This is a genomic window from Streptomyces sp. 2P-4 (assembly GCF_030167965.1).
GTDB classification, from domain to species: Bacteria; Actinomycetota; Actinomycetes; order Streptomycetales; family Streptomycetaceae; genus Streptomyces; species Streptomyces globosus_A.
This window is the reverse complement of the sequence record NZ_CP095011.1, coordinates 735,516-793,186: the sequence shown is the minus strand read 5'-3', so window position 1 is coordinate 793,186 and position 57,671 is coordinate 735,516. Positions and strand designations below refer to the sequence as shown.

Genomic DNA, 57,671 nt, shown 5'->3' with positions numbered 1-57,671 from the left:
CCTCTCGCACGACGCCGGCGGCGACCGCACGCAGAGCGTCCACGCCCTCGCCACCTACCTGCCGCAGCTCCTGAACCGCGGCTACCGCATGACCCTGCCCGTGCTGCCGTCCCGCTGAGGAAACGTATCCCCAGCGGGGCGGGGGCGCCCGCGGCTCAGCGGGCCTCGACCATGCGGGCGAACACGACGACGTTGCCGTCGTAGCCCCGCGCCTTCGAGTAGCCGCCGCCGCACGTGATCACCCGGAGCTCGGGCAGGCCGGTGTCCCCGTACACCCGGGCTCCGGGGAACGTCTCCTTCGAGAACACCTCCACGCCGTACACCTCGAACACCGCCGTGCGCCCGTCGTAGCGGTCGACCTCGACGCGGTCGCCCTTGCGCAGGGCGCCCAGCCCGTAGAACACCGCCGGGCCCCGCTCGTTGTCGACGTGGCCCACGACGACGGCCGAGCCGCGCTGGCCCGGCGCGATCCCGTTCAGGTACCAGCCGGCCAGGTTCGGATCCTGGGCCGGAGGGGCCTCGATCCAGCCCTGCGCGTCCAGCCCCACCGTCATCACCGGGGCGTCCACCCTGATCTGCGGAATCCGGATGCGCTGGACCGACGAGTGCTCCAGCTCCGCGACACCCGCCGGCAGCGCCGCACCCGGCGGCAGCGGCATCGGCGCCTGCCCGTCCGACTGCCCGGCAGACGCCGACACCGCCGCGGCGGCCGCCGGCTGCGGCGGCCCTTCACCGGACTCGGCGCCGTTGCGCATCATGGCGAGGCCGCTGAGCATGACCAGCGCGAGCACGCCCCAGGGGGAGCGTCTCCTCGGCCGCTGCTCACTCTCGTCCTCGGTCATGGCTCTCCCTTCCCGACGCGGGGGTCCCGGCCCGCGTTCCATCCCGCCCCTTCACGCCCTTCTCCACGCACGCTAAGCCCGCTCGCGCAAGACGGCGATCGGTGCCGGGCGAACGGGTGGCGGGGCCGGACGGGTTGCACCCGTCCGGGTATTCATCACACAAACTCCTGACAGGTCATGACCTGCGGATCCGTCAGGTACCGCGACCGGCCCGCGGCGTGTCGCTCAACCGTGCGGACCAAAGCCGGACATGCGCCGCTTGCGGTCCGACCTGAGGGTTCGTGATGGGAGGCGTTCTCGTCGATCATCCCGGGCGACCGCTCCGGGGCGCTTTCCGCTGGAGGTTCCACCATGCGTGTTCTGCGCGCTCTCACCGTGACCGCGGCGGCGTGCGTCGCCGTCGGTCTCAGTATTCCGGTCGCCTCGGCGAACCCGGCGGCGGGGCCGCCGGAGAGCGGGGGCCAGGGCGGCAACGGCGGCCGCGGCCCCAGCAACGTCTCCGTCACCCCGTACTCGGTGCACCAGGGGGCCACGATGCAGGTCAGCGCCGCCGGCTGCGGTCACGGCGGAACCGTTGCGTCGCCCGGCAACTTCTCGCCGGCGAACCTGTCGGCCGGGTCCGTCGGGTTCGCGACGGTACGGATCTTCAACCACGCGTCGCCCGGGACGCACACGCTGTCGGTCAAGTGCAACGACAGCAACCTGATCGCCACACACCGCTTCCAGATCCTCCACGGCCGCGGCGCCCAGGGCGGTCTCGGCGGCTCCTTCGGCCCCTCCGCCGCCGAGACCGCCATCGGCGCGGGCCTCGTCGGCGCCGCGGCCCTCGGCGCGGGCGTCCACGTCCTGCGGCGCCGCCGCCCCCACCGCAACCGGGCCTGACGACCGGCCGACCTCCCCGGTCCCTGCCCGGAACACACGCCGGCCGCCCCGCATCCCGTACGGGATCCGGGGCGACCGGCTGTCGGCGGCCGCCCCGGGCGCGGCCGATGCCGTGCCTGCGTGGTGCGGTGCGGTGGCGCGGTGGTGCAGGCGTGGTGCCGCAAGAGGCGCCGCGTCAGTGGCGGTGGGCCGAGCCGCGGCGCCTCAGCGCGACGACGGTCCCTGCCGCGGCGGCCAGGAACAGGGCCGCGCCCGCGCCGAGTTCCGCGGCGTCCATCCCGGCGACGCTGCCGCCGAGCCCGCCCCGCACGCCGCGCGCCGCCGCCGACTCGGCGGGCGCCGTGGCGGTTCCGGTGCGCGGCGCGGCCGGCCGCTCGGCAGAGGTGGAGCTGGTCGTCGGCGTGGCCGTGCCGCCGGCGATGGTGAGGTCGGCGGAGCCGTTCTCGCCGTTGCAGGTGAACGTCACGGAGTAGACGGCTCCGCGGCGGGCGTCGCGGTCGACGGTCACGCGCGCCGTGCTGCCCCGGGCGATGCTCACGGTGTCGAAGACCCCGGAGGAGACGGTCGCGAAGGCGGCGTCGCAGCCGGTGACGGACAGCACCGTCTGGCCGCCCGGGGCGACCGTCGACGGGGTGATGGCGAAGCCGAAGGAAGTGATGGGCTGCGCCTCGGCCGCGATCGCGGCGGGCGCACCGAAGACGCCGAGCGCAAGGACGGCGCCCGCGGCGCCGGCGCCGAGCAGGGCAGTGGCGGAGCTGCGTATCGCACCCATGGAATGGTTCTCCGGATCCCGGGGAGCAGCCGCGGAACGGTTTCCGCCGGCGGTGGGGGATGCATCCCCGATGCCCGCCACGCTAGGCGCGGGCCCGCCTCCCCGCGATCAGGAGCGGGCGAATGGGGCACACTGCTGGGCCGAACCGGGGAGAGCGGGCCCCTCCCCGGTTTGGCGTGGCGCTCAGCCGCCCAGGTCCAGGTGCGGGAACTGCGCGAGGAACGGCTCGGCGGTCGCGGAGATGCCCCGCCCGAACGGGGCGTCGAAGTCCCAGATCAGGAACAGCAGGAACGCGATCAGCGCACTGAACAGGCCCGCCAGCAGCAGCTCCCGGAAGGAGCGGCGGATCTGCAGCATGAAGATCATCCCCACGGTCACCAGCGCCCCGGTGATCAGCCCGAACCACACCACACCGGGCATGGTGGCCCCCGCGCTCAGCCCCCGGGCGCTGCGGGCGTCGTCGACGAGCGCCACCTGGTCCACCAGCGGCTGGTACGCCTGCCCCTCGTGGTCGGTCTGCGGCTCGTAGTCGGTGACGTCCCGGCGGATCCGCTCCAGCAGCTCCCCGCTGCGGTCGGTGACCGTGCCGTGCTCGGCCATCTGCCGCCACTCGGTGTCCACCACGTACGTCACGTACGCGTCGACACCGGCCCGGATCCGGTCGCGGACCTCGGCCGGGTAGACCTGGGAGCGGACGCTGATCTCGTGCAGAGCCTGGGCCTCCTGGCGCACGTACTCCTGGGCCGCTCCCCGGCCCTCCCACACGCCGGCGATCGCCAGGCCGAGCACGATCGCGTAGATCACCCCGATCATCATCGTCATGTACTCGATGACGTCGGGGGTTTCGCTGGGATCGTCGTCCTCGCCGATCCTCCGGTGGTTGAAGAAGGCGATGGCGAGGACGACGGCGCAGGCCGCGGCCATCGCGAGGGTCAGGACGAGCCATTCCGACAAGGGGACTCCCAATCGTGCGCGGGCGGGCCGCGGGCGTGGCGGCGGTGACGGGACCGCGGTGGCGGACGGGGCGGCGGGGGTCAGCGCGGGCGCAGCGCGACGATCGCGAGCACCGCGGGCGCCGCGGTCATGAGGGTGAAGGTCACCGGCGAGATGTGGTGTTCGACCGGTTTCGCGGTCGCGGCGCGGTAAGCGGGCCTCGGTACGGGCTTCTTCGCCGGAGGGGGCGGAGGGAGGACCACGGGGACGGGCGCGGCCTGGGCCCGTGAGGGGGCCGGCGCGGGCTTCGGCGGGGCCGGTTCGGGCGCCTTCGGGACGGCGGCGGGCCTGGGCGGCTCCGGCTTCGGCGGGGCCGGCGGCGGGGGCGGGGGAGTGGGAGTGGGCCGGGGAGCGGGCGGCGGGGTCGGCTTCGGCGGCGGAGTGGGCTTGGGCGGCGGAGTGGGCTTCGGCGTCGGGGCGGGCGTCGGCTTCGGCGGGCACGGCGGGGGAGGCGGCGGGCAGGGGTGGCCGCGGCCGTGCCCGTGGCAGCGGTGGCCCTTCCCCCGCCCCTTGCCGTGGCCGTGGCCGTGGCCGTGCCCGCGGCCGCCGCCCCGGTCCGCTGCGCGGGCCTCGGCATCCGGCGGACCGCCGCCGTGATGTGCGCCACCTCCGGCGGCTCGTGCGGCGCCGCTGCCGGCGACGGCGGTCAGCCTGATGCCGCCCCCGGCGCCGCCGTCGCCGATCGTCGCGTAGGCGCAGCTATCGGCCACGGCCGGCGTGGCGGCCAGGGCCGCCCACAGCAGGGCCGGGAGCACGATCAAACGCCGGGTACGGGCTCTGTTCACCCGGGCAGCATGGGCTCGCGCGCGCCCGCGTACGCGGGGCACAGCCCTGGTTCGCCTGAACGGGTGCTGTTCAGACCATAGAGGTTTGAGCCACGAACCGAACCGATCTGATCACCTCTCGGGCGATTCCCAAAAGGGACGTGTCGGTTTCCGTCATCGGTGGCGCGGGGGGCCCCAGAGGTCTTTGGTGTGTGATGAAGAACGGATCACCAATTTCCGCTTTTGCTCGCCCCCTTGGGCGATGATCAGTACATTCGGCTCGGACAGGTGTCCGACCCCCCGGACGACCGCCACGGACTACGGCTTGGAGACCGAGATGGAGCGCCCCACCTGGGCCCCGCCAGGTATCGACATATCGGTGCCGAGCGTGTCCCGCATCTACGATTACTACCTGGGCGGCTCCCACAATTTCGAGGTGGACCGGCAGGCCGCCCGCCGGGCCATGGAATTCATGCCGGGCCTGCCGAAGATCATGCAGGCGAACAGGGCGTTCATGCGCCGCGCCGTCCGCTACGCCGCCGCCCAGGGCGTGACCCAGTTCCTCGACGTCGGCTCCGGCATCCCCACCTTCGGCAACGTCCACGAGGTCGCCCGGGCCGCCAGCCCCGACGCACGCGTCGTCTACGTCGACCACGACCCCGTCGCGGTCGCGCACAGCCGCGCCGTCCTGGAGGGCGACACGCAGACCGGCGTCGTCTCCGCCGACCTGCGCAAGCCGCAGGACATCCTCGGCGCCGCCGAGGTCGGGCGGCTGCTGGACTTCGAACGCCCCGTGGCCCTGCTCCTCGTCGCCGTCCTGCACTTCCTGGAGGACTCGGACGACCCGTACGGCGCCGTCGCCGAACTCCGCGACGCCCTGCCCCCGGGCAGCCTGCTCGTCCTCACCCACGCCTCGTACGAGGGCATGCCGCTGTCCGAGGAGGTCGCCAGCGGCACGGTCGGCGTCTACCGCGAGATCCGCAACCCGCTGGTCATGCGCACGCGCGACGAGGTCGCCCGATTCTTCGACGGCTTCGAACTGGTCGACCCCGGCGTCGTGTCGATGCCGAACTGGCAGCCCGGCGGCCTCGCGGACCCGCAGGACGGAGACATGCCGGAGGACCCGTACGCCTTCTCCGGCTACGGCGGAGTGGGACGCAAGGCGTGAGAACGACGGCCGCGGTGCCCCCCGGCACACCGACCCCGAAAGACGCGGAGCCCGTGCAGTCCGGCCCCTCACGCGTCCCGCAGCCGTGCCCGCAGGCGGCCCCGCACAGCGGCCTGGACGACCGGATCGCGCGTTTCGCCACGATCTGGGGGCGCGCCATCTTCCCGTTCACGGCGACCTCCCTGACGCGCCCGGAGTTCGAGCAGCACCTGGTGCCGCTGACCCGCACGCTCGCCGAGGCCCTGCACGCCAGGCCGTTCGACGCGGCCGTCGCCCAGCAGGTCGGGGCCGAGCTCGTCGCCGTGCACTGCACCGACCCCGAGGCGCTCGCCGGCACGCTCGGCGTCGTCGAGTCCTACCTCGTCCTGTACTGCGGGCCCGACGGCGTCGGGGCGGAGGGCACCGAGGAGTACCGGTCCCGATGCGCCCGCCTCCAGCACCAGATCGCCGCCGGCTTCGCCCGCGCCCTGCGCGAGCGCACCCTGCGGGAGCAGGAGGCGATCGCCCGCTCCGCGCTCACCGCGCGCATCGACGCCCAGCAGGCCCTGCACGCCAGCGAGGAGCGCTTCCGCGCGGTCTTCGAGGGCGCCGCGGTCGGCATCGGCATCGCCGACCTCGAGGGCAACGTGCTGGAGGTCAACGACGCCCTGCTCCAGATGTTCGGCGGCATGGGCGGCCACGTCCGCGGCCGCAACGTCAGCGAGTGGGGCCACCCCGACGACGCCCCGCAGGTCTGGCGCATGTACGGCGAACTCGTCCGCGGCGAGCGCGAGAGCTACCGCGTGGAGAAGCCGTACTACCGGCACGACGGCACCGTGCTGTGGACCAACCTGACGGTGTCGCTCCTGCGCGACGCCGACGGCCGCCCCCAGTACCAGCTGGCGCTGATGGAGGACACCACCGAACGGCGCCTGCTGAACCTGCGGCTGCGGTACGAGGCCACGCACGACGCCCTGACCGGCCTGCCCAACCGGACACTGTTCTTCGAACGCCTGGAGAAGGCCCTCAGCGGCGGCGGCACCCGCTTCGGCCTGTGCTACCTCGACCTGGACGGCTTCAAGGCGGTCAACGACAGCCTCGGCCACTCGGCGGGAGACCGGCTGCTCGTGGAGGTCGCGGACCGGCTCCAGAGCTGCGCGACAGGCCCCGGCGAGGTCGTCGCCCGGCTCGGCGGCGACGAGTTCGTGGCGCTGACCACCGGCCCGGACACCCAGGAGAAGGTGACGGAGCTCGCCGTCCGCATCCTGTCCGCCCTGTCGGCCCCGATCCGCATCGAGGGCCGGGAGCTGTCCGTCCGCGGCAGCATCGGCATCGTCGAGGGCCCGGCAGGGGAGCGCACCCCGGCGGAGGTGCTGCGCAGCGCGGACATCACCATGTACCGGGCCAAGGCGGCCGGCGGCAGCCGCTTCGAGTTCGCCGACGCGGAGGCCGACGCCCGGGCGATCACCCGCCACGGCCTGACGAACGCCCTCCCCGCGGCCCTCGAACGCGGCGAGTTCTTCATCGAGTACCAGCCGCTCGTCCACATGCACGACGGCACGGTCCGCGGTGCGGAGGCCCTGGTCCGCTGGGAGCACCCGCAGTACGGCGTACTCGGCCCGGACCGCTTCATCCCGCTGGCCGAGCGGACCGGTCTGATCGTGCCGCTGGGCCGCTGGGTGCTGGAGGAGTCCGTCCGGCAGGCCCGCACCTGGCAGCGCGAACACGGCGGCTCGCCGCTTCGGGTCAACGTCAACCTCTCGCCGACCCAGCTCCACCACCCCGGCCTGGTCGCCGACACGGTCGCGGTCCTGGAGAACGCCGGCCTCACCCCGGGCGCCCTGTGCCTGGAGGTCACCGAGTCGGCCCTCATCGGCGCGGACGACGAACTCCTGGAACCGCTGCGCCGCCTCGCCGACCTCGGCGTCGACATCGCCCTCGACGACTTCGGCACGGGCTACTCGAACCTCGCGAACCTGCGCCGCCTCCCGGTGAGCGTGCTGAAGCTGGACCGCTCCTTCACCAAGGGGATGCAGCAGCAGCCCGCCAACCCCGTCGACGTCAAGATCGTCGAGGGCATCGTGTCCCTGGCCCACAGCCTCGAACTCGCCGTCACCGTCGAGGGCGTGGAGACCGGCGCCCAGGCGGCCCAACTCCGTGCACTCGGCTGTGACACCGCGCAGGGCTGGTACTACGCCCGCCCCGGCGCCCCGGACCGCATCCACGCCCTGACCCTCGCCGACGCCATCCCCTCCCCGGGCTGACCCCCCCCGTCCCCAAGCCGGCTCCACCCCTCCCGCCACGGGCTCGCCGGCCTGGACCACGGGCGGGTGCCGCGCCCGTGGTCCGCGGTCCCGCCCCGGCGGCACACCGCGGGCCCGCCCGGCCCACCTGGCTGCCCGGCCTGCCCGGCCCGGCCGCGGGCCGGCTTGCCCGCGACAGCGAGGCCCCGCCCCCCGGAAGTCGGCCGGAGCACGCCCCCCCCAGGGTGCAATCTGGCCGTGGTCGAGGCGATCCGCTCGTCATCAGCCCCGTTGCCGCGCGGCCATGTCCGGCCCGCAGTCAGCACCGCGACCCCGCAGAGGCTCAGTCGGTCGGGCGCCGCGGGGGTACTTGCCACCCCCGACTCCCGGCCGCTCAGGGCGGCATCCAGCGTCTCCTGGGCCGTGCGCATCGCCTCGGCGTACTTCGGCTCGAACATGCGCTCCCAGGCCCGGTCCGGTGCGACCTCCTCCACCCGGCTCACCACCCACCAGATGTTGCCGAACGGATCCCTCACCCGGCCACCGCGATCCCCCCACGCGCTGTCAGCGGCCTCGGTGACCACCTGTGCCCCGTGCGCCACAGCAGCAGCCATCGCGGCGTCCGCATCCGGGACGTAGACCCGGAGCAGCGAGGGCATCACCGGCCAGTCGGGCCGCCGGTCGAAGGCCAGCACCACGGTGTCGCCGACACGGATCTCGCCGTGGCCGATGGTGCCGTCCTCGACCGGCACCCGGGCGAGTTCCTCGCCGTCGAACGCGGCGGTGATGAAGTCGAGCAGTGCGCCGGTGTCGTCGGTGACCACCCACGGTGCAACGCTCGTGTAGCCCTCGGGCGCTGTGTGCCCCATCGGTCTCATCCTCTCGTGCATCCCCTCGTGATGCGACGACCCTATGACGCGAAGAGGACAACTCCTGTCCTGAATAAGTTCTTTGGGACTCCTTCCGCGGGCCGGCTGCCGGCTGCTGCCCCTGCGTGCCGTCGTCTGAAGCGCAGTGCACGCGAAGCGGGCCGCTGGGCCCGCCCCGTGCTGTGCTGGGCTTTGCCGGGCTCGTCGCCGCGCAGCCCCCGCCGGTGAGCCCGGTCGGGCAGCCGGACCCCCGGGTCCGGCCCGTCGGCCGGGGTGAGGGGGCGGGGCGTCAGGCCATGCCGGTCTCCGTGCCGCGGCCTGGAGTGCGGACTGCATGGACCACGCGCTCGTAGCGCTGCGTCGTGTCGGCCACGACCGCTGCTGCCGCGGGGAGGCGTTCCGACTCGTAGGCGTCGAGTACCTCAGCCGTGGCCGGTCCCGTCAGGGCTGCGGCGAGGGTTCGGGCGAGGGCGGCGGCGTCCCGGATGCCGGTGGTGATGCCGAGCCCGCCTGCTATCGGGTGCACGTGCGCCGCGTCCCCGGCGAGGAACGCGCGGCCCCGGCGCATCCGCGCCGCCACCCGCGAGTTGGCCCGCCACGACGACATCCAGGTGGGGTCGGCCAGGCGTATCCCGGGGACCTGTGCGTACCGGTCGAAGAGCCGTTGGAAGCCCTCCAGGGAAGGCGGCAGGGTCCGGCCTTCCTCGTCCTTCTCGGGCGCCGCCTGGAGTTGGAAGGACTCCGTCCCCGGCATGGGGCACAGCAGGATGCCGCCGCCCTCCGCGGTGAACCACTGGTGCCAGAACTCCCTGCTGAGGCCGGGAGCCTGCACGTCGCCGAGGACCATCGCCTCCTCCTCGGAGGTACTCCCCTCGAGCGGGACCCCGAGCAGCCGGCGCGTGGTGCTGCGGCCGCCGTCGCAGCCGGCCAGGTAGGCCGCGTGCACGCTCGTGCCGTCGGCCAGTTCGGCGCGGATGCCCGCCGTCCCCTGGTCGACGGCGACGAGGGCCTCGCTGTGCCCGACGCGCACGCCCAGCTCTGCGAGCCGCTCCCGCAGCGCCTCCTCCACCTGCCACTGCCCCACGAGGATCCCGGCGTCGGAGGGGGAGTCGCCGATGTGCTCGCCGTCGAAGTACTTGCGCAGCACGATCCCGGTCCGCCCGACAGCCCTGATGCGGTCGCCCGCGCCGAGTTCGTCGAGGACCTCCAGAGCCTCCGGCTGAAGCCCCTTGCCGCGCGATTCGCGGTGGGGTGCCGGGCGCCGCTCCAGAACCCGCACCGCGATGCCCCGCCGGGCCAGGTCGCAGGCGAGGGCGAGCCCCGTCGGTCCGGAGCCGACCACCAGGACATCGGTCGCAGCCGTCAGGGTGCTTGTCGTCATGGCTCGTCCTTCCTTCGTCGTGGTCTCCAGGAAAGCGGTCGCTGCGCGAAAAAGCAACCCGGTTACAAAAATTACCCGGTTGCTCAATTCGTGCTAGGGTTGCCCCATGGCGAACACGACCGGTCTGCGTGAGAACAAGAAGCTGCGCACCCGCCGCCACCTGGCGGCCACAGCGCTGGAGCTCTTCCTGGAGCGCGGCTTCGACGAGGTGTCGGTGGCCGACGTCGCGGCGGCGGCCGAGGTGTCCAAGCCGACCCTGTTCCGGTACTTCCCGAGCAAGGAGGACCTGGTCCTCGACCGGTTCGCCGACCATCAGGGCGAGGCGGCGCGCATCGTGCGCGACAGACCCGCCGGGCAGACACCCGTTGCGGCGGTGCGCGGTCATTTCCTGGACGCCCTCGCCGCAGGCGACCCGATCACCGGCCTGTGTGACCACCCGGAGGTCGTCGCCTACCAGCGGCTGCTCTACAGCACGGCCAGTCTGGAGGCGCGCCTGGGCCACTACACCTCGCGGGAGGTGGAGCTGCTGGCCGCCGCACTGGAGGCGGAGTCCGTCGCGCCGCTGGCCGCGCGACTGGCCGCGACGCACCTGGTCACCGTCCGGCATGAACTCGGCCGTGAGAACTGGCGGCGGATATCCGCCGGCCAGAGCGCGGCCGAGGCGCAGCCGGCCGCCGTGGACGATGCCGAGGCCGCATTCGCCATGCTCGCCGACGGGCTGGACGCCGCCCTGCCCGTGCGCCGCTCCTGACCCGCCGGCAGCCCGCCGGGGCGTCCGCACGGCAGGCGGTCCGCAGCCGGCGCCTCAGCGCTGCAGCAGGATGCGCTTCAGTTCGCGGGCCGCCCTGGGCGGTGCGACGTCCGTCCGGTGCGCGAGGGCGATCGTGCGGCGCAGCGGGGCGCCCTCCAGCGGCGTGCTGCGCAGGCCCGGCGCAGCGTTCCCGGTGACCATCGCCGGGACGACGGCCACGCCGAGCCCCGCGCGCACGAAGCCGAGTACCGCGTCCATCTCACCGCCCTCCACGGTGAACACCGGCTCGAACCCCTCCGCCCGGCATGCCGCGACCGTGAGGTCCCGCAGGTCGTAGCCGTGGCGGAACATCACCATCGGCTCGTGCCGCAGCGCCGACACCGTCAGCGGCCCACCCCCGCCGGGCGGCGGCAGCCGCTCCGACGACACCACCACCAGGTCCTCGGTCAGCAGCTCCACGGTGTCCAGCGCGGGCGCCGACGGCGGCAGCGGCAGCGCGATCAGTGCAAGGTCCAGGGCGCCGCGCGCCAACTCCCTGACCAGGTCCAGGGAGCCGCTCTCCTCGATCAGCAGCTCGATCCCCGGATGCGCGGCGTGGAAGACGCGCAGCACCTCCGGCAGCAGGCCCGTGCACACGCTCGGGGTCGCGCCCAGCCGAACCCGCCCCCGCCGCAGCTGCGCCAGCTCCTGCACCTCCAGGCGCGCCGTCTCCGCGTCGGCGAGAATCCGCCGCGCCAGCGGAAGCAGCGCCTCACCCGCGTCCGTCAGCGCGATGTTGCCCCGCGCCCGGCTGAACAGCTCCGCACCGAGCTCCCGCTCCAGCGCCTTGATCTGCTGCGACAGCGACGGCTGCGCGACGTGCACCCGCTCCGCGGCCCGGGTGAAGTGCCGTGTCTCGGCCACCGCCACGAAGTAGAGAAGCTGCTGGAACTGCATGACCCCAGGCTACTCCTTCATAGGAGGTACCTATCGAGATCAGCGACATCATGTCTTGGACCTCTCAGGGGTCGGTTCCTTACCGTCGAGGGCATGGCTCTGGCAACGCGGACGGGCCGACGGCCGTCCACCACGCGCACGCTCTGGGACTCCGCCGTCGGCAAGAAGGCCGTGATGGCGGTATCCGGGCTGATCATGCTCGGCTTCCTGGTCGTCCACATGATGGGCAACCTCAAGATCTTTTTCGGCCCTCAGGAGTTCAACGCGTACGGGCACTGGCTGCGCCACATCGGTGAACCGTTCCTGCACAGCCACTGGGCCCTCTGGGCCGTCCGCGTCGTCCTCCTCGCCGCCGTCGCCGCGCACGCCGTGTCGGCGTACCAGCTCAGCCGCCGCGACATCAGGGCCCGCCCCGTCGCCTACGCCCACAAGCGCCGCCGCGCCGGCTACGCAACCCGCACCATGCGCTGGGGCGGCGTCATCCTCGGCCTGTTCATCGTCTGGCACATCCTCGACCTCACCACCCTCACCGTCAACGAACGCGCCTGGGCCGGCCACCCCTACGAGAACGTCCTCGCCACCTTCTCCACCTGGTACGGCAACACCCTCTACATCACCGCCATGGCAGCCCTCGGCCTGCACATCCGGCACGGCTTCCGGAGCGCCGCCCACACCCTCGGCGCCGGCAGCGCCCGCCGCGACCGCACCCTGAAAGTCCTCGCCAACGCCCTCGCCCTCCTCCTCTTCGCCGGCTTCGTCTCCGTCCCGGTCGGCGTCATGACCGGAGTGGTGAAGTGACCGTGCACCCCACCGACCACGGAACCGCCACCATGAGCGACACCTACGCGCACTACACCACCGGCGAGCCCCTCGCCGACACCAAGGCCCCCGCGGGCCCCATCGCCGACCGGTGGGACCGCCGCCGCTTCGAGGCCCGCCTCGTCAACCCGGCCAACCGCCGCAAGCAGACCGTCATCGTCGTCGGCACCGGGCTCGCCGGCGGCGCCGCCGGCGCCACCCTCGCCGAACAGGGCTACCGCGTCGTCCAGTTCTGCTACTCCGACTCCCCGCGCCGCGCCCACTCCATCGCCGCCCAGGGCGGCATCAACGCCGCGAAGAACTACCGCAACGACGGCGACTCCGTCCACCGCCTCTTCTACGACACCGTCAAGGGCGGCGACTTCCGCGCCCGCGAGTCGAACGTCCACCGGCTCGCCCAGATCTCCGTCGAGATCATCGACCAGTGCGTCGCCCAGGGCGTCCCCTTCGCCCGCGAGTACGGCGGACTCCTCGACACCCGCTCCTTCGGCGGCGTCCAGGTCTCCCGCACCTTCTACGCCCGCGGCCAGACCGGCCAGCAGCTCCTCCTCGGCGCCTACCAGGCCCTCTCCCGGCAGATCGCCGCCGGCGGCGTCGAGATGCACGCCCGCACCGAGATGCTCGACCTCGTCGTCGCCGACGGCCGGGCCCGCGGCATCGTCGCCCGCGACCTCGTCACCGGCGAGATCACCACCCACTTCGCGGACGCCGTCGTCCTCGCGACCGGCGGCTACGGCAACGTCTTCTACCTCTCCACCAATGCCATGAACTCCAACGCGACCGCCGTCTGGCGGGCGCACCGGCGCGGCGCCTACTTCGCGAACCCCTGCTTCACCCAGATCCACCCCACCTGCATCCCGCGCACCGGCGACCACCAGTCCAAGCTCACTCTGATGAGCGAGTCCCTCCGCAACGACGGCCGCATCTGGGTCCCCAAGGCCAAGGGCGACACCCGCCCGCCCGCCCGGATCCCCGAAGCGGAGCGCGACTACTACCTGGAGCGGATCTACCCCTCCTTCGGCAACCTCGTCCCCCGCGACATCGCCTCCCGCGCCGCCAAGAACGTCTGCGACGAGGGCCGCGGCGTCGGCCCCGGCGGCCAGGGCGTCTACCTCGACTTCGCCGACGCCATCCGCCGCCTGGGCCGCGACCGCGTCGCCGAGAGGTACGGCAACCTCTTCGAGATGTACGAGCGGATCACCGCCGAGAACCCGTACGAGGTCCCCATGCGGATCTACCCCGCCGTGCACTACACGATGGGCGGACTGTGGGTCGACTACGACCTCCAGACCACCGTCCCCGGGCTCTTCGCGATCGGCGAGGCCAACTTTTCCGACCACGGCGCCAACCGGCTCGGCGCCTCCGCCCTCATGCAGGGCCTCGCCGACGGCTACTTCGTCCTCCCCGCCACCATCAGCGACTACCTCGCCCGCCACCCCGCCCAGGAGCCCGTCGACGACACCCACCCCGACGCCGCGGCCTCCCTCCGCGAGACCCGCGACCGCCTCGACCGGCTCCTGAACGCCGACGGCGACCGCACCCCCGACTCCTTCCACCGCGAGATCGGCGAGCTCATGTGGGAGCACTGCGGAATGGCCCGCAACGACGCCGGCCTGCGCACGGCGCTGGCCCGCATCCCGCAGATCCGCGACGAGTTCTGGCGGCGCGTCAAGGTCCCCGGCAGCGGCGCCCAGCTCAACCAGTCCCTGGAGAAGGCCAACCGGATCGTCGACTACCTGGAACTCGCCGAGCTGATGTGCCTCGACGCCCTCCACCGCACCGAATCCTGCGGCGGCCACTTCCGCGAGGAGTCCCAGACCCCCGACGGCGAGGCGGCCCGCCGCGACGAGGAGTTCGGGTACGCCGCCGCCTGGCAGTTCCGCGGCACCGGCAGACCACCCGTCCTGCACAGGGAAGACCTCGTCTTCGAGTACGTCCACCCCACCCAGCGGAGCTACGCATGAAGCTCAACCTGCGCGTCTGGCGCCAGCAGACCCCCGACGCCCCCGGCGCCATGGTCACCTACGAGGTCGACGGCATCTCGCGCGACATGTCCTTCCTCGAAATGCTCGACACCCTCAACGAGGACCTCACCCTGCGCGGCGAGGAACCCGTCGCCTTCGACCACGACTGCCGCGAGGGCATCTGCGGCGCCTGCAGCCTCGTCATCAACGGCGATGCCCACGGCCCCGAACGCACCACCGCCTGCCAGCTCCACATGCGCTCCTTCCGCGACGGCGACACCATCGACGTCGAACCCTGGCGCGCGGCCGCGTTCCCCGTCGTCAAGGACCTCGTCGTGGACCGCAGCGCCTTCGACCGGATCATCCAGGCCGGCGGCTACATCACCGCGCCCACCGGCTCCGCGCCCGAGGCGCACGCCACCGCCGTGCCCAAGCCCGACGCCGACCGCGCCTTCGAGCACGCCGAGTGCATCGGCTGCGGCGCCTGCGTCGCCGCCTGCCCCAACGGCTCCGCCATGCTCTTCACCTCCGCCAAGGTCAACCACCTCGGCGCGCTCCCGCAGGGCTCGCCCGAACGGGAGACCCGGGTGCTCGACATGGTCGCCGCGATGGACGCCGAGGGCTTCGGAGGCTGCACGCTGACAGGCGAGTGCGCCACCGCCTGCCCGAAGGGCATCCCGCTGCCGTCGATCGCCGCCATGAACCGCGAATGGCTCCGCGCCCTCCGCAAGGGCGCCGCCGCCCGCGACTGACACCCGGCCGCCCCGCCGCCCCCGCCGTGTGCTCCGCCGGTCGGCCGATCCGATCGGCCGACCGGGCGCTCGTACCGCGTACGAGACGTGCCGCGCCCGCCGGAACACGGCCGCGTCGGCGACAGTGGACCCCATGCCACAAGCCCCCGCCGGAGCCGGACCGGGCCCCCGACGCCGCACGGTGCTGGCCGCCGCCCTCGCCCCGCTCGCCGCGGCCGGATGCTCCGCCGCGGAGCCCGCCCCGGTCCCGGCGCACGGCCCCGCGGGCGCCCCGCGCGACGCCGTGGTCATGCTGATCCGGCATGCCGAGAAGCCCTACCCCGGCGACACCGGCGAGGACGCGGACGGCAACGAGGACCCCGGCTTCCTCGCCGGACGCGGCCTGCGCAGGGCCGAGGAGCTCCCCGGGCTGTTCGCCCCCGCCCGCGGCTCGTCCCTGCTGCCCCGCCCCGCCGCCGTGTTCGCCGCGGGCGGGGCGGGCGCCCCCGCCCGCTGCCGGCTGACCGTCGAACCGCTGGCCGCGGCCCTGCACATCCCCGTGCGCACCCGGTTCGCCGTCGGCGCCGAAGCGGCCCTCGCCCGCGCCGCCCTCGCCGCGCCGCAGCCCGTCCTCGTCTGCTGGGAGCACCACGGCGTCCCCCGCCTCGTCCGCGCCCTCGGCGCCGACCGGCTGCCGGGCGTGCCCGCCGCCTGGCCGGACCGCTACGACGTGGTGTGGGCGTTCACCCGCCGGAGCGGCCGCTGGACGTTCCGCGAGGTGCCGCAGCACCTGCTGCCCGGCGACGCCTGACCCGCCCGCCGCCCGCCGCCCGCCGCCTGCCGTCCCACCGCCCGAGCCCCGCCTGACGCAGGTACGCCCGCGCCCCGCCGACTCCCCCCGGCTCAGTCCAGCCCCAGCGCCCTCGCCAGATGCCCCGCCGTCCGCCCGAGCCCGCCCCGCGCAACCTGCTCCGGCGTGCCCGCGGCGACGATCCGGCCGCCGTCCGCGCCGCCGCCCGGCCCCAGGTCGACCACCCAGTCCGCGCCCGCCACCACGTCCATGTCGTGCTCGACCACCACCACCGTGTGGCCGGCGTCCACCAGCCCGTGCAACTGCCGTACCAGCACCTCCACGTCGGCCGGGTGCAGCCCCGTCGTCGGCTCGTCCAGCACGTACAGCGTGTGCTCGCGCCGCAGCCGCTGGAGCTCCGCCGCCAGCTTGATCCGCTGCGCCTCGCCGCCCGAAAGCTCCGTGGCCGGCTGACCCAGCCGCAGGTAGCCCAGCCCGATCTCCTCCAGCGCCCGCAGACTCCGCGCCGCCGCCGGGACCTCCGCGAAGAACTCCGCTGCCGCCTCCACCGTCAGCCCGAGCACCTCCGCGATGCTCAGCCCCCCGTGGCGGACCTGCAGCGTCTCGGCGCTGTACCGCGCCCCCGCGCACTCCGGGCACGGCGCGTACGTACGGGGCAGGAACAGCAGCTCCACGGAGACGAAGCCCTCGCCCTGGCAGGTGTCGCACCGGCCGCCCGGCACGTTGAACGAGAACCGGCCCGCCTTCCAGACGCGGGCCCGCGCCTCGCCGGTCGCCGCGAACAGCCGGCGCACCACGTCGAACAGCCCCGTGTACGTCGCCAGGTTGGACCGCGGCGTGCGCCCGATCGGCTTCTGGTCCACCTCCACCAGCCGCCGCACCGGGAACCCCGGGTCCGCGGCGAGCCGCTCGCCCGCCTCCCGCGCCAGCACCTGCCCCACCAGCGTGGACTTCCCCGACCCCGACACACCCGTCACGGCCGTGAACACCCCGAGCGGGAACTCCGCGTCGACGTCCCGCAGGTTGTGCCGCCGCGCCCCGGACACCCGTACCGCCCCGGCCGCCTCCCGCACCGCCCGCCGCGGCCGCCCCGCCGCTGCCACCGCCCCCGGCGCCGCGAACAGGTGCCGCGCCGTCGCCGACTGCGCCACACCGGCCAGCTCCGCGGGCGGGCCGCTGTGCAGGACCCGCCCGCCGTGCTCGCCCGCCCGCGGGCCCACGTCCACGACCCAGTCCGCATGCCGCACCACATCCAGGTGGTGCTCCACCACGAACACCGTGTTCCCGGCCGCCTTCAGCCGGTCCAGCACGCCCAGGAGCGCCTCCGTGTCGGCCGGGTGCAGGCCGGCCGACGGCTCGTCCAGCACGTACACCACCCCGAACAGCCCCGACCTCAGCTGCGTCGCCAGCCGCAGCCGCTGCAACTCGCCCGCCGACAGCGTCGACGCCGTCCGGTCCAGGCTCAGATAGCCCAGCCCCAGCTCGACGACCGGCGCGATCCGGGCCCGCAGGTCGGCGGCGAGCACCCGCGCCGCCTCCCCGTCCGGCGGCGTCCGCGCCAGCAGCCCGTCCAGGCCCGTCAGCGGCAGCGCCGCCACCTCCGCGATGGTGTGCCCCGCGTACGTCACGGCGAGCGCCTCGGGACGCAGCCGCCGCCCCGCACACACCGGACACGGCGCGTCGGTGAGGAACCTCTCCGCGCGGGCCCGCAGGGTGGCGCTGCGGCTCTCCGCGAACGTCTTCATCACCCACCGGTGCGCGCTCGTGTACGTCCCCCGGTAGGGGCGCTGGATCCGCTCCGGGTCGCGTACCGGGTGCACGGTGACGACCGGCTGCTCCTCGGTGAACAGGATCCACTCGCGGTCCTCCGCGGGCAGCTCCCGCCACGGCGCGTCCACGTCGTGGCCGAGCGCCTCCAGGATGTCCCGCAGGTTCTTGCCCTGCCAGGCTCCGGGCCAGGCGGCGATCGCGCCCTCGCGGACCGACAGGCCCGGATCGGGGACGAGCAGCTCCTCGGTGGTGCGGTGGATGCTGCCCAGTCCGTGGCACGAAGGGCACGCCCCGGCCGCGGTGTTGGGGGAGAAGGCGTCGGAGTCGAGCCGCCCGGCGCCCTCCGGGTAGGTGCCGGCGCGGGAGAACAGCATGCGCAGCGAGTTGGAGAGCAGGGTCACCGTGCCCACGGAGGAGCGCGAGCCGGGCGTGGAGCGCCGCTGCTCCAGCGACACCGCCGGCGGCAGGCCGGTGACCGAGTCCACTGCGGGCGCGCCGACCTGGTGGATGAGGCGCCGCGCGTACGGGGCGACCGACTCGAAGTAGCGGCGCTGTGCCTCGGCGTAGAGCGTGCCGAAGGCGAGGGAGCTCTTCCCTGAGCCGGAGACGCCGGTGAAGACGGTCAGGGCGTCGCGGGGGATGTCCACGTCGACGCCGCGCAGGTTGTGCTCGCGGGCTCCGCGGACGCGTACGAACGGGTCGAGGGCGGCGGCCGGCGCCGGGCTCTCGTCGGACTGGTGCATTCGCCCCACTTTACGGGCGCCTCAGGGTCGTTGTTCAGCGGCCGGCGCGCTTGGCGGCTGCGGTTGCGGCGGCGCGGGGGCTCCGCCGGTGAAGCGCGTGACCAAGGGCCCGGCGATGGCCAGGAGGAAGACGTAGGCGGCGACCAGGGGGCCGAGCCTGTCGTCGTGTACACCTGCCAGGGCGATGATGACGATGGAGAACTCGCCGCGGGCGATGAGGGCCGTCCCGGCCCGCAGCCGGCCCTGCGCTCCCGCCCCGTCCCGCGAAGCGGCGTACCAGCCGGCGGCCACCTTCGTGGCTGCCGTGACCGCGGCCAGCGCGAGCGCGGGAGGCAGCACGGACAGCAGGGTGCCGGGCCTGATCGACAGCCCGATGGCCAGGAAGAACACCGCCGCGAACAGGTCACGCAGCGGACCGACCACCGCCCGGGTCCGGTCCGCGGCCTCGCCGGTGAGCGCGAGCCCGACGAGAAAGGCGCCGACCGCGGCGGAGATGTGCACCGTCTCGGCCAGCGCCGCCACGATCAGCGTGATGCCCAGGACGCGCAGGAGCACCTGCTCCGCGTCCGGGTTGACCACCAGCCGCCCCAGGTGGTGGCCCCACCAGTAGGAGGCGGCGAAGGCGGCGCCCACCGCGCCCACGGCGACGAGCGCACCCGCCAGCGCCTGCTGCCAGGTGCCACCGGAGACCACGACGGCCAGCACGGGCAGATAGGCGGCCATCGCGAAGTCCTCCAGCACCAGGACGGACAGGACGGCCGGGGTCTCCCGGTTGCCCAGGCGCCTCAGGTCGTCCAGCAGCCGGGCGATGATGCCGGACGAGGAGATGTAGGTGACGCCCGCGAGGGCGAGGATGCCTGCGGCGTCCCATCCGAGCAGCCATCCGGCGACGGCTCCGGGCACCGCGTTCAGCACGAGGTCGACGCCGGCGGACGGCATGTGGCGGCGCAGGCTGACGGTGAACTCGGGGACGGTGAACTCCAGGCCCAGGGCCAGCAGCAACAGCACCAGCCCGATGGACGCCCCGGTCCCGACGAACTCGTCGGCGGCCGGGACCGGGGCGATTCCCCCCTCGCCCAGAGCCAGTCCGGCCAGGAGGTACAGGGGTACGGGGGACAGTGCGAAGCGCCGCGCCAGGGCGCACAGCAGGCTCAACGCCGCCAGAATCAATCCGAGTTCCAGCAGCAGCGCGACCGGGGTGTGCACCGGATCAACCCCGGACGATCTCTTCCACGCCGGCGATGCCGTCATGGGTGCCGATCACCACCAGGACGTCCCCGGCGCGCAGGACCTCGCCGGGACCCGGTGAGGCGATCACCTCCTCGCCCCGGACGATCGCCACGATCGACGAACCGGTACGGGTGCGCGCCCTGGTGTCGCCCAGCGGACGCCCGTCGAACGGGGTGCCGGGCAGCACCTCGACCTGCCCTGCGCTGAGCCCGGGAACCTCTCGGGTGAGGTCGGCGAAGCGTTCGGCGATCCGCGGCGCGCCCAGGATCTCGGCGAGGGTGTCCGCCTCCTCTCCGGTGAGCCGCAACACGGGCCTGGCCTGGTCGAGGTTGTCGGCCGCGTACACCACCAGTTCGAAACCGCCCGACCGGAGGGCCACCACGCCGATCCGGTCGCCGTCCTGGCTGGTGAACTCGTAACGCAGCCCCACACCGGGGAGAAGCACCTCGTTCACGTCCATGCGCGCATCATCGCGCCGCACGCGGCCTGGCGCGCACGTGACGCGCGGGAGGCCCGCGATGGCCGAGACTACTGCCATGCATACGACAAGCAGAACGCGTGCCGTCGCAGGTCCGGGCAGTGGGCGGGCCGTATGAGCGACCGGGCGAACCGCCGGCCGCTGGCCGTCTTCGACATCGACAACACGCTGGCCGACACCGGCCACCGCCAGCACTTCCTGGAGCGCCGGCCGCGGGACTGGGACGGGTTCTTCGGTGCGGCGCCGGCCGATCCGCCGCTGGCGCGCGGGGTGGCGCTGGCGGTCGAGCGCGCAGCCGACTGCGAGATCGTGTACCTGACGGGCCGCCCGGAGCGGTGCCGCGCCGACACGGAGGCGTGGCTGGAGCGGCACGGGCTGCCGCAGGGGCGGGTGTGGATGCGCGGTGACCGGGACCGGCGGCCGGCGCGGCTGACCAAGCTGGACATCCTGCGCCGCCTGGCGCGGAGCCGGGAGGTGCGGGTGCTCGTGGACGACGACGAACTGGTGTGCCAGGCCGCGCGCGCCGAGGGGTTCCCGGTGGTGTCTGCGAACTGGGCGGCGGAGGCGCCGGAGCTGAAGTCCGCCCAGGAGGGCGAGGGCCGCACCTGAGACGGCGGCGGGGCGGCGGGCGCGCCGGGCCCCCGGGGGAGCCGCCCCCCGGAGCCCGGCGCGTGCGTCATTCCTCCTCGTCGAGCCGGAAGCCCACCTTGAGTCCCACCTGGTAGTGGGCGATCTCGCCGTTCTCCAGGTGTCCGCGCATCTGCGTCACCTCGAACCAGTCGAGGTTGCGCAGCGTCTGGTTCGCTCGGGCGATCCCGTTGCGGATGGCCTGATCGATGCCCTCGGTGGACGTGCCGACGATTTCGGTCACCCGGTACGTGTGGTTGGACATGGAGGTCTCCCGACGGTGGGGGCTTCGTCGCCTTCTACGGTGCCCCAGTACGTCCCGTATCGCGAGCTCTGTCGGATCAATTCCACGGCGAATACCCTTGACCGGCCCATTGGTCTATGCCAATTTCAAGCCATCTCGGATTTCCCCCCAGAAGGTGACCCCTCGTGAAGATGCGCTTCCTCGCCGTGTGCACCGCCGTCGCTGCCGCGGCCGCCCTGACCGGATGCAGCGGCGCGGGCGGCGCGTCCGCGGGACCGGACAAGGTGACGCTCTGGCTCATGAAGGGCAGCGCCTCCGACGAGTTCGTCGACCGCTTCACCGCCTCCTTCGAGCAGGAGCACCCCGGCGTCGACCTGGACGTCCGCATCCAGGAGTGGACCGGGATCGGCGAGAAGGTCGACGGCGTCCTCTCGGGCCGCGGAGGCGAGAGCGCCGACCTCATCGAGGTCGGCAACACCCAGGTCGCCCGCTACATCGAGACCGGAGGCCTCTCCGAACTCACCCTCGACGGCATGCGCAGGTGGGGCAACCAGGACTGGCTCGACGGCCTCGCCGACCCGAGCAGCATCGGCGGGGCCCAGTACGGCGTCCCCTGGTACGCCGCCAACCGCGTCGTGATCTACCACAAGGACCTCTTCGCGGACGCCGGCATCAAGACGCCGCCCCGCAACCGCCAGGAGTGGATCCAGGCCACCCAGAAGCTCGACAAGGGCGACCAGCAGGGCATCTACCTCGCCGGGCAGAACTGGTACGTCCTCTCCGGCTTCGTCTGGGACGAGGGCGGCGACCTCGCCGTCCAGAACAACGGCACCTGGGAGGGCACCCTCCACGACGACAAGGCCCTGGCCGGCATGGAGTTCTACAAGCAGCTCCAGGCCCTCGGCGACGGCCCCAAGGGCGCCGACGAGGAAACGCCCCCGCAGGCCGAGGTCTTCGCCCGCGGCAAGGTCGCCCAGATCATCGGCCCGCCCAGCCAGGCCGCCGCCATCGAGGCCGCCAACCCCGCCCTCAAGGGCAAGCTCGGCTTCTTCCCCATCCCGGGCAAGACCTCCGACAAGCCCGGCGCCGTCTTCACCGGCGGCTCCGTCCTGATCATCCCGGAGAAGGCCCGGCAGCGCGACCGCGCCATCGACGTCATCACCGCCCTGGTCAGCGAGAAGTGGCAGACCGAACTCGCCCGGACCATGAGCTACGTGCCCAACAAGACCACCCTCGCCCACGTCGTCGCCGACAACGAGGGGGCCGCCACCATGGCCGTCGGTGCCGCCCACGGCCGGGCCACCCCCAAGTCCGCACGCTGGGCCGAGGTCGAGGCCGAGAACCCGATCAAGCCGTACATGACGGCCGTCCTCACCGGCCAGGACCCCCGCAAGGCCGCCCGCACCGCCTCCGAGTCCATCACCACCGTCCTGAACAGCGAACGCTGAGCCGCCGAGTTCAGAGTCCGCACACCCGGCGGCCGCGAAGCGGTCACGCCGAATCCAGCCGGCCACGGAAGAAGTAGAGGAGCCGGGTCGCCACGCCTGCGGCCCGCGCTCCGTGCCCGGACCTGGAGCCGCCATGACCATCGCCCCCCTGTCCCCGAGCGCCGCCCCCGCAGCCCCTGCCTCCTCCCGCAGGCCCGCCGCCGTCCGCGGCACCGCCCCGGCCGCCGCCCCCGCCCCCCGGTACGCGGTACGCCTCGCCCGCGACGAGGACGAGGTGCGCGCGGCCCAGCGGCTGCGCCACGACGTCTTCGCCGGAGAGCTCGGCGCCCGACTCGACGGACCCGAGCCCGGCATCGACTCCGACGCCTTCGACGCCTACTGCGACCACCTCGTCGTCGTGGAGGAGGAGACCGGACAGGTCGTCGCCACCTACCGGCTGCTGCCCCCCGAACGCGCCGCCGTCGCCGGACGCCTCTACTCCGAAAGCGAGTTCGACCTCTCGGCCCTCGCCCCCATCCGCCCCGACCTCGTCGAGGCCGGCCGCTCCTGCGTCCACCCCGACCACCGCAACGGCGCCGCCATCGGCCTGATCTGGGCGGGGCTCGCCCGCTACATGGACCGCTGCGGCCACAACTGGATCGCCGGCTGCTGCTCCATACCGCTCTCCGACGGCGGCGTACTCGCCGCCGCCACCCGCGAGAACGTCCTGCCCCGCAACCTCGCCCCCGCCGAGTACCGCGTCACCCCCCGCCACCCCTGGAACCCCTCCGGCACGGCGTTCCCCGACCGCACGCCGCTGCCGCCGCTGCTGCGCGGCTACCTGCGCCTGGGCGCCTGGGTCTGCGGCGAACCCGCCCTCGACGCCGCGTTCGGCTGCGCCGACCTGTACGTCCTGCTCTCCCTGCGGCGCACCAACCCCCGCTACCTCCGGCACTTCCTCTCGCTCGCCCCCTCGGCATGAACGCCTGGCTGCCCGCCTCGCCCTGCACACCGCCGGCCTGCGCACGCCACGGCGGGCCCGCCGCAGGCATCCCGCGCGCCCTGCTGCGGCTCGCCGCCGCCCTCGCCCTGCTCCTCGTCGCGGTCGGCGCCGCACCGCCTGTCCGGCTGCTGCCCCGCAGGCCCCGCCACGCCCTGGCCCGCGCCTGGTCGACCGCCTTCCTGCGGGCCTTCGGCCTGCGTGTACGCGTCCACGGCACACCCGGCCCCGACGGCGCGTGCCTCATCACCCCCAACCACGTCTCCTGGCTCGACATCCCCCTCGTGGCCGCGGCCCTGCCCGGCCGCACACTCGCCAAGAGCGACATCCGCGGCTGGCCCGTACTCGGCCGGATCGCCGCCGGCGCCGGAACCCTCTTCATCGAACGCGACCGGATCCGCGCCCTCCCCGACACCGTTGCCGCACTCGCCCGCGCCCTCCGCGCCGGCGACCGCGTCACCGTCTTCCCCGAGGGAAGCACCTGGTGCGGGCGCGCCGGAGGCACCTTCCGCAGGGCCGCCTTCCAGGCCGCCCTCGACGCCGGCGTCCCCGTACAGCCCGTCCGCCTCGCCTACCTGCTCCCCGACGGCAGCACCGCCGGGGCCTGCGCCTTCGTCGGCGACGACCCGCTCACCGCCTCACTGTGGCGGACGGCCCGCGCACACGGCATCACGGCCGAGATCCGGCTGCTGCCGGAGATCCCGCCGGACCGGCACACCGACCGGCGGGACCTCGCCGCCGCAGCTCAGGACGCCGTACGGCCCCCCGCCGCGGCGGCGCCCGCGGCTCCCACCGCCACCGACAGCGACAGCGCGAACCGGCCCCCGGCGTCCGTCCACCAGCGGGCCGGCTCCAGCCCGGCGGCCGTCAGCTCCCGCCGCACACCCTCCCGGCGGAACTTCGCCGACACCTCCGTCAGGATCTCCTCACCCGCCGCGAACGGCACCAGCATGTCCAGCGACCGGACCTTCACCACCAGATCCGACCGGGCCCGCAGCCGCATCTCGACCCACTCCTCCTCCCGGTTCCACACCGCGACGTGCTCGAACTCGCCGAGCGGGAAGTCCGCGTCCAACTCCCGGTTGACCACCGCCAGCACGTTCCGGTTGAACTCGGCCGTCACCCCCTGAGCGTCGTCGTACGCCGCCACCAGCACGTCCTCGCCCTTCACGAGGTCCGTCCCCATCAGCAGCGCGTCCCCCGGCTCCAGCACCGCCCGCACCGACGCCAGGAACCGCGCCCGCTCCGCCGGCAACAGGTTGCCGATCGTCCCCCCGAGGAAGGCCACCAGCCGCGGACCAGGCGACTCCGGCAGCCGCAGCGGCTTCGTGAAATCCGCCACCAGCGCGTGCACCCGCAGTCCCGGATGCTCGTCCAACAGCGTCCGGGCCGCACCCTCCAGGGCGCTCTCGCTCACGTCCACCGGCACGTACGCCTCCAGGGCGGGCATCGCCCCGATCAGGTGCCGGGTCTTCTCCGAGGACCCCGAACCCAGCTCCACCAGGGTCCGGGCCCCGCTCGCGTCCGCGATCTCCGCCGCCCGCTCGCGCAGGATCTCCGCCTCGGCGCGCGTCGGGTAGTACTCGGGCAGGCGGGTGATCTCCTCGAACAGCGCGCTGCCGCGGGCATCGTAGAACCACTTGGGCGGCAGCGCCTTCGGCGACTGCGCGAGCCCGTGCAGCACGTCCGCGCGGAGCGCCGCCTCCGCGGCGTTCTCGTCGAGGGTCCGGGTCAACTGGAAGTCACTACTGCTCACTGGACGGTCTCCTTGAGCGGGGTCAGCGCGACCCCCGTACGGTGGGCGGTCAACAGGGTCCGGTCGGGCACCTCGCACCAGCGGGTGTCGTCGTCGTACGGCTCCGACGCCACCACCACGCGGCCCGCGGGCGGATCGGCCAGATACCACAGCGAATCCCCCCAGGCGGTCGCGGCGATCGACGTGCCGTCGGTCAGCAGCAGGTTCAGGCGGGAGCCCGGCGCGGCCCCCGCCACCTCCCGCACCGGCTCCGCGAGTGCCGTCCCCAGGTCGTCTCCGCGCTGCAGCCGGTGCAGCACGAGCGCCCACACCAGCGCGGAGTCGGTCGCCGCGGGCAGCGACAGCAGCCGGGACGGCGGCAGTTCGGCGGCGAGCCCAGCCACCGACAGCGGCCAGCCCCGCACCGCCCCGTTGTGGCTGAACAGCCACGGGCCCGCCGTGAACGGCGCGGCCGCCGCCTCCCCCTCCGCCCCCGCCAGGGTCGCGTCCCGTACGGCGGCCAGCGCGGCCTCCGCCCGGACGACCCTGGCCAGGTCGGCGAAGGTCAGGTCGCCCCAGATCGGGCCCGCCCGCCGGTACCGGGCCGGCGCCGGGTCCCCCTCCGCGTACCAGCCCACCCCGAACCCGTCGGCGTTGACCGTCCCGTGCCGCTGCCTTCGCGGCCGCCACGACTGCACCACGAGCGAATGCTCCGGGTCGCTGAACACCCGGCCCAGGGCCGTCCGCGGCCCCAGATACGCGATATGGCGGCACATCAGGCATCCCTCGCCGTCCGGAACCCGGAGAAGATCTGCCGGCGCACCGGCAGGTCCCAGTTGCGGAACGTGCCCCGGCAGGCCACCGGGTCCACCGCGAAGGAACCGCCCCGCAGCACCTTGTGCTCCGGGCCGAAGAACACCTCCGAGTACTCCCGGTACGGGAACGCCCGGAACCCCGGGTACGGCAGGAAGTCCGACGACGTCCACTCCCACACGTCGCCGATCAGCTGCCGCACCCCCAGCGGCGACGCCCCCGCCGGGTAGCTGCCCGCCGGAGCCGGCCGCAGGTGCCGCTGGCCCAGGTTGGCGTGCACCTCCGTCGGGTCCTCGTCACCCCACGGGTAGCGCCTGGAGCGGCCCGTCGCCGGATCGTGGCGGGCGGCCTTCTCCCACTCCGCCTCCGTCGGCAGCCGCCGCCCCGCCCAGCGGGCGTACGCGTCCGCCTCGTACCAGCTGACGTGCAGCACGGGCTCCGCGTCCGGCACCGGCTCCGTCACACCGAACCGGCGCCGCAGCCACTGGCCCGCCTCCCGGCGCCAGAACAGCGGCGCGCCGATGGCGTGCCGCCGGATCTGCTCCCAGCCCTCCGGAGCCCACCAGCGCTCGTCCCCATAGCCGCCGTCCTCGATGAACGCCCGGTACGCCGCGTTCGTCACCGGCACCGTGTCGATCCAGAACGCCGCGGTCTCCCGGACGTGCGCCGGCCGCTCGTTGTCCAGAGACCACGGCTCCGCCGACGTGCCCATCGTGAACGGCCCGCCCGGAACCAGCACCTCCGCCGCCGCGGGCGGCGGGCCCGCCGGCGGATCCGGGTCCGGCGCCGCCAGCACCGCCTCCCCGCGCCGCAGCTGGTGCGTGATCAGCATCGTCTCGTCGTGCTGCTGCTCGTGCTGCGCGATCATCCCGAACACGTAGCCGCCGTCGAGAAGCGCCGACCCCTCCAACGGGGCGCCCTCCAACAGGTCGAAGACCCGCCCGCGGACCTCCGCCGCGTACCGGCGGGCCTCCGCAGGCCCCAGCAGCGGCAGCTTCGGCCGCTCCGCCCGCGGATGCTCGAACGCGTCGTACAGCGGGTCGATCTCCGGATGCATCGCCTCACGGCCGCCCACGTTGCGCAGCAGCCACAGCTCCTCCATGTTCCCGATGTGCGCCAGGTCCCACACCAGGGGCGACATCAGCGGCGAGTGCTGGGCAGTCAGGTCCCGGTCCGACACCGCGTCCGTCAGCAGGGCCGTCCGCGCCCGCGCCGCCGCCAGGGCCCGCACCGCCCGCGCCCGCACCTCCTCCGACGAGCCGGGAGCGTACGACTCCGCCGTCACCGCGCCACCCCCGTCCCGGCGGCCGCGCCCGCCTCCGGGCCCGGCGGCCGGTCGTCCGCGGGACAGCGCCCGCGCCGCACGTACCGGTCGGCGAAACCGCCCACCGCGTCCACCACGTACGTGGCCGCCCCGAGCCGCGGCAGTGCCTCCACCGCTGCCCGGAAGCACACCGCCGCCGCGGCCCGCAGCTCCGGATCGGCCGGCCCGAACCGGGCCGCGGACCGCCACAGCCGGTTGCGCGGCGCGGCCTCCGGCCCGTACCCGTCGGCCAGCCCCTTCGCCACCCGGTACGCCGTCTCCGAGGCCTCCGGATCGTCGAACAGGGCGTGCACCACCGCGACCGGCACCAGCCAGCCGTCGTCGCCGGGCTGCGCGTCGATCATCCGCAGCTCCAGGTGCCCGCGCGGGCGCACCGGCGGGAACAGCGTGGTCAGGTGGTACTCCAGGTCCTCCGCGGTGGGCGGCCGCAGCGTCGCGGCGGGCCCCGCGGGGCCACCGCCGTCGCCGGCGCCCCCGCTGCCCCGGCCGTCCGGGGCGGCCGCGGCGCGCAGCCAGTCGCGGAACGTCACCCCGCGGGGCACCGCCCACGCACTGCGCCCGCCGCCGTGCGACCGTACGCACATCACCTCGGTGTCCAGAGCGTGGCCGGCCCACGCCGCCCGCGGCTCGGCGTCCAGGGGCGGGGCGAGCGTGCGGCGGGCGTCCAGATCGCCCCAGATGCCCTGCCGGGCACACCGCCAGCCCGCGTAGCGGCCCGAGGACCCGGGCGAGTTGGCGAACGCGGACACGAACACCGCGCCCAGCAGATGCGCCATCCGCCAGCGCCGGCCGTGCCCGAAGGGGCCCGGCTCCTCGAACCCGGCGTCCACGCAGACCTGTACGGAAGCGGACGCCCGCATCATGGCGCGCCCTCCGGGGCCGGAGCGGTCGAGGTAGCTCTCCATCGCGTCGTAGCGCGGGCTTGCCACCAGGCGCGGCACGGCGCCCCGCGGGTCGCAGCCCGAGCCCTGCAGGCCCAGCCCCATGGAGCCCAGCGCCGAGCGGACGGCGGCGAGGTCGGCCCGCAGGCCGTCGAGGCACTCGGTGAGCGACGAGGCCGGGGCGGAGCTGAGCTCCATCTGGCCGCCGGGCTCGATGCTGAAGCCGGACCGCAGGGGGAGGGTGCGAGCCGCGTCGTGCGCGGCGTTCAGCCGTTCGGGGGGCACGAGCTCGCCGGGGCGCTCGGCGTCCACGACGAGCCATTCGAGTTCGGCGCCGAGGACGCGGGGCGGGCCGGTCTTGAAGCAGATGCCGCGGACGAGGTCCTCGGCTCCTTCTTCCGTGATGGGGGAGGGAGCGGGGTCGGGGCCGCCCGGTGGCCGGGCGGCAGAAGGGTCGGTCGAGTCCTGGTGCATGGCCGATCTCCTGTCCTGGACCGTTGACTTGACCATGCCTACCCGTCCTTCACGGGATCGAAGGGCAGATTCGCGCCGCGTTGCCGTCAATTCGTTGGCCGGGGGGCTGCGCCGCCCTCGATGATGGCGGCGTGAGCAGCAGACTGCGCGAGATCGCGCGTGAGAACGCGACCATCCTTGCGGCCGGCGGGTACCGGACGCGGTCGGGGCGGCTTGTCTCCCTGGCCGCCGCCCTGGAGGAGTCCAAGGCGGGAACCAGACTATATGGACCAAACCGCATCATTCCAGACGAGCGGATTTCGGCCATGGCCCATGACACCGCCATCGAGGTGACGGCCGAAAGCAGCACGGCGGCGGCCCGCAGGCTCGCGGCGGTGGAGGACGGGCCGCGCGCCGCGGCGGTGCTGAACTTCGCCTCGGCCCGCAACCCCGGCGGCGGCTACCTCCGCGGCGCGAAGGCGCAGGAGGAGGCCCTCTGCCGTGCCTCCGCCCTCTACGAGACGCTGCTCATGGCCCCCGAGTACTACGAGGTGCACCGCGCGGGGCGCAGCACCTTCTACACCGACCGGGTGATCCACTCGCCCGGCGTGCCCGTCTTCCGCGACGACCGCGGCGAACTGCTCGACACCCCCTTCCGCGTCGGCTTCCTCACCTCGCCCGCCCCCAACGCGGGCACCATCCGCCGCCAGGAGCCCGAGCGCGCCGCGGAGATCCCGGCCGCCCTGGCCCGCCGCGCGGAACGCGTCCTGGAGGCGGCCGCCCTGCACGGCTACCCCCGGCTGGTGCTGGGGGCCTGGGGGTGCGGGGTGTTCCGCAACGACCCGGCGGAGGTCGCGGAAGCCTTCCGCGCACTGCTCGCGGGCCGGTTCGCGGGGGTGTTCGAGCGGGTGGTGTTCGGCATCCTGGATCGGAACCCGGAGCCGCGGCAGGCGTTCGAGCGGGCGTTCGGCGGTAACGGCCGGTAGTCGGGCGGCCCTGCCCGAGGGCCGGGCGCCTTCTCCGGAGTGCCGGTGTCGCGCCTGCCCCGACTGCCGGTTCAATCCGGCCAAGCGGCACCCGACGGCACCTGCGGGTCTGCAAGGATGCGACGGCAATGTCACAGTCATCGAAGCCGCGCACGGCATCCACGGCACCCACGCCATCCACGGGACCCACGGCACCCGCGGCGCCGGCGCCGCCCGCGTTACCCGCGCCGAGGACGCCCGCGCCTCCCGCCCCCGTGCCACCCACCCCGGCCATACCCACCAGTGCCGACGTGGCCCGGCTCGCCGGGGTGTCGCGGGCCACCGTGTCGTACGTGCTGAACAACGCCGCCTCCGTGCGGATCAGCGAGCCGACCCGGCTCAAGGTGCGGCAGGCGGCCGAGGAGCTCGGCTACGTTCCGCACGCAGCCGCGCGCAGCCTGCGGGCCGGGCACACCCGGATCGTGCTGCTCGCCGGGTGGCACGTTCACGTCGGGCCGCCGTACGGCTCGTTCCTCGGCGAGCTCCAGACCGCCCTGCACCGCATGGACTACACCGTCGTCCAGTACGGGAGCCCCGGGCTCAGCGGCGACGAGGCGGCCCGGGCCTGGGCCGAGCTGCGGCCCGTCGCGGTGATCTCCGTCGGCGGGGTCGTCCTTTCGGAGCACAACGTGGAGACGCTGAAGCGGGCGGGGGCCCGGGCGGTCGTCACCGTCGGGCCTGCCCCGGTGCCGGGGGCGCACGCCCTCGTCCTCGACCAGGCCCAGCTCGGTGCGCGGGCCGCGGCGCACCTGCTGGAGCGGGGGCGGCGCCGTATCGGGGTGGTCGTCCCGGCGGAGGGCGGGCTGGAGCCGTTCTCCGGGCCGCGCCTGGAAGGCGTCCGCCGCGCCGTGCGCGCCGCCGGCGGAGCCGGGGTCGCGGCCCTGCCCATGGCCTGTACGGAGGAGTCGGCGGCGGCGCTCGCCGCCGGCTGGCGGTCCGGCGGGCTCGACGCGGTGTTCGCGTACAACGACGAGTACGCGCTGCTGCTGATGGCCGCACTCCACGACGCGGGGCTGCGCGTCCCCGCGGACGTCGCCGTGATCGGCGCGGACGACCTGCTCCTCGGCCGGCTCCTGCGGCCCCGGCTGAGCACGGTGCGGTTCGGGATGCCGACCGGGGAGCGGCTCGCCGAACTGGTGGACCGGGCCGTGCGCGAGCCGGCCCGGACGGCGGAGCGGTACGGTCCTGCGGCGGCCGAGGCCGTCCGCCGGGAGTCCACGTGACCGGCGGCCCGGTCCGGTGCGCTCCGGGAGGCCGTTGACAGGCGGTGACCGGCGGACGGAGACTGCGGGCGCGCCCCACCGGGCGCGCCCGGCGTCGTACGGGTGCCGACGGCGGCACCCTGGCGGCGCCGCCCGTACGGATCCGCCCAGGAGAGACGCCATGAGCATCCGCACCGTCCGCGACGTGTACGTCGTCGACGCCGTCCGCACCCCCGTCGGCAAGTTCGGCGGCGCCTTCGCGGGGGTCCGGCCGGACGACCTCGCCGCGCACGTCGTGCGCGCGCTGGTGGACCGGACGCCCGGCCTCGACCCGGCCCGGATCGACGATGTCGTCTTCGGCGACGCGAACGGCGCCGGCGAGGACAACCGCGACGTGGCCCGCATGGCGGTCCTCCTCGCGGGCCTGCCCGTGACGGTGCCCGGTGTGACGGTGAACAGGCTGTGCGGCTCCGGACTCGAAGCGGTCGTCCAGGCGGCGCGCTCCATCGCGCTCGGCGACTCCTCCGTCGCCATCGCGGGCGGCGTCGAGTCGATGACGCGGGCCCCCTGGGTGGTGCAGAAGCCGGAGCGGGCCTACCCGGCCACGCACCAGCAGATGTGGTCGACGGCGCTCGGCTGGCGGATGACGAACCCGCGGATGCCGCAGGAGTGGACGGTGTCCCTCGGCGAGGGAGCGGAGCTCGTCGCGGAGAAGCACGGCATCACGCGCGAGGAGCAGGACGCGTTCGCGCTGGAGAGCCACCGCAAGGCGGCAGCCGCCTGGCAGGCCGGGCTGTACGCCGACGAGGTCGTGCCGTTCCCCGGCGTGGAGCTGGACCGCGACGAGTCCGTCCGCGAGGGCTCCACCATGGAGGCACTGGCCAGGCTGAAGCCGGTCTTCCGCACGGACGGGACCGGGACGGTCACCGCCGGGAACGCCTCTCCGCTGAACGACGGCGCGGCCGCACTGCTGCTGACCGACGAGGCGGGGCTGCGCGCCACCGGGCGCGAGCCGCTGGCCCGGATCAGCGCGTCCGCGGTCACCGGCATCGAGCCGCAGCTGTTCGGGCTCGGCCCGGTGGAGGCGGTGCAGCGGGCCCTGGAGAAGGCCGGTACGGGCTTCGCCGACCTGGCCGTCATGGAGCTGAACGAGGCCTTCGCGGCCCAGGCGCTCGGCTGCCTGGCGTCCTGGCCCGAGCTGGACCCGGCGGTCGTCAACCCGCGCGGCGGGGCCATCGCGATCGGGCACCCGCTCGGCGCCTCCGGGGCCCGGCTGGCGGGCGCGGTCGCCCACCGGCTCGCGGCCGCCGGGTCGGGCAAGGGCGTGGCGTCGCTGTGCATCGGAGTCGGGCAGGGCATCGCGCTCGTCCTGGAGCGCTGAACCCGAGCGGCGGGGCGGCGGGGCAACCGGGGCGACCCGGGGTGACCGGGGCGATCGTTTCCGGTCAGGGAGGGACGTCAACTGCCCGAGAACCCGACAGAACTGGGCCTTCCCGTCTGGCACGATGGCGCGTGCCGCCGCCCCCCCCGCTCCGCCGAACCCCCTTCGGAGGCCCGCGCCATGCCGCTCCTCGACCCGACCCTCCGGCAGGACGGACCGACCCTCACCGGCGGTACCGCGCCGGTCGTCGAGCCCGCCACCGGCCACACCCTGGCCTCCTTCCGCCTGGCCGCCCCCGCCGACGTGGCCGGGGCCGCCGTACGCGCCCGGGCCGCCCAGCAGGAGTGGGCGACGGCCACGCACGTCGAGCGCGCCGCCGTCCTGCGCCGGGCCGGGGAGCTGTTCGCCGCCCACGCCGACGAACTGCGCGAGTGGCTGGTGCGGGAGTCCGGCTCCATACCCGGCAAGGCCGACTTCGAGCTGCACGTCGCCTCCCAGGAGTGCCACGAGGCCGCCGCGCTGGCGTCGCGTCCCGCCGGGCAGGTCCTGCCGAGCGAGGCGCCCCGGCTGTCCTTCACCCGCCGGGTCCCGGCCGGCGTGGTGGGTGTGGTCGCCCCGTTCAACGCCCCGCTGATCCTGTCGATCCGCTCGGTGGCCCCGGCGCTCGCCCTGGGCAACGCCGTCCTGCTCAAGCCGGACCGCCGCACCGCCGTATGCGGCGGGCTCGCCCTGGCCGCCGTGTTCGCGGCGGCGGGACTGCCCGCCGGCCTGCTCCAGGTGCTGCCCGGCGGAGCCGACACCGGGGCGGCCGTCGTCGCCGACCCGCTGGTGCGGGTGGTGTCGTTCACGGGGTCGACCGCCTCCGGCCGGGCCGTCGGCGAACTGGGCGGCCGCCACCTGAAGCGGATGCACCTGGAGCTGGGCGGCAACTCGGCGCTCGTCGTGCTGCGCGACGCCGACGTCGAAGCCGCCGTCGCGCAGGCCTCCTGGGGCTCGTTCTTCCATCAGGGCCAGATCTGCATGACCGCCGGCCGGCACCTCGTCCACGCCTCCCTGTACGACGAGTACGTGGAGCGGCTCGCCGCGAAGGCCGAGGCGCTCGCGGTGGGCGACCCGTACCGGGAGCAGGTCCACCTCGGGCCGCTCATCGACCGGACCCAGCTCGACCGCGTCCACGCGCTGGTCGAGGCCAGCACCGGGCAGGGCGCCAAGCTCGTCGCCGGAGGCACGCACCGGGAACTGTTCTACCGGCCCACCGTGCTGGCCGGGGTCGACGACGACACCCCCGCGTATGCGGAGGAGGTGTTCGGGCCGGTGGCACCGGTGAGGTCGTTCACCACCGAGGACGAGGCCGTGGCGCTGGCCTCGCAGGGCCCGTACGGGCTGTCCCTCGGCATCGTCACCCGGGACGCGGCGCGCGGGCTGGAGCTCGCGGGGCGGATCCCGACCGGCATCGCGCACGTCAACGACCAGACCGTCAACGACGAGGCGGTGGCCCCGTTCGGCGGGGTCGGCGCCTCCGGCACCGGCGTCCGCTTCGGCGGCGAGGCCAACCTGGACGCCTTCACCGAGCTGCGCTGGACCACCCTGCGGTCCGCGCCCGCCGGACACCCGTTCTAGGGAGGGCCTCGCGCCGGCCGTGCGGAATCCCCCGGGCGCCGGGGCGGTCCGTCGTGCGCGGGCCGGCCCCGGCGGGTACGACCGCGCGTACGGGGGCGACGCGCGGCCGGTGCCAGACAGCCGGACGTAGCGCGGGCGCCGTCGGCTGCGCCTGATTCGGCGGCCGATCGCCGAGGAGCGGACCGCTGTTCATGTCCCCGTCCCAGCGCGTCCGGGACGGACGGACACGATTTCCGACCACAGCCCGAAGCCCGCCTGCCGGCACAGGGCGAGGGCCGTCACCGGCCGGGAGGCCGCTGCTGCCGCGACAGTGCGAGGACGGCCAGGGCGATGGCGGTGCCCTCGCGGCCCAGGGCCTGCCCGTACCGGCGCAGCATCGCGTTCTCCCGGGCGAGCGGTGACACGGGAAGGCCCGACGCACGCCGGTCCAGCTGGCGCCCACGGGCCTCCCGCACCCGCAGCAGCACCAAGGCGATGAGCTGTTCGTCGAGCCGGTCGAGCTCGTCCGGCTCGGACGGCCCGCCGGGCTCGTACACCTCCGCGAGCTCGCGGAGTCCGGCGAGTCGGGCGGGCGCGGAGCCGTTCCCCACGGTTTCGGACATGCCGCCGATCCTGCCCTCCGGCGGCTGCGCAAACCCCTAGTCCATGACTAGGGGTTTTCCTGGCGGGGCGGATCGGAGACTTGCCGCTGGTCTGCAGGTATGCGCGATCTGACGCGCCGATCCCCTGCCGTCCGCCGGTCTTTCAGATGGGTTGAGTGGATATGGGCAACGAGCAGAAACTCCGGGACTACCTCAAGCGGGCCGGCGCGGACCTGCAGCGCTCGAGGCAGCGGGTGCACGAGCTGGAGGCGGCCGCCACCGAGCCGATCGCCATCGTCGGCATGAGCTGCCGCTACCCCGGCGGGGTGGCCTCCCCCGAAGAACTGTGGACCATGCTCGTGGAGGAGCGGGACGGCATCACCGGCCTGCCCTCCGACCGCGGGTGGGAACTCGACCCCGCCGACGGGCCCACCGACATCCGCGGCGGATTCCTCCGCGGCGCCGCCGACTTCGACTCGGCCTTCTTCGGCATCTCGCCCCGCGAGGCCCTGTCCATGGACCCGCAGCAGCGGGTGCTGCTGGAGGCGTCCTGGGAGGCCTTCGAGCGGGCCGGCATCGACCCGCTCGCGCTGCGCTCCACCCGGACCGGCATGTTCGTCGGCGCGATGCCGCAGGAGTACCGCACCGGGCCCGACGACGACGTCCAGGGCTTCGTCCTGACCGGCAACGCGACCAGCATCATCTCCGGCCGCCTGGCCTACGTCCTCGGCACGGTCGGCCCCGCCGTGACGGTCGACACCGCCTGCTCCTCCTCCCTCGTCGCCCTGCACCTGGCCGCGCAGTCGCTGCGCTCCGGGGAGTCCGAACTCGCGCTCGCCGCGGGCGTCACCGTCATGTCCAGCCCCACCACCTTCGTCGAGTTCGCCCGGCAGGGCGGCCTGGCCGCGGACGGCCTCTGCCGCTCCTTCGCCGACTCCGCAAGCGGCACCGGCTGGGCCGAGGGCGTCGGCGTACTCGTCCTGGAGCGGCTCTCGGACGCCCGCCGCAACGGGCACCGCGTGCTGGCCGTCGTCCGCGGCACCGCCGTCAACCAGGACGGCGCGAGCAACGGCCTGACCGCCCCCAACGGCCCCTCCCAGCAGCGGGTCATCGAACAGGCGCTGCGCGGCGCCCGGCTCTCCGCCGACCAGGTGGACGTGGTCGAGGCCCACGGCACCGGCACCACCCTCGGCGACCCGGTCGAGGCTCAGGCGCTCCTCGCCACCTACGGGCAGAACCGCTCCCAGGACCGGCCGCTGCTCCTCGGCTCCGTGAAGTCCAACATCAGCCACACCCAGGCCGCGGCCGGTGTGGCCGGCGTCATCAAGATGGTGCTCGCCCTGCGGCACGGGCTGCTGCCCCGGACCCTGCACGTGGACCAGCCGTCCACCCACGTGGACTGGTCGGCCGGCGCCGTACGCCTGCTCACCGAGCCCACCCCCTGGCCCCGGCGCGAGGAACCGCGCCGGGCCGGCGTCTCCTCCTTCGGCCTCAGCGGCACGAACGCGCACGCCATCATCGAGCAGGCCCCCGAGGACACGGACGCCGACGCGGCCGAGCCGCAGACCACCCGGCCCGCCACGCCGGGCACGCTGCCGTGGCTGGTGTCCGGCCGGACCCCGGCGGCCCTGCGCGGCCAGGCCGCCCGGCTGCTGGAGTTCCTGGCCGCGGACCCGCAGCACTCCGACACCGACCTCGCATACTCCCTCGCCACCACCCGCGCCGGTCTGGAGCACCGCGCCGTGATCACGGCCGCCGACCGCGCCGGGGTGCAGGCCGCGCTCACCGCCCTCGCGGACGGTGAGGACGGCACCGCCGTGCGGGGCGCCGTCCAGGGGCGCACCAGGCTCGGCTTCCTCTTCGCCGGGCAGGGCTCCCAGCGGGCCGGCATGGGCCGCGAGCTGTACGCCCGCTTCCCGGTGTTCGCCGCCGCCCTCGATGAGGTGCTGGCGGCCCTGGACCAGTGCGACCACGGGCACGACGTCCCGCTGCGCGAGGTGCTGTTCGCCGCCGAGGGCAGCCGTGAGGCGGCCCTCCTCGACCGCACCGGCTACGCCCAGCCCGCCCTGTTCGCCGTCGAGGTCGCCCTCTTCCGGCTCGTCCGGTCCCTCGGAATCACGCCGGACTACCTCACCGGCCACTCCATCGGCGAGATCGCCGCCGCCCACGTCGCCGGGGTGTTCACCCTCGCCGACGCGTGCACGCTGGTCTCCGCCCGGGCCCGCCTGATGCAGGCCCTTCCGGAGGGCGGCGCCATGATCGCCGTCCAGGCCACCGAGGAGGAGGTCCTCGGCCGCCTCACCGACGCGGTCGCGGTCTCCGTCGCCGCCGTCAACGGACCCCGCGCCGTCGTCGTGGCCGGGGCCGCGGACGAAACCGCGGCCGTCGCCGCGCACTTCGACGCGATGGGCCGCAAGACGCGGCCGCTGCGCGTCTCGCACGCCTTCCACTCGTCCCTGATGGAGCCGATGCTGGAGGAGTTCCGCGCCGTCGTCGCCGGACTCGACCCGCAAGCCCCCGCCATCCCGGTGATCTCCACCCTCACCGGCGTCCCCGCCACCGCCGAGCAGCTCGCCTCCCCCGCATACTGGGCCGACCACGCACGCCACGCCGTCCGCTTCGCCGACGCACTCGACTGGCTCACCGGCCACGGCGCCGGAGCCTTCCTCGAACTCGGCCCCGACGGAGTGCTGTCCGCCCTCGCCCAGGCCCACCCCGGTGCCGACAGCCTCACCGACCTGGCCGCGAGCCCGCTGCTGCGCCCGGGCCGCCCCGAGGCCGACACCTTCACCGAGGGCCTCGCCGCCCTGCACGTACGCGGCATCCGCGTCCAGTGGGACGGCTGGTTCGCCGGCACCGGGGCCCGCCCCGTCGACCTGCCCACGTACGCCTTCGAACACCGCGCCTACTGGCCCCGCACGGCGCTCGGCCGGCACGCCGGCGACGTGCGCGGCGCCGGCCTGGGCGCCGCCCGCCACCCGCTGCTGGCCGCCGCCGTGTCCCTCGCGAACTCCGACGGACTCCTGCTCACCGGCCGGCTCTCCGTCCGGTCCCACCCCTGGCTGGCCCAGCACGCCGTACGCGGCACCGTCCTGCTGCCCGGCACCGGCTTCCTGGAACTGGCCGTCCGGGCAGGCGACGAGGTCGGCTGCGACCGCATCGAGGAACTCACCCTCGCCGCACCCCTGCTCCTGCCCGAAGAGGGCGGCGTACAGGTGCAGGTGTGGGTCGGCAGCCCCGACGAGACCGGCCGCCGCACCCTGACCGTCCACTCCCGGCCCGACGCCGGCCAGGACGGGGCAGCCGCGGACGAACTGCCCTGGACCCAGCACGCCCAGGGCGTGCTGGCCGCCACGGACCGGCAGGCCCCGGCCGGGGACGGGTTCGCGGCCGGGGCCTGGCCCCCGGCCGACGCGCGCCCGCTGGACCTCGACGGGTTCTACGGGCGGATGGCCGACACCGGCTTCGCGTACGGGCCCCTGTTCCAGGGAGTGCGCGCCGCCTGGCGCGCCGGAGACGACGTGTACGCCGAGGTGGCGCTTCCCGAGACCGGGACCGCCGCCGACGCGTTCGGCATCCACCCCGCCCTCCTCGACGCCGCCCTGCATCCCTGCGCCTTCCTCGACCTCGGCGAACACGGCCGCGGCGGACTGCCCTTCGCCTGGCAGGACGTCAGCCTGCACGCCACCGGCGCCACCGCCGTCCGCGTGAAGCTCTCCGCCGCCGGTGACGACGCGGTCACCCTGGCCGTCGCCGACACCGAGGGCCGGCCGGTCGCCACCGTCGGCTCGCTCATCCTGCGCGCCCTGCCCGAGGCCGACCTGAGCCCCGCCGCCGCACTGGCCCGCGAAGCCCTGTTCGAACTGCGCTGGACCCGGCTCCGCGGCACCACCGCCCCACCGGCCCCGGCCTCCGTCGCGGTCCTCGGCGAGGACCCGTACGGCCTCGGCACCCCGCTCGTGCGGGCCCCGGGCGCCGAGACGCCCGCCCTGGTCCTCGCCCCCGCCGCCGCCGCGCCCGCCGAGGACCCGGCCGCCGCCGCGCACGCCCTGACCGCGCGCGTCCTGCGGCAGATCCAGGACTGGCTCGCCGACGACGCCACGGCCGACGCCCGGCTGACCTTCGTCACGTGCGGCGCCGTCGCCGCGTCCGACGACGAGGGCGTCACCGACCTCGCGGCCGCCGCAGTCTGGGGCCTCGTACGCTCCGCGCAGGCCGAGCACCCCGGCCGGTTCGGCCTGCTCGACCTCGACCCCGACGCACCCGCCCCCGTACCCCCGCAGGCCCTCGCCGGTGACGAGCCGCAGCTGGCCGTCCGGGACGGCTCCGTGCTGACCGCCCGGCTCGCCCGGGCCCGCCGGGAGCCGGCCGAGGCCGTCCTCGACCCCGAGGGCACCGTCCTGATCACCGGCGGCCTCGGCGGCCTCGGCCGGTCCCTGGCCCGCCACCTGGTCGCCGAGCGCGGCGTACGCCACCTGCTGCTGGCGAGCCGGCGCGGTCCCGCCGCCGAAGGCGCCGCCGCGTTCGCCGACGAACTGTGCGCCCTCGGCGCGCAGGTCGCCGTCGAGGCATGCGACCTGACCGACCGGGCCGCCGTCACCCGGCTGCTCGCCGCCGTCCCCGCCGCGCACCCGCTCACCGCCGTGGTGCACACGGCCGGGGTCCTCGACGACGGCGTGCTCACCTCCCTCACCCCCGAACGCGTCAGCGCCGTCCTGCGGCCCAAGGCCGACGCCGTCTGGCACCTGCACCAGGCCACCGCGGAACTCTGCCCCGGCCTGGCCGCCTTCGTGGTGTTCTCCTCCCTCTCCGGCTCCGCCGGAGCCCCCGGCCAGGGCAACTACGCCGCCGCGAACGCCTTCCTCGACGCCCTCGCGCAGCAGCGGCGCGCCGCCGGACTGCCCGCCCTCTCGCTCGGCTGGGGCCCGTGGGCCCCCACCGCCGGCATGACGGGCGGCATGACCGCCGCCGACCTGGAGCGCCTGGCCCGCCTGGGCACCCCCGCCCTCACCGAGCGGGACGGACTCGCCCTCTTCGACGCCGCCCTCGCCGTGGACGCGCCCGTCCTGCTGCCGGCCCGGCTCGACCTGCCGGTCCTGCGCGCGCTGGGCGACGTACCGCCGCTGCTCCGCGGACTGGTCCGGGGCCCCGCCCGGCGTTCCGCCGTCGCCGGATCCGAGGCCGCCGCCGGACTCGTCCAGCGGCTCGCCCGCCTCGACGGGGCGGACCGCGCCGCGGCCGTCACCGACCTCGTCCGCGCCCAGGTCGCCGCCGTACTGCGGCACGGCGGACCCGAGGACGTGGACCCTGCGCGCCGCTTCCAGGACCTCGGCTTCGACTCGCTCACCGCCGTCGAACTCCGCAACCGGCTGCGCACCACCACCGGACTGCGCACCTCCGCCACCGTGATCTTCGACTACCCGACGGTCACCGCCCTCGCCGGCCACCTCCTCGACGAACTCACGGGAGACCAGGGCGCCGCCGCCGTGGCCGCCGCCCCGCGCACCGCCGCGGCATCGGAGGACCCGATCGTCATCGTCGGCATGAGCTGCCGCTACCCGGGCGGCGTCGCCTCGCCCGACGACCTGTGGCAGCTGGTCCGCGCGGGCACCGACGCCATCTCCGGCCTGCCCACCGACCGCGGCTGGGACCTCGACACGCTCTACCACCCGGACCCGGACCACCCCGGCACCGCCTACACCCGCTCCGGCGGATTCCTGCACGAGGCCGCCGAGTTCGACCCCGGCTTCTTCGGGATGAGCCCGCGCGAGGCGCTCGCCACCGACGCCCAGCAGCGGCTCCTGCTGGAGGCCTCCTGGGAGGCGATCGAACGTGCGGGCATCGACCCGCTCTCGCTGCGCGGCTCACAGACCGGCGTGTTCGCCGGTGTCATGTACAACGACTACGCCGCGACCCTCGCCGACAGCCGCTTCGAAGGCCACCAGGGCAGCGGCACCTCGCCGTCCATCGCCTCCGGCCGCGTGTCCTACACCCTCGGCCTCGAAGGCCCGGCCGTCACCGTGGACACCGCCTGCTCCTCCTCGCTCGTCGCCATGCACTGGGCCATGCAGGCCCTGCGCGCCGGCGAGTGCTCGCTCGCCCTCGCGGGCGGCGTCACCGTCATGTCCACCCCGACCTCCCTCATCGAGTTCTCCCGCCAGCGCGGCCTCTCCCCGGACGGCCGCTGCAAGGCGTACTCGGACGGCGCCGACGGCGTCGGCTGGTCGGAGGGCGTCGGCATCCTCGTCCTGGAACGGCTCTCCGACGCCCGCCGCAACGGACACACCGTCCTCGCCGTGGTCCGCGGCTCCGCCGTCAACCAGGACGGCGCCTCCAACGGGCTCACCGCCCCCAACGGGCCGTCCCAGCAGCGCGTCATCCGCCAGGCCCTGGCCGGCGCCGGCCTGACCACCGCGGACGTCGACGTCGTCGAGGGACACGGCACCGGCACCACCCTCGGCGACCCCATCGAGGCCCAGGCGCTGCTCGCGACCTACGGCCGGGACCGCGACGCCGAGCGCCCGCTGCTGCTCGGCTCGGTCAAGTCCAACATCGGCCACACCCAGGCCGCCGCCGGCGTCGCCGGCGTCATCAAGATGGTCATGGCCCTGCGCCACGGCATCGCCCCGCGCAGCCTGTACGCGGCCGAGCCCTCCCGGCACGTCGAGTGGCAGGACGGCGCCGTCGAGCTGCTGGCCGAGGAGACGGCCTGGCCCGAGACCGGCCGGCCGCGCCGCGCCGGTGTCTCCTCATTCGGCATCAGCGGCACCAACGCCCACGTCGTCATCGAGCAGGCGCCCGCCCTGCCCGCGCCCGCCGCGGGCGCGGAGACCCAGGTCACCGCCTGGCCGCTGTCCGGCCGCACCCGGGCCGCGCTGCGCGACCAGGCCGTCCGGCTCCGCGCGTACGCAGAAGCCCACCCCGAGCTCGACCCGGCCGACATCGGCCTCTCCCTCGCCACCACCCGGTCCGCCTTCGAACAGCGCGCCGTCGCCGTCGGCGGCCGCGCCGAACTGCTGCGCGCCCTGCGCGCGCTGGCCCGCGGCGAGGCCGACCCGGCCCTGTGCGAAGGCGAGACCGGCCCGGCCGGGCTCGGCTTCCTCTTCGCCGGGCAGGGCTCCCAGCGGGCCGGCATGGGCCGCGAGCTGTACGCCCGCTTCCCGGTGTTCGCCGCCGCCCTCGACGAGGTGCTGGCGGCCCTGGACCAGTGCGACCACGGGCACGACGTCCCGCTGCGCGAGGTGCTGTTCGCCGCCGAGGGCAGCCGTGAGGCGGCCCTCCTCGACCGCACCGGCTACGCCCAGCCCGCCCTGTTCGCCGTCGAGGTCGCCCTCTTCCGGCTGGTCACCTCGCTCGGCGTGCGCCCCGGCCCGCTGCTCGGCCACTCCGTCGGCGAGATCGCCGCCGCGCACTGCGCCGGTGTGTTCACCCTCGCCGACGCGTGCGCGCTGGTCTCCGCCCGCGCCCGCCTGATGCAGGAGCTGCCCGAGGGCGGTGCCATGGTCTCCCTCGAGGCCGCCGAGGACGAGGTCCTCGCCCGGCTCACCGACGGGGTCTCCGTCGCCGCCGTCAACGGCCCCCGCGCGGTCGTCATCGCCGGGGAGGAGGCCGGCGTCCTGTCGCTGGCAGAGCAGTTCACCGCGCAGGGCCGCAGGACCAAGCGGCTGCGGGTCAGCCATGCCTTCCACTCGGCCCGCATGGAACCCGTGCTCGACGCCTTCCGCGCCGTCGCCGAGCAGCTGGCGTACAGTCCCCCCGTCCTCGACGTGGTGTCCAACCTGACCGGCACCATCGCCACCGCCGAGGAGCTGTGCACCCCCGGCTACTGGGTGGAGCACGTCCGCGGCACCGTCCGCTTCGCCGACGGAGCGGCTGCCGCCCGGGCCGCCGGGGCCACTGCCTTCCTCGAACTCGGCCCGGACGGCGTGCTGTCCGCCCTCGCCCAGGACGTCCTCGGGGACGACACCGAATGCGTCCCGCTGCTGCGCGCCGGCCACGCCGAGGAGCGGAGCGTCACCGCCGCCCTCGCCCGGCTCCACGTACGCGGGACCGCCGTGGAATGGGCCGCCTACCACGCCCCGACCGGCGCCCGCCGGGTCGAACTGCCCACGTACGCCTTCCAGCACGAGCGCTACTGGCCCGAGCGGACCACCGCCGCGGCGGCCTCCGCGGCCGGGGGCCCCGCCGACGCCGCCCTGTGGGGCGCCGTCGAGCGCGGCGACACCGACGGCGTGGCCGGCATCCTCGGCCTGCGCGACGAACAGCACGCCGGCCTCGCCGCGCTGCTGCCCGCCCTGTCGACGTACCGGCGCCACCACGCCGAGCAGACCCTGCTGGACTCCGCCCGCTACGGGATCCGGTGGCAGCAGGTCCGCGCGGGCGCCGCCCCCGTCCTCGACGGCACCTGGCTCGTCCTGACCGCCGACGGGATCGAGGACGCCGAGCTGCTGGACGCCCTGCGCGGCCACGGCGCCCGGTTCACCCGCCTCGTCCTGGACGACGCCTGCCTGGACCGCGCCGAACTCGCGGCCCGGCTCACCGGGGCGGGGGAGCACCACGGCCTCCTGTCCCTGCTGCCGCTCGCCGACGGCGGCGGTCTCCAGGGCACCGGTCTGCCCGCCGGCCTGGCGCTCGGGGTGGCCCTCGCCCACGCCCTGCACGACACCGGCAGCACCGCCCCGCTGTGGACGGTCACCCGGGGCGCCGTCTCCACCGGCGGCGCCGACCCGGTCACCCGGCCCGTCCAGGCCGCCGCCTGGGGCCTGGGACGGGTCGCCGCCCTGGAACGCCCGCAGGCCTTCCACGGCCTGGTCGACCTGCCCGAGAGCCTCTCCGCGCCCGCCGTGCAGCGCCTCGTCAGCGCGCTGGCCACCACCCCGGGCGAGGCCGCCGAGGACCAGCTCGCCCTGCGCGGCAGCGCCGCCTACGCCCGCCGCCTGGTGCGCCGGCCCGCCGCCGAACTCCCCAGGGACGGGGCCTTCCAGGTCACCGGCACGGTGCTCGTCACCGGAGGCACCGGTGCGCTCGGCGCCGAGGTGGCCCGCCGGCTCGCCGAACGCGGAGCAGCCCACCTGATCCTCACCAGCCGGCGCGGCCCCGAGGCCCCCGGCGCCGCCGAGCTGGCGGAGGAGATCCGGCAGCTGGGCGCCGACGTCACCGTCGCCGCCTGCGACGTCGCCGACCGGGACGCGCTGGCCGCCCTGCTGGCCTCCGTGCCCGCCGAGCACCCGCTGACCGGTGTGGTCCACGCGGCCGGTCTCGGCCAGGCCTCGCCGCTCGCCGCCACCCCGCTCGCCGACGTGCGCGCGTACACCGACGCCAAGATGCTCGGCGCGGCCCACCTCGACGCCCTGCTGGACGGCCGGGACCTGGACTTCTTCGTCCTGTTCTCCTCCGTCGCCGGCATCTGGGGCAGCGCCGGCCAGAGCGCCTACGCCGCCGCCAACGCCTACCTCGACGCCCTCGCCGAGCACCGCCGCGCCCGCGGCCTGACCGCCACCTCCGTGGCCTGGGGCCCCTGGGCCGAGGCCGGCATGGCCACCCACGAGGCCGTCTCCGACAGCCTCGCCCGACAGGGCCTGCGCCTCCTCGCGCCCGCCACCGCCCTGGCCGAACTCGACCGGGCGATCCTCCGGCAGGACACCGCCGTCACCGTCGCCGACGTCGACTGGGCCGCATACGTCCCCGTCTTCACCGCGGCCCGCCCCAGCCGGCTCTTCGACGAACTACCCGACGTGCGCGCACTCGCCGCGGCACCGAAGACCGAGGCCGCCGCCTCGGAGTTCGTACGCAAGGTCCGCGCGCTGCCCGAGGCCGACCGGGACCGGACGCTCGTGGACCTGGTGCGCCGCGAGGCCGCCACCGTCCTCGGGCACTCCTCCGCCGAGTCCGTCGCCCCCACCCGCGCCTTCCGCGACGCCGGTTTCGACTCGCTGACCGCCGTCGACCTGCGCAAGCGGCTGGCGGCCGTGACCGGCCTGGCGCTGCCCAGCACCATGGCCTTCGACCACCCGACGCCCCTCGCCCTCGCCGCCTTCCTGCGCGGCGAGATCCTCGGCGCCGCCGAGGTCCAGGCCGCCCCGCGGGCCGCACTCGCGGGCCGGTACGACGAACCCATCGCCATCGTCGGCATGAGCTGCCGCTTCCCCGGCGGGGCCGGCTCCCCGCAGCAGTTCTGGCAGCTGATCGCCGACGGCGTCGACGCCGTCTCCGAGTTCCCCGCCAACCGCGGCTGGGACGAGGACCTGTTCGACGCCGACCCCGACGCGGGCGGCAAGACGTACTCCACCCGCGGCGGATTCCTCCACGAGGCGGGGGAGTTCGACGCCGGGTTCTTCGGCATCTCCCCCCGCGAGGCACTCTCCATGGACCCGCAGCAGCGGCTCCTGCTGGAGACCACCTGGGAGGCCTTCGAATCGGCGGGCATCGACCCGGCCGCCGTACACGGCAGCGCCACCGGCACCTTCATCGGCTCCACCTACCAGGAGTACGGCACCGGCATGGACGACGCGTCCGCCGGCCACGCCGTCACCGGGACCAGCCCCAGCGTGCTCTCCGGCCGTCTCGCCTACCTCTTCGGCCTCGAAGGCCCGGCCGTCACCGTCGACACCGCCTGCTCCTCCTCGCTGGTGGCCCTGCACCTGGCCTGCCAGTCCCTGCGCAACGGGGAGAGCTCGCTCGCACTGGCGGGCGGCGCCACCGTGATGACCAACCCGAACGCGTTCATCGCCTTCAGCCGGCAGCGGGCCCTGGCTGCCGACGGCCGCTGCAAGCCGTTCTCCGAGGCCGCCGACGGCATGACCCTCGCCGAAGGCGTCGGCGTCCTCGTCCTGGAGCGGCTCTCCGACGCCCGGGCCAACGGGCACGACATCCTCGCCGTGGTCCGCGGCTCCGCCATCAACCAGGACGGCGCCTCCAACGGGCTCACCGCCCCCAACGGCCCCTCCCAGCAGCGCGTCATCCGCCAGGCCCTCAGCAACGCGGGCGTGACGGCCGCCGACATCACCGCCGTCGAGGCCCACGGCACCGGCACGGCCCTCGGGGACCCCATCGAGGCCCAGGCCCTCCAGGCCGTCTACGGCCAGGCCCACGACGCCGAGAACCCGCTGCTGCTCGGCTCCGTCAAGTCCAACATCGGCCACACGCAGTCCGCTGCCGGCGTCGCCGGCGTCATCAAGATGGTCATGGCACTGCGGGGCGGACTGCTCCCGCGGACCCTGCACGCCGACGAGCCGTCCTCGCACATCGACTGGAGCGGCGGCACGGTCGCCCTCCTGCAGGCCCCCGCCGCCTGGCCGGCCGGCGAGCGGGTCCGCCGCTGCGCCGTGTCCTCCTTCGGCATCAGCGGCACCAACGCGCACGTGGTCCTGGAGGAGGCCCCGGCCGCCGACCCGGCCCCGGCCACGCCGGCCCCGGCCGACCCGGCCGGGACCGCCGGGCAGGCGTCCGACCCGGGCGGCGCCGTGATCCCGTGGGTGCTGTCCGCCAGGACGCCCGCGGCGCTGCGCGGCCAGGCCGCGCGGCTCGCCGAGCACCTCGACCGCCTCGGCCCGGACTCCGCCGCCGCACGGCCGGCCGACATCAGCCACTCGCTGGCCTCCACCCGCGCGCTCTTCGAGCACCGTGCCGTCGTCCTCGGCGACAGCGCCGGGGACCTGCGCCGGCACCTGGAGGCCCTCGCGACCGGCGGCGCGTCCACCTCCGTCGTCCAGGCCGCCGCCGACCTCGACGGCAAGACCGTGTTCGTCTTCCCCGGCCAGGGCGCGCAGTGGGCCGGCATGGCCGCCGAACTCCTCGACGAGTCACCGGCCTTCGCCGAACGCCTGCACGAGTGCGCCGCAGCCCTGTCGGCCTACACCGACTGGTCGCTCGTCGACGTCCTGCGCCAGGCCGACGGCGCGCCGTCCCTCGACCGGGTCGACGTCGTCCAGCCCGCGAGCTTCGCCGTCATGGTGTCGCTGGCCCACCTGTGGGCCTCGTACGGCATCACCCCCGACGCGGTCCTCGGCCACTCGCAGGGCGAGATCGCGGCGGCCGCCGTCGCCGGGGCCCTCACCCTGGACGACGCCGCCCGCGTGGTGGCCCTGCGCAGCCAGGCCATCGCCCGCCGGCTGGCAGGCTCCGGCGGCATGGTCTCCGTACCGCTGCCCGCCGACGAGGCCGAGGCGCTCCTGGCCGCACGCGGCGGAGGCATCTCCATCGCCGCCGTCAACGGCCCGCGCACCGTGGTCGTCGCCGGCACCCCCGAGGAACTCGACGCGCTCGTCGAGGAGCTCGCCGCCGCCGACGTCCGGGCCCGCCGCATCGCCGTCGACTACGCCTCCCACTCCGCCCAGGTCGAGCAGCTGGAGGAGGAGCTGCTGGCCGCCCTGGCACCCGTACGCCCGCGCACCGCCGAGATCCCGTTCTTCTCGACCGTGACCGGCGACTGGCTGGACACGGCCGCCCTGGACGCCGCGTACTGGTACCGCAACCTGCGCCGCACCGTCCGCTTCGGCCCGGCCGTGGCCGCGCTGCTCGACCAGGGCCACCGGTTCTTCGTCGAGGCCAGCCCGCACACGGTGCTGACCATGGCCGTCGAGGCCGTGGCCGAGGACGGCGGGCACCAGGTCGCCGCCATCGGCACCCTGCGCCGCGACAAGGGCGGCACCGGCCGCTTCCTGACCTCCCTCGCAGAGGCGTTCGTCCGCGGTGCCCGCGTGGACTGGGCCCCGGCCGTCGAGGGCACCGGCGCGCACCGCGTCGCCCTGCCCACGTACGCCTTCCAGCGCGAGCACCTGTGGGCCCTGCCCGGCAGGCCGGGCACCGCGGGCGAAGGGGACCCGGCCGACGCCGAGTTCTGGACCGCCGTGGAGGAGGAGGACGTCGAGTCGCTGGCCGAGGGCCTCCGACTGGAGCAGTCCGCACTCGCCCCGCTGCTGCCCGCGCTCGCCGGCTGGCGGCGCCGCAGCCGCGAACGGGCGGCCGTGGACTCCTGGCGCTACCGCGCCACGTGGAAGCCGCTCGGCGCGCTGCCCCCGGCCGCCCGGCTCACCGGCACCTGGCTCGTCGTCTCGGCCGCTGCCGCGGCCGACGCCGACATCACCCAGACGCTGACGGCCGCCGGCGCCGACGTACGGCACCTGGTGCTGGACGAGACCTGCGCCGACCGGGCAGTCCTGGCCGACCGCCTCGCCGCCGTCAGCGCCGGCCCGGCCGAAGCCGGCACGGACGTCACCGGCATCGTGTCGCTGCTCGCCGCGGACGAGGCGCCGAGCCCGGCCGTGCCCGCGCTCACCGGCGGGCTCGCCCTGACCCTCTCCCTGGTCCAGGCCCTCGGCGACACCGGAATCGGCGCACCCCTGTGGTGCGTCACCCGGGGCGCCGTCTCCACCGGCCGCGCCGACCGGCTCACCCGGCCCGTGCAGGCCCAGATCCACGGCCTCGGCTGGACCGCGGCCCTGGAGCACCCCGACCGCTGGGGCGGTGTCATCGACCTGCCCGACACCCCGCTGGACGCCCGGGGCCGCGAACGCCTCGCCGCCGTCCTCACCGGGACGACCGGCGAGGACCAGCTCGCCCTGCGGCCCTCGGGCGTCATGGCCCGGCGCATCGCCCGCGCCGCCGCGGGCCGGGCCGCCGCGGGCAAGGACGCCTGGCGTCCGCGCGGCACCACCCTGATCACCGGCGGCACCGGCACCCTGGCCCCGCACCTGGCCCGCCGGCTCGCCGGGGAGGGAGCCGAGCACCTCGTCCTCACCAGCCGGCGCGGCGCCGACGCGCCCGGCACCGCCGAACTGCTCGCCGAACTCCACGCGCTGGGCTGCGAGGCGGAGTTCCGCAGCTGCGACCTCACGGACCGCGCGGCCGTCGCCGCCCTCCTGGAAGGCCTGACCGCCGACGGCCGCACCGTACGGACCGTCGTCCACACCGCCGCCGTCATCGAACTGGCCTCCCTGGAGGAGACCGGCCCCGAGGCATTCGCCAGGGTCATCGACGCGAAGGTGACCGGAGCCCGCCACCTGGACGAGCTCCTCGACGACGACCAGCTCGACGCGTTCGTCCTGTACTCCTCCACCGCCGGCATGTGGGGCAGCGGCCGGCACGCCGCCTACGTCGCCGCGAACGCGTACCTCAACGCCCTCGCCGAGCACCGCCGGGCACGCGGCGCCCACGCCACCTCCCTCTCCTGGGGCATCTGGTCCGACGACCTCAAGCTCGGCCGGGTCGACCCCGGCCAGATCCGCCGCAGCGGCCTGAACTTCATGGACCCGCAGCAGGCCCTCACCGGGCTGCGCCAGGCCCTGGCCGAGGACGCGCACGTCCTCACCGTCGCCGACATCGACTGGGACCGCTACCACCCGGTGTTCACCTCCGGGCGGCCCACCGCCCTGTTCGAGGACATCGCCGAGGTGCGCAGGCTGGAGCACCAGGCCACCGAACGGCCGACCGGAGACAGCGAGTTCACCGCCCGACTGCGGGCCCTGCCCGCCGCCGAGCAGGACCGCGCGCTCCTGGACCTCGTACGCTCCGAGGCGGCCACCGTCCTCGGCCACGCCTCCCCGGACACGCTGTCCGAGCAGCGGGCCTTCCGCGACGTCGGCTTCGACTCGCTGACCGCCGTGGACCTGCGCAACCGGCTGTCGGCCGTGACCGGGCTGTCCCTGCCCAGCACCATGGTCTTCGACTACCCCAACCCCGTCTCCCTGGTGGGGTTCCTGCGCACCCAGGTCGCCGGCGCACCCACCGGGACTCCGGCCGCGGCCGCCGCCGCGGCGCCGCCCGCCGACGACGAACCCATCGCCGTGATCGGCATGAGCTGCCGCTACCCGGGCGGGGTCGCCTCCCCCGAGGACCTGTGGCGACTGGTCGCCGCCGGGGCCGACGCCATCGGCGACTTCCCCCTCGACCGCGGCTGGGACGCCGACGGGCTCTACGACCCCGACCCGGACCGGCCCGGCAAGACGTACTCGACGCGCGGCGGATTCCTGGACTGCGCCGCCGAGTTCGACGCGGGTTTCTTCGGCATCTCGCCGCGCGAGGCCCTGTCGATGGACCCGCAGCAGCGCCTGCTGCTGGAGACCTCCTGGGAGGCTTTGGAACGCGCCGGGATCGACCCGAACAGCCTGCGCGGCAGCCGCACCGGCACCTTCATCGGCGCCAGCTACCAGGACTACACCTCCGGCGGCTCCGCCCAGGACGGCGCCGAGGGCCACCTGATCACCGGCACCATCCCGTCCGTGCTGTCCGGGCGGATCTCCTACACCCTCGGCTTCGAGGGCCCCGCCGTCACCCTCGACACCGCCTGCTCCTCCTCGCTGGTGGCCCTGCACCTGGCCTGCCAGTCGCTGCGCAGCGGCGAGTCCGCGCTCGCCCTCGCGGGCGGCGTCAGCATCATGGCCACGCCCAACGCCTTCGTCGGCTTCAGCCGGCAGCGCGCCATGGCCGCGGACGGGCGCTGCAAGGCGTACGCCGAGGCGGCCGACGGCATGAGCCTCGCGGAGGGCGTGGGCCTGGTCCTCGTCGAACGGCTGTCCGACGCCCTGGCCAACGGCCACCGCGTCCTCGCCGTCATCCGCGGCTCCGCCGTCAACCAGGACGGCGCGTCCAACGGCCTGACCGCCCCCAACGGGCCCTCCCAGCAGCGCGTCATCCGCCAGGCCCTCGCCAACGCGGGCGTCGCCGCCGCCGACGTCGACGCCGTCGAAGGCCACGGCACCGGCACCCGCCTCGGCGACCCCATCGAGGCCCAGGCGCTGATCGCGACCTACGGCCGGGAGCGGGACGCCGAGCGGCCGCTGCTGCTCGGCTCGGTCAAGTCCAACATCGGCCACACCCAGATGGCCTCCGGTGTCGCGAGCGTCATCAAGATGGTCATGGCCATGCGCCACGGCGTCCTGCCCGCGAGCCTGCACATCGACCGGCCCTCCAGCCACGTGGACTGGACGGCGGGCGCGATCGAGCTGCTGACCGGGGAACGGGAGTGGCCGCAGACCGGCCGTCCGCGCCGCGCGGCCGTGTCCTCCTTCGGCCTGAGCGGCACGAACGCCCACCTCGTCCTGGAGCAGGCCCCGGCCGCGGAGCCCGAGCCGCAGGAGGAGGCCGCCCGGCCGGCGGGCGTGGTCCCGCTCCTGCTGTCCGGCCGGACCGAGGCCGCGCTGCGCGCCCAGGCCGGGCGCCTGCTCGACGCGGTCACCGGCAGGCCGGAGGCGTTCGCGCTGCCCGCCCTGGGACGCGCACTGGCCACCGGCCGCGCCGCCCTGGAGCACAGGGCCGCCGTCGTCACCGGCACCCGCGAGGAGTGCGTGCGGGCCCTGACCGCCCTGCGCGACGGTCTGCCGGACTCCGCCCTGCTCACCGCACGGGCCGCCGCGCGCGGCCGGACCGCGTTCCTCTTCACCGGACAGGGCGGCCAGCGCCCCGGCGCGGGCCGCGAACTCTACGAGCGGCACCCGGCGTTCGCCGACGCCCTGGACGCCGTACTGGCCCTCTTCGACCGCGAACTGGAGCGGCCGCTGCGCGAGGTGATGTTCGCCGCGCCCGGCAGCGCCGAAGCCGCGCTGCTCGACGACACGGCCTACACCCAGCCCGCCCTGTTCGCCCTGGAGGTGGCCCTCCACCGGCTCCTCGAGTCCTGGGGCGTCCGCCCCGGCCACCTGGCCGGGCACTCGGTCGGCGAGCTCGCCGCCGCGCACGTGGCAGGGGTGTTCTCGCTGGAGGACGCCTGCACCCTGGTCGCCGCGCGGGGCCGGCTGATGTCGGACCTGCCCGCCGGGGGCGCGATGGTCTCCGTCGAGGCCGCCGAGGACGAGGTGGCGCCGCTGCTGGCCGGCCACGAGGACCGTATGTCCCTCGCCGCCGTCAACGGCCCCCGGTCCCTGGTGCTGTCCGGTGACGAGGAGCCGGTCCTGGAGCTCGCGGCGCGCTTCGCCGCGCAGGGCCGCCGGACCCGGCGGCTGCGGGTGGGCCACGCCTTCCACTCGCCGCACATGGATCCGATGCTCGACGCCTTCGCCAGGGTCGCGCGCGGAATCTCGTACCACGCTCCGACGACCCCCCTGGTGTCGACCGTGACCGGCCGACCGGCCGACCCCGAGCGGCTGTGCACCCCGGAGTACTGGGTCGAGCAGGTGCGCGCCACGGTCAGGTTCGCCGACGCCGCCCGCCGCCTCGCCGAGCTGGGCGCCACCGTGCTCCTGGAACTCGGCCCCGACGCCGTCCTGAGCGGCGCGGCCCGGGAGTCCGTGGCCGACGAGCGGGTCACCGCCGTCCCGGTCCTGCGCCGGGACCGCGCGGAGGCGGAGGCGGTCGCCAGGGCCGTGGCCGCCCTGCACCTCGGGGGCGCACACGCCGACTGGGAGGCGTTCTTCCCCGCAAGCGGCGCCGCCTGCACCGCCGCGCTCGACGAGCTGCCGACCTACGCCTTCCAACGCCGGCGCTACTGGCCGGAGGCCGGCCCCGCCGGTACGGAGGGGCCTGCCGCCGACCCGGTGGACGCCGCGTTCTGGGCGGCCGTCGAGCGGGCGGACCTGTCCGCGCTCGGCGCCGACCTCGGCCTGGACGACGCCACCCTGACGGCCGTCGTGCCCGCCCTCACCTCGTGGCGCCGCAAGCGCCGCGCCGAGTCCACCGTCGACGGCTGGCGCTACGGCAGCACCTGGAAGCCGCTGCCCGCCGCCCCGGCCGCGGGCACCACGCTCGCCGGCACCTGGCTCTGCCTGGTGCCGGCCGGCGGGGACGGCGGCGAGGAACTGCTCGAACGCCTCGGCGGCGACCGGTTCACCCTCACCGTCCCGCACGGTGAGACGCGCGCCGACCTCGCCGAGCGGCTGCGCGAACTGCCCGCGGCAGGAGAGCGGTTCACGGGCGTACTGTCCCTGCTGGCGCTCCAGGACGAGGGCCTCCTGCCGACGGCCACCGCCGTCCAGGCCCTCGGAGACGCCGGCATCGAGGCCCCCCTGTGGTGCCTGACCCGCGGCGCCGTCAGCGTCGGCCGCTCCGACCGGCTCGGGCAGCCCGGCCAGGGCGCCGTCTGGGGCCTGGGCCGCAGCGCAGCCCTGGAACACCCCGAGCGCTGGGGCGGCCTGCTGGACCTGCCCGAGACCCTCGACGAGCCGGCCGCACGCCGGATCGCCGGACTGCTCGCGCAGAGCACCGGTCCGGGCCGCTCCGGCGGCGAGGACCAGGTGGCCGTGCGCGCCGCGGGCGTGTACGCCCGCCGGCTGACCCGCCTCCCGCTGGCCGACCGCGCCGACGTACGCCCCTACGCTCCCACCGGCACCGTCCTCATCACCGGCGGCACCGGCGGGATCGGCGCGCACCTCGCCCGCCGGCTCGCCGCCCGCGGCGCCGCACACCTGCTGCTCGTCAGCCGGCGCGGTGCCGAGGCGCCCGGCGCCGTGGAACTCGGTGAGGAACTCGCCGCGCTGGGCGCCCGCGCCACCCTGGCGGCCTGTGACGTCTCCGACCGCGACGCGCTCGCCCGCGTCCTGGCCGGGATCCCGGCGGACCTGCCGCTGACCGCGGTCTTCCACACGGCGGGCGTGGTCGAGGACGGCGTCCTCGACACGCTCACCCCGGAGGCGTTCGCCGCCGTACTCGGCCCGAAGGCCACGGCGGCACGGCACCTGCACGAGCTGACCCGCGAGACGGACCTGGCGGCCTTCGTGCTGTTCTCGTCCACCGCGGCGAGCCTCGGTGCCGCCGGACAGGCCAACTACGCCGCCGCCAACGCCTGCCTCGACGCCCTCGCCGAGCACCGGCGCGGGCAGGGCCTGCCCGCGACCTCGCTGGCCTGGGGCCCCTGGGCGGGCACCGGCATGGCCGGTGACGGGACCGGTGTCGAAGCCCGGGTCCGCCGGGGCGGATACGCCCCCATGGACCCGGAGCTCGCGCTCGACGCGCTGACCCAGGCCCTGGACCACGGGGGCCCCGCCGCGCTGACCGTCGCCGACATCGACTGGGCCCGGTTCGCCCGGGTGCTGACGGCGGTCCGGCCCAATCCGCTGATCTCCGACCTCGCCGAGACCCGGGGCGCCGCCGCCCCCGCGCAGCCGGCCGCGGGAGACGAGAACGGCCTGCGGCAGCGGCTCACCGCCCTGCCCGCGGCCGGCCGAGCCAAGTTCACCCTGGACTTCCTGCGGGCCCAGGTGGCCGCCGTGCTCGGCCACGCCGACGCCGCCGCCATCGGCGCCGACCAGGCGTTCGCCGACCTCGGCTTCGACTCGCTCACCATCGTCGAACTGCGCAACACCCTCGCCGCGACCACCGGTCTGCGGCTGCCCGCGACCCTCGTGTACGACCACCCGACCCCGCACGACCTCGCCGCGCACCTGCTCGCCGAACTGCTGGGCGGTGCGGACGGCGAACCCGCACCGGGGGCGCCGGCCGGCACCGCCGCCGACCACGACGACGACCCGGTCGTGATCGTCGGCATGGGCTGCAGGTTCCCGGGCGGGGTCGCCTCGCCCGAGGACCTGTGGCGGCTGCTGGCGGCCGGCGAGGACGCCATCTCGGCGTTCCCCGCCGACCGCGGCTGGGACCTCGACAGCCTCGCCCGGGGCGGCTCCGCCACCCTGGAGGGCGGCTTCCTCGACGGCGTCGGCCACTTCGACGCCCGCTTCTTCGGCATCTCGCCGCGCGAGGCCCTCGCCATGGACCCGCAGCAGCGCCTGCTGCTGGAAACCTCCTGGGAGGCCCTGGAGCGGGCCGGCATCGCCCCGGACTCGCTGCGCGCCAGCTCCACCGGGGTGTTCATCGGCACCAACGGCCAGGACTACACCTCCGTCCTGCGCCGCGGCACCGCCGACGTCCAGGGCCACGTCGCCACCGGCAACACCGCCAGCGTGATGTCCGGCCGCCTCTCCTACACCCTGGGCCTGGAGGGCCCGGCCGTCACCGTCGACACCGCCTGCTCCTCCTCGCTCGTCGCCCTCCACCTCGGTGTCCGCGCGCTGCGCGGCGGCGAGTGCTCCCTCGTCCTCGCCGGCGGTGTGTCGGTGATGTCGAGCCCCGACGCGTTCGTCGAGTTCTCCGCACAGGGCGGACTGGCCCCCGACGGCCGCTGCAAGGCCTTCTCCGACGCGGCCGACGGCACCTCCTGGTCGGAGGGCGCGGGCGTCCTCGTCCTGGAACGGCTCTCCGACGCCCGCCGCCACGGCCACCCCGTCCTCGCCGTGGTGCGCGGCGCCGCCGTCAACCAGGACGGCGCCAGCAACGGGCTGACCGCCCCCAACGGGCGCGCCCAGCAGCGGGTCATCCGCCAGGCCCTGGCCGACGCGGACCTCGCGCCCGCCGAGGTCGACGCCGTCGAGGCGCACGGCACCGGCACCCCGCTCGGCGACCCGATCGAGGCCGGCGCGCTGATCGCCGCGTACGGGAAGGACCGGGAACGGCCGCTGCTCCTCGGCGCCGTCAAGTCCAACCTGGGCCACACCCAGGCCGCCGCCGGCATGGCCGGCGTCATCAAGATGGTCATGGCGATGCGGGAGGGCGTCCTGCCGCGCACCCTGCACGCGGACACCCCGTCCACCCACGTGGAGTGGGACGGCGAGGCCGTCACCCTGGTCCGCGAGGAGCAGGCCTGGCCCGCGACCGGGCGCCCGCGCCGGGCGGGTGTCTCCGCCTTCGGCGTCAGCGGCACCAACGCCCACGTGATCGTGGAACAGGCGCCGCCCGCGCCCGACGCGGACGCACCCGCCGTGGTGCCGGCCGCGGCACCGTGGGTGGTGTCCGCCAGGTCCCGGGCCGCGCTCGACGCCCAGCTGGCGCAACTGGCCGCACGCACCGGGGAGCCGGCGCTGGACGTCGGCTTCTCGCTCGCCGCCGGACGCACCCACCTCCCGCACCGGGCCGTGCTCGTGGCGGGAACCGAGGTCGCACGCGGCACGGCCGAGGAGCGGTCCCTCGCGGTCCTCTTCTCCGGCCAGGGCTCACAGCGCCTGGACATGGGGCGCGAACTGTACGGACGCTTCCCCGTGTTCGCCGAGGCCTTCGACGCCGCGTGCGCCGCACTGGACCGGGAACTGGACCGCCCGCTGCGCGAGGTGGTCTGGGGCACGGACGCGGCGCTCACCGACCGCACCCAGTACGCGCAGGCCGGGCTGTTCGCGGTCGAGGTCGCGCTGTACCGCCTGGTGGAGTCGCTCGGCGTACAGCCCGAGTACGTCGCCGGCCACTCGGTCGGCGAGGTGGCGGCCGCGCACGTCGCGGGCGTCCTCACGCTCGCCGACGCCTGCACCCTGGTGGCGGCCCGCGGCCGGCTGATGGAGGCCCTGCCCGAGGGCGGCGCGATGGCCGCGCTCCAGGCGACGGAGGACGAAATCCGGCCGCTGCTCGGCGCGCAGGTGTCCCTCGCCGCCGTGAACGGACCGGCCTCGGTGGTCGTCTCCGGCGCGGCCGACGCGGTCGAGGCCGTACGCGCCGAGTTCGCGGGCAGGGGCCGCAGGACGACCCGGCTGCGGGTCTCGCACGCCTTCCACTCCCCGCTGATGGATCCGATGCTGGACGCCTTCCGGAAGGCCGTCTCCGCGCTGTCGTTCTCCGCGCCGCTGCTGCCGCTCGTCTCGAACGTGACGGGCGGGCTCGCGACGGCGGACCTCGTGTGCGACCCGGAGTACTGGGTCCGGCACGTCCGCGAGACCGTCCGCTTCGCCGACGGCGTCCGCGCCCTCGGCGAGGCGGGGGCCACCGCCTTCCTGGAACTGGGCCCGGACGGTGTCCTCGCCGCCCTCGCCGCGCAGAGCCTGACCGGCGGGGACCCCGTGGTCACCCCGGCCCTGCGCGCGGACCGGCCCGAGGAGTCCGCGTTCGTCACCGCACTGGCCCGGCTGCACGTCGCCGGCGTACGGGTCGACTGGACCCGCCTGTACGAGGGCACCGGCGCCCGGCGCACCGACCTGCCCACCTACCCGTTCCAGCGCGAGCCGTACTGGCCCGAGCCCGCGGCCCTCCCCGCGACCGGGCAGACGGCGCAGGAGCAGAACGCGGACGACGCCGCCTTCTGGGCGGCGGTGGAACGGCAGGACCTGCCCGGACTCTCCGCCACCCTCGGCCTGTCCGGGGACGAGGCGGCCCTGTCGGCGCTCCTGCCCGCGCTGTCCGAGTGGCGTCGCGGCCGCGACGAGAGCGCGGCGGTGGACGGCTGGCGCTACCGGGTGGTCTGGAAGCCGGCCGACGCGGCCCCGGCCGACGCCCTCACGGGCAGCTGGCTGGCGCTCGTCCCGCAGACCCACGCGGACGACGCGTGGGCGGCCGGGATCACGGACGCCCTCGGACCGGACGCGGTACGCCTCGTGGCCGACCCCGCCGACACCGAGGACCTCGCGGCACGGCTGGCCGGACTCGACCGGCGGTTCGACGGCGTGCTGGCCCTGCTCCCCGCCGCCTCCGTGATCCCCGGCGTGACGGCCGCCCTCACCGCGGCCGGTGTCGAGGCACCGCTGTGGTGCGTCACCCGGGGGGCGGTGGCCGTGGGCCGTGCCGACCGGCCCGCCGATCCGGCGCAGGCCGCCCTGTGGGGCCTCGTCCGGGTCGCGGCCCTCGAAGACCCCGCCCGCTGGGGCGGACTGCTCGACGTGACCGAGGTGCCCGACGCACACGCGGCCGCCCGGCTGCGCTCCCTGCTCGCCGCCGGCCCCGGCGGCGAGGACCAGCTGGCACTGCGCCCGTCCGGCGCCTACGCCCGCCGTCTCGTCCGGTCCTCGGCCGCAGGCCGGGCGTCCGCAACCTGGACCCCGTCCGCAACCGTGCTCGTCATCGGCGACGCCGCCGAGTTCGGCGGCCACACCGCCCGCTGGCTGGCCCGCCAGGGCGCGGACCACGTGCTGCTCGTCGGCACACGGGAACCGGACGCGGCCCTCGCCGACGAACTCGGCGCCCGGCTCGCCGGGCACGGGGCGGCCCTCACCGTGGCCACCGCGGCTCCGGACGACCGGGGAGCGCTGACCGCCGCCCTGTCCGCGCTCCCGTCCGACCGGCCGCTCACCGCAGTGGTCCACACCGGGTACGGCCCCGGACCGACCGGACCGGACCTGGCCCGGGCAGGCGTGGAGACCCTCGAAGGGGCACTCGACGACGTCCTCGGAGACCGGGAACTGGACGCCTTCGTCCTGTTCACCTCGATCGCCGGCGTCTGGGGCGTACGCGGCCAGGGCACGGGAGCCGCGGCGAGCGCCTGGCTCGACGCCTTCGCCGAACGCCGCCGCGCCACCGGCCGGGCCGCCCTCGCCGTGGCCTGGGGAGCCTGGACCGGTC

32 protein-coding genes and 2 pseudogenes (2 of these 34 cut by a window edge) are annotated in these 57,671 nt (G+C 75.3%); 18 read left to right on the top strand and 16 right to left on the bottom strand.

The window, feature by feature from the left end; translation table 11 throughout:
- On the top strand, positions 1 to 118 hold the 3' portion of the coding sequence (locus tag MUK52_RS03180; RefSeq protein WP_114055346.1) for a polysaccharide deacetylase family protein. It extends 806 nt beyond the left edge of the window; 118 of the gene's 924 nt are visible here — the last part of the coding sequence; its start codon lies off the left edge, out of view; it ends in the stop codon at positions 116 to 118.
- A gap of 37 nt (positions 119 to 155) precedes the next feature.
- Here MUK52_RS03180 and MUK52_RS03175 read toward each other — a convergent pair whose 3' ends face one another.
- Positions 156 to 842, bottom strand: a complete 687-nt coding sequence (locus MUK52_RS03175) for a class F sortase (RefSeq protein ID WP_114055347.1) — start codon at positions 840 to 842, stop codon at positions 156 to 158.
- Between the two features lie 351 nt (positions 843 to 1,193).
- Between MUK52_RS03175 and MUK52_RS03170 the strand changes: the two genes are divergently transcribed.
- Positions 1,194 to 1,724, top strand: a complete 531-nt coding sequence (locus tag MUK52_RS03170; protein WP_114055348.1) for a hypothetical protein — start codon at positions 1,194 to 1,196, stop codon at positions 1,722 to 1,724.
- A gap of 175 nt (positions 1,725 to 1,899) precedes the next feature.
- On the opposite strand, the gene MUK52_RS03165 is transcribed toward MUK52_RS03170, so the two are convergent.
- The 3 genes from MUK52_RS03165 to MUK52_RS03155 form a co-directional block, all read right to left on the bottom strand.
- Positions 1,900 to 2,496: a hypothetical protein gene (locus tag MUK52_RS03165; protein WP_114055349.1), complete on the bottom strand. Its 597-nt coding sequence runs from the start codon at positions 2,494 to 2,496 to the stop codon at positions 1,900 to 1,902.
- Positions 2,497 to 2,679: 183 nt separating this feature from the next.
- Positions 2,680 to 3,450 (bottom strand): bestrophin-like domain, encoded by a 771-nt coding sequence (locus MUK52_RS03160; RefSeq protein WP_114055350.1) that lies wholly within the window; start codon positions 3,448 to 3,450, stop codon positions 2,680 to 2,682.
- A gap of 80 nt (positions 3,451 to 3,530) precedes the next feature.
- Positions 3,531 to 4,274, bottom strand: coding sequence for a hypothetical protein (locus MUK52_RS03155; RefSeq protein WP_162793188.1), 744 nt, complete (start codon positions 4,272 to 4,274; stop codon positions 3,531 to 3,533).
- 316 nt (positions 4,275 to 4,590) lie between these two features.
- Here MUK52_RS03155 and MUK52_RS03150 point away from each other — a divergent pair, with 316 nt between their 5' ends.
- Together MUK52_RS03150 and MUK52_RS03145 are read left to right on the top strand one after the other, a co-directional pair.
- A complete protein-coding gene (locus MUK52_RS03150; RefSeq protein ID WP_114055352.1) occupies positions 4,591 to 5,421 on the top strand; it encodes an SAM-dependent methyltransferase in 831 nt (276 codons plus the stop codon).
- Between the two features lie 53 nt (positions 5,422 to 5,474).
- Entirely contained in the window at positions 5,475 to 7,664 is a 2,190-nt protein-coding gene (locus MUK52_RS03145; protein ID WP_284574501.1) for a putative bifunctional diguanylate cyclase/phosphodiesterase, read from the top strand.
- A 341-nt stretch (positions 7,665 to 8,005) separates the two neighbouring features.
- Here MUK52_RS03145 and MUK52_RS03140 read toward each other — a convergent pair.
- Together MUK52_RS03140 and MUK52_RS03135 are read right to left on the bottom strand one after the other, a co-directional pair.
- Positions 8,006 to 8,521 (bottom strand): annotated as a pseudogene (locus tag MUK52_RS03140) (VOC family protein); the annotation flags it as partial.
- Between the two features lie 280 nt (positions 8,522 to 8,801).
- Positions 8,802 to 9,893, bottom strand: a complete 1,092-nt coding sequence (locus tag MUK52_RS03135; RefSeq protein WP_284574499.1) for an FAD-dependent oxidoreductase — start codon at positions 9,891 to 9,893, stop codon at positions 8,802 to 8,804.
- 106 nt (positions 9,894 to 9,999) lie between these two features.
- On the opposite strand from MUK52_RS03135, the gene MUK52_RS03130 reads away from it, so the two are divergent.
- Positions 10,000 to 10,644 (top strand): TetR family transcriptional regulator, encoded by a 645-nt coding sequence (locus tag MUK52_RS03130; RefSeq protein ID WP_114055356.1) that lies wholly within the window; start codon positions 10,000 to 10,002, stop codon positions 10,642 to 10,644.
- Positions 10,645 to 10,698: 54 nt separating this feature from the next.
- Here the strand turns inward: MUK52_RS03130 and MUK52_RS03125 are convergent, their stop codons facing one another.
- Positions 10,699 to 11,580 (bottom strand): LysR family transcriptional regulator, encoded by an 882-nt coding sequence (locus MUK52_RS03125; protein ID WP_114055357.1) that lies wholly within the window; start codon positions 11,578 to 11,580, stop codon positions 10,699 to 10,701.
- Positions 11,581 to 11,673: 93 nt separating this feature from the next.
- Here MUK52_RS03125 and MUK52_RS03120 point away from each other — a divergent pair, with 93 nt between their 5' ends.
- From MUK52_RS03120 to MUK52_RS03105, 4 genes are all read left to right on the top strand, one after another.
- A complete protein-coding gene (locus tag MUK52_RS03120) occupies positions 11,674 to 12,378 on the top strand; it encodes a succinate dehydrogenase (RefSeq protein ID WP_114055358.1) in 705 nt (234 codons plus the stop codon).
- A gap of 32 nt (positions 12,379 to 12,410) precedes the next feature.
- The gene (locus MUK52_RS03115; RefSeq protein ID WP_284581639.1) at positions 12,411 to 14,363 is read left to right on the top strand and encodes a fumarate reductase/succinate dehydrogenase flavoprotein subunit; all 1,953 of its coding nucleotides are present in this window, start codon (positions 12,411 to 12,413) and stop codon (positions 14,361 to 14,363) included.
- A complete protein-coding gene (locus tag MUK52_RS03110; protein WP_114055359.1) occupies positions 14,360 to 15,115 on the top strand; it encodes a succinate dehydrogenase/fumarate reductase iron-sulfur subunit in 756 nt (251 codons plus the stop codon). The genes MUK52_RS03115 and MUK52_RS03110 overlap by 4 nt, the downstream gene beginning before the upstream one ends.
- A gap of 133 nt (positions 15,116 to 15,248) precedes the next feature.
- Positions 15,249 to 15,905, top strand: a complete 657-nt coding sequence (locus MUK52_RS03105; protein WP_284574495.1) for a hypothetical protein — start codon at positions 15,249 to 15,251, stop codon at positions 15,903 to 15,905.
- A gap of 92 nt (positions 15,906 to 15,997) precedes the next feature.
- On the opposite strand, the gene MUK52_RS03100 is transcribed toward MUK52_RS03105, so the two are convergent.
- From MUK52_RS03100 to MUK52_RS03090, 3 genes are read right to left on the bottom strand one after another with little or no spacing between them, the layout of a single operon-like run.
- On the bottom strand, positions 15,998 to 18,418 hold the full coding sequence (locus MUK52_RS03100; protein WP_284574493.1) for an excinuclease ABC subunit UvrA: 2,421 nt from the start codon (positions 18,416 to 18,418) through the stop codon (positions 15,998 to 16,000).
- Positions 18,419 to 18,439: 21 nt separating this feature from the next.
- Positions 18,440 to 19,624 (bottom strand): cation:proton antiporter, encoded by a 1,185-nt coding sequence (locus tag MUK52_RS03095; RefSeq protein ID WP_114055361.1) that lies wholly within the window; start codon positions 19,622 to 19,624, stop codon positions 18,440 to 18,442.
- Between the two features lie 4 nt (positions 19,625 to 19,628).
- Entirely contained in the window at positions 19,629 to 20,108 is a 480-nt protein-coding gene (locus MUK52_RS03090) for a cation:proton antiporter regulatory subunit (protein WP_114055362.1), read from the bottom strand.
- 132 nt (positions 20,109 to 20,240) lie between these two features.
- Between MUK52_RS03090 and MUK52_RS03085 the strand changes: the two genes are divergently transcribed.
- Complete coding sequence (locus MUK52_RS03085) at positions 20,241 to 20,735, top strand: phosphatase domain-containing protein (protein WP_114055363.1); 495 nt, start codon at positions 20,241 to 20,243, stop codon at positions 20,733 to 20,735.
- Between the two features lie 67 nt (positions 20,736 to 20,802).
- Here the strand turns inward: MUK52_RS03085 and MUK52_RS03080 are convergent, their stop codons facing one another.
- Positions 20,803 to 21,018, bottom strand: a complete 216-nt coding sequence (locus tag MUK52_RS03080; RefSeq protein WP_114055364.1) for a dodecin — start codon at positions 21,016 to 21,018, stop codon at positions 20,803 to 20,805.
- 164 nt (positions 21,019 to 21,182) lie between these two features.
- On the opposite strand from MUK52_RS03080, the gene MUK52_RS03075 reads away from it, so the two are divergent.
- From MUK52_RS03075 to MUK52_RS03065, 3 genes and pseudogenes are all read left to right on the top strand, one after another.
- Positions 21,183 to 22,445, top strand: a complete 1,263-nt coding sequence (locus tag MUK52_RS03075; RefSeq protein ID WP_428985421.1) for an extracellular solute-binding protein — start codon at positions 21,183 to 21,185, stop codon at positions 22,443 to 22,445.
- 133 nt (positions 22,446 to 22,578) lie between these two features.
- Positions 22,579 to 23,406, top strand: a complete 828-nt coding sequence (locus MUK52_RS03070; RefSeq protein ID WP_284574490.1) for a GNAT family N-acetyltransferase — start codon at positions 22,579 to 22,581, stop codon at positions 23,404 to 23,406.
- A pseudogene (locus tag MUK52_RS03065) lies at positions 23,403 to 23,930 on the top strand (lysophospholipid acyltransferase family protein); the annotation flags it as partial. The gene MUK52_RS03070 and the pseudogene MUK52_RS03065, both read left to right, overlap by 4 nt.
- A gap of 239 nt (positions 23,931 to 24,169) precedes the next feature.
- Here the strand turns inward: MUK52_RS03065 and egtD are convergent.
- Genes egtD through MUK52_RS03045 form a run of 4 tightly spaced genes read right to left on the bottom strand, consistent with a single transcriptional unit; the run spans position 24,170 to position 28,651 of the window.
- Positions 24,170 to 25,180 (bottom strand): L-histidine N(alpha)-methyltransferase, encoded by a 1,011-nt coding sequence (gene egtD, locus MUK52_RS03060; protein ID WP_284574489.1) that lies wholly within the window; start codon positions 25,178 to 25,180, stop codon positions 24,170 to 24,172.
- Entirely contained in the window at positions 25,177 to 25,935 is a 759-nt protein-coding gene (gene egtC, locus MUK52_RS03055; protein ID WP_284574488.1) for an ergothioneine biosynthesis protein EgtC, read from the bottom strand. Before egtC ends, egtD begins: the two co-directional genes overlap by 4 nt.
- Positions 25,935 to 27,257 (bottom strand): ergothioneine biosynthesis protein EgtB, encoded by a 1,323-nt coding sequence (gene egtB, locus MUK52_RS03050; RefSeq protein WP_284574487.1) that lies wholly within the window; start codon positions 27,255 to 27,257, stop codon positions 25,935 to 25,937. The genes egtC and egtB overlap by 1 nt, the downstream gene beginning before the upstream one ends.
- Complete coding sequence (locus MUK52_RS03045; RefSeq protein WP_284574486.1) at positions 27,254 to 28,651, bottom strand: glutamate-cysteine ligase family protein; 1,398 nt, start codon at positions 28,649 to 28,651, stop codon at positions 27,254 to 27,256. Before MUK52_RS03045 ends, egtB begins: the two co-directional genes overlap by 4 nt.
- Positions 28,652 to 28,782: 131 nt before the next feature.
- Here MUK52_RS03045 and MUK52_RS03040 point away from each other — a divergent pair, with 131 nt between their 5' ends.
- The 4 genes from MUK52_RS03040 to MUK52_RS03025 all read left to right on the top strand — a co-directional run bounded on the left by MUK52_RS03040 (position 28,783) and on the right by MUK52_RS03025 (position 33,858).
- Complete coding sequence (locus MUK52_RS03040; RefSeq protein WP_114055370.1) at positions 28,783 to 29,616, top strand: TIGR02452 family protein; 834 nt, start codon at positions 28,783 to 28,785, stop codon at positions 29,614 to 29,616.
- A 290-nt stretch (positions 29,617 to 29,906) separates the two neighbouring features.
- Positions 29,907 to 30,878: a LacI family DNA-binding transcriptional regulator gene (locus MUK52_RS03035; RefSeq protein ID WP_284574482.1), complete on the top strand. Its 972-nt coding sequence runs from the start codon at positions 29,907 to 29,909 to the stop codon at positions 30,876 to 30,878.
- Between the two features lie 160 nt (positions 30,879 to 31,038).
- On the top strand, positions 31,039 to 32,238 hold the full coding sequence (locus MUK52_RS03030; RefSeq protein WP_114055372.1) for a thiolase family protein: 1,200 nt from the start codon (positions 31,039 to 31,041) through the stop codon (positions 32,236 to 32,238).
- Between the two features lie 180 nt (positions 32,239 to 32,418).
- Positions 32,419 to 33,858, top strand: a complete 1,440-nt coding sequence (locus MUK52_RS03025) for an aldehyde dehydrogenase family protein (protein ID WP_284574481.1) — start codon at positions 32,419 to 32,421, stop codon at positions 33,856 to 33,858.
- A gap of 278 nt (positions 33,859 to 34,136) precedes the next feature.
- Here MUK52_RS03025 and MUK52_RS03020 read toward each other — a convergent pair whose 3' ends face one another.
- On the bottom strand, positions 34,137 to 34,460 hold the full coding sequence (locus tag MUK52_RS03020) for a chorismate mutase family protein (protein WP_114055374.1): 324 nt from the start codon (positions 34,458 to 34,460) through the stop codon (positions 34,137 to 34,139).
- A 161-nt stretch (positions 34,461 to 34,621) separates the two neighbouring features.
- Between MUK52_RS03020 and MUK52_RS03015 the strand changes: the two genes are divergently transcribed.
- Positions 34,622 to 57,671, top strand: the 5' portion of a protein-coding gene (locus MUK52_RS03015) for a type I polyketide synthase (RefSeq protein ID WP_284574479.1). The gene runs 5,561 nt beyond the window's last position; 23,050 of the gene's 28,611 nt are visible here — the first part of the coding sequence; the start codon lies at positions 34,622 to 34,624; its stop codon lies beyond the right edge, outside the window.

What these genes read in the sequence shown, in the direction of transcription:
- MUK52_RS03110 (WP_114055359.1), top strand. Translation starts at nt 14,360, where the DNA reads ATGAAGCTCAACCTGCGCGTCTGGCGCCAGCAGACCCCCGACGCCCCC.
- MUK52_RS03030 (WP_114055372.1), top strand. Translation starts at nt 31,039, where the DNA reads ATGAGCATCCGCACCGTCCGCGACGTGTACGTCGTCGACGCCGTCCGC.
- MUK52_RS03115 (WP_284581639.1), top strand. Translation starts at nt 12,411, where the DNA reads ATGAGCGACACCTACGCGCACTACACCACCGGCGAGCCCCTCGCCGAC.
- MUK52_RS03135 (WP_284574499.1), bottom strand. Translation starts at nt 9,893, where the DNA reads ATGACGACAAGCACCCTGACGGCTGCGACCGATGTCCTGGTGGTCGGC.
- MUK52_RS03045 (WP_284574486.1), bottom strand. Translation starts at nt 28,651, where the DNA reads ATGCACCAGGACTCGACCGACCCTTCTGCCGCCCGGCCACCGGGCGGC.
- MUK52_RS03165 (WP_114055349.1), bottom strand. Translation starts at nt 2,496, where the DNA reads ATGGGTGCGATACGCAGCTCCGCCACTGCCCTGCTCGGCGCCGGCGCC.
- MUK52_RS03025 (WP_284574481.1), top strand. Translation starts at nt 32,419, where the DNA reads ATGCCGCTCCTCGACCCGACCCTCCGGCAGGACGGACCGACCCTCACC.
- MUK52_RS03170 (WP_114055348.1), top strand. Translation starts at nt 1,194, where the DNA reads ATGCGTGTTCTGCGCGCTCTCACCGTGACCGCGGCGGCGTGCGTCGCC.
- MUK52_RS03100 (WP_284574493.1), bottom strand. Translation starts at nt 18,418, where the DNA reads ATGCACCAGTCCGACGAGAGCCCGGCGCCGGCCGCCGCCCTCGACCCG.
- egtC (WP_284574488.1), bottom strand. Translation starts at nt 25,935, where the DNA reads ATGTGCCGCCATATCGCGTATCTGGGGCCGCGGACGGCCCTGGGCCGG.
- MUK52_RS03120 (WP_114055358.1), top strand. Translation starts at nt 11,674, where the DNA reads ATGGCTCTGGCAACGCGGACGGGCCGACGGCCGTCCACCACGCGCACG.
- MUK52_RS03085 (WP_114055363.1), top strand. Translation starts at nt 20,241, where the DNA reads ATGAGCGACCGGGCGAACCGCCGGCCGCTGGCCGTCTTCGACATCGAC.
- MUK52_RS03070 (WP_284574490.1), top strand. Translation starts at nt 22,579, where the DNA reads ATGACCATCGCCCCCCTGTCCCCGAGCGCCGCCCCCGCAGCCCCTGCC.
- MUK52_RS03090 (WP_114055362.1), bottom strand. Translation starts at nt 20,108, where the DNA reads ATGGACGTGAACGAGGTGCTTCTCCCCGGTGTGGGGCTGCGTTACGAG.
- MUK52_RS03130 (WP_114055356.1), top strand. Translation starts at nt 10,000, where the DNA reads ATGGCGAACACGACCGGTCTGCGTGAGAACAAGAAGCTGCGCACCCGC.
- MUK52_RS03150 (WP_114055352.1), top strand. Translation starts at nt 4,591, where the DNA reads ATGGAGCGCCCCACCTGGGCCCCGCCAGGTATCGACATATCGGTGCCG.
- MUK52_RS03020 (WP_114055374.1), bottom strand. Translation starts at nt 34,460, where the DNA reads ATGTCCGAAACCGTGGGGAACGGCTCCGCGCCCGCCCGACTCGCCGGA.
- MUK52_RS03175 (WP_114055347.1), bottom strand. Translation starts at nt 842, where the DNA reads ATGACCGAGGACGAGAGTGAGCAGCGGCCGAGGAGACGCTCCCCCTGG.
- MUK52_RS03080 (WP_114055364.1), bottom strand. Translation starts at nt 21,018, where the DNA reads ATGTCCAACCACACGTACCGGGTGACCGAAATCGTCGGCACGTCCACC.
- MUK52_RS03105 (WP_284574495.1), top strand. Translation starts at nt 15,249, where the DNA reads ATGCCACAAGCCCCCGCCGGAGCCGGACCGGGCCCCCGACGCCGCACG.
- MUK52_RS03125 (WP_114055357.1), bottom strand. Translation starts at nt 11,580, where the DNA reads ATGCAGTTCCAGCAGCTTCTCTACTTCGTGGCGGTGGCCGAGACACGG.